The following is a 57671-nucleotide window of genomic DNA, read 5'->3' on the forward strand; positions in this document are numbered from 1 at the left end:
TCACAAAAGTATTTATATCTTTAAATTGTCTATAAACAGATGCAAATCTTACATATGCTACTTCATCTACATCTTTTAATTTATCCATTACCATTTCTCCAATTTTTTCAGTCTCTATTTCTGAAATATAATACTTGTTTATTTCATTTTCAATAAACGCTACTATTTCTTCAATTTGTTCAACTGAAACAGGTCTTTTTTCACAAGATTTTAGTATCCCATATTTTATCTTATCTCCATCAAAGTATTCTCTCGTATTATCTTTTTTTATTACCATAATAGGTGTTGTTTCTATTTTTTCATAAGTTGTAAATCTTTTCTTACATGCCTCACATTCTCTTCTTCTTCTTATAGATTTTGAATCCGTATGTCTAGAATCCATTACCTTACATTCTTTATGATTACAATAAGGGCATTGCATCTTTATTCCTCCTTTGTCGCTATATATTAAATTCGTCTAAATTAAATTCTGATCCTATATTTACTATTATAGTATCACATCCTATCTTTAGTATATCATTCCAAGATATTGCTTCTTCTTCATATCCTCTAGAAAAAAAACCTCGTCCACTATCTCCAGATATAGAAAATGATATTACCTTGCCTTCATTAACATCCATATCTATATCAGTTATAAACCCCATTCTTTTTCCATTTTTTACATTAATTATTTCCTTTTCCATTATATCAGATACTCTTATCATATTATATCTCCTCTCAATAAAAAATATATTTATAAAAATAATTATGAACTTGGACAAAAAAAAATGACCTATATTGGTCATTTTTTAAAACTTATCTTTATACTTATCAAGCATCTCAATAAATTTTTCAACTAAATCTGGATCAAATTGTGTCCCTGCATTATCTCTTAACTCTTTAATCCCTTCTTCTTGAGTCTTTACTTTATTGTAAGGTCTATTAGAAGTCATAGCATCAAAGCTATCTGCTATTGTAAGCATCCTAGATAAATAAGGTATTTCTGTTGCTTTTAACCCACTTGGATATCCTTTACCATCGTACCTCTCATGATGGTGTTTTATTATTGGTTGAAATTCATCAAGTTGTTTTATACTTTTTATCAAATCAACACCTGTTTGAGGATGCTTAATAAACATCTGCCTCTCTGCTTCTGTCAATTTTTCTTTTTTATTTAAGACATCATCAGGTATTTCTAACTTTCCTATATCATGAAGATATGCTGATACTTGTAGGCTAATTTTTTCTTTTTTAGTTAAATTTAAATATTCACCAAAATACTTAGCATATATAACTACGCTCTCTGTGTGTCTATATGTATATCTATCTTTTTTATTTATCATATTCATAAAAGCTTTTATGAACTTAACAACATCCTTATCTATCTCCATGTTTTCATATAAATCATCTAATATACCACGATATAATTCAACTCTATTTCTATTAAACGATTTTGCTCTATATAATGCATCATCTGCAGTATTTATTAGCTGATGTTTACTTATAGCTCTTTTAGGGTATGATGATATACCTATAGATATAGTTATATTTTTATCTGGCTGATTTTCTTGACCTTTAAAATCAGTATTTTGTATAGATGCCCTAATTCTCTCACCGATTTTTACAGCATCATGTTCTGTAGTATTTGGAAGTATAGCTGCAAATTCTTCGCCGCCATATCTTGCTACAGCATCAGTGCTTCTAATACAACTTTTCATTATTTGACCAATTTCTTTAAGAATTAAATCTCCAGCTTGATGACCATTAACGTCATTAAAATTTTTAAAATAATCTATATCCATAAATAACAATGATACCTCTTGTTTTTCTTTATCTGCGTTATTAATAGCTTTTTGTAAAAACTCTTGAAAATATCTATGATTATATAATCCTGTAAGTTCATCTATATTGGCTAGATTTTTTAGTTCTTTACTATGCTCTCTTTCTATATCTACATACATACCTAATATAAATGCAGTTACAAATAATGCACTAAATAAGATTAAATCTTTTTCAAAATATCCACTCAAGAGTTGTTTATTTGATCCTATTGATAAAAAGTCAATAGCTAATATTATAATCATGGATATAGTTGCTATTCCTAAACTATAATTTCTACCAAATTGTATAGCACCTATTAATACTATAAAAATTCCAAGTAATTTATATCCACTATCTTGTAATCCCGTAGTCATAATCGTCAGGATAAAAACACATAACATAATCGTTGTTTCTATATAATCAGCTATCTTAGGACATTTGTCTATTCTACCTCTTATATAAACCACTATCCAAGAAAAATAAGCTAATACAGCAACTAATATTATACTAAATACAATAGGCACTAATACAACATTTATAATTTCTTTCTTAAAATTATATGCACTTGATATAGCTATCATACTTAGTGCTATATATATAATTTTTAATATTACAATTATCTCAAATACTTGTTTATTTCTTTTCTGTTCAAAACTACTCATACAATTTCACCTAATTAAGCATTTCCATTAATCAAAAACCATAAGGATATGTATTTCCTTATGGTTTTTTACTATTCTTCTCTTAATGATTTTGGCATTTCTGGTTCAAAAAATATAAGTGCACAATAAGTTGAAGCTCCTTTAGCTACACCTGATATTAATTCTGATAAAGCGTTAAATAGAAAATTCATTTTTATTCCCCCTATTTTCTTAAATATATATTTTAAAATAATTTAATTATTATTCTAAAATCATAGTAATGTTTTATTTATAAAACAAACAAATACTTTATCTAATAAATTGATAAATTTTGTACCTATATTTGTTAAAACTATCATTTGTAAAAATATACCTAGTATAAAAGATACTATAATACTTTTTACAATATTTAGCTTCAAAATATAATATATAATATATAATATTATAATCAAAATAATATATATATTAAGTAAAGTAAATGCTTTCTTTCTTAATTTATTTCTAGTTTTTTCATTATTCAATGGCTTATTTTTAGACGGAACTGGACATTTATAGTATATCATATAATAAGAAAATGCTATAATTGTCATTCCTATTAAAACAATATTATTTATATCTATATTAATAGATATAAATCTACAGACTGTTGATAATATTAATGATAATATAATTCCAATAATTAAACATATTTCTGGCGTACTTGCATGAACTCCACCAGTATATCTTTTAAATAATGCACTAGTAATAGTTATTAACGACATTTCAATTATCATTCCAGTTATTAATCCTACTAATATAGTAAGAATTATACCTAGAAAGGTATGAATAATCATAAATAATCCATAATTTAGTACAGCCTTTTGTTCTTCATCTTTATCAAGTCTATCCCCTAGTCTCGTAGATAAATTTAGTGAAATTTTATCTATAACCCCCATATCTAACCTCTTATTTTAAACTTTAATATATTATCTTTTATATATCTTAATAATAACACTATTAAAAACATTATTAGTAGTGACGGAAGTGTTATTATTGCTCCTTGTAATGTGGTATTATCCGTTAAGCGTTCAACGTTTATATTTAACAGCGATGTAGCTATTAATATATAAATACCTTCACTAAGTGCTAATGATATCCATACAAGACAAGTAGATACCATAGATTTTACTATATCATTACGGGCACACTTAAGTAGTATTATACATAAAGCTATCATAGACAATACTGAATGAACTCCAAAAGTTATAGGTAATAACCTTATAATACCTATTATAATCCCTAAAATTATTCCATATTTAAATATTTTTTTCTTATCTATATTAATACCTAATAGAATTACCCCAGATAATACTAAAATTAAACTTTCAGGAAAAGTCCTTGTAAATATATAAACTAAAGATGATTCTAGCACGAAATATCCTCCTATTTAATGTATACTCATATTATATCATCATTTAATATGAAATTTCAAACTATAATGCTATATTTTTACATTTTATTCGGATAAAAAAACGTTGGTATATAAATACCAACGATAATAATAAGTTTATTATATATATTTTTTCATATTTTTAAGTGCATTTTTTTCTATTCTTGATACTTGTGCTTGCGATATACCTATTTCATCTGCTACCTCAATTTGAGTTCTTCCTTTGTAAAATCTTAAATCCAATACTAATTTTTCTCTACTATTTAATTTTTTAATAGCTTCTTTCAATGCTATTTCCTGTAACCAATTTTCATCTGTATCCTTCTTGTCTTGTACTTGGTCCATTACAAATATTGCATCTCCATTATCTTGATACACTGGATCAAATAAAGATATTGGATCTTGTATTGCATCTAGAGCCATAACTACATCCTCTACTTCTAATTCTAACTCTTTTGCTATCTCCGATACTGTAGGTTCTTTAGCATTATTTCTTACTAATCTTTCTCTAACTTGCAATGCCTTATATGCAATATCTTTTAATGACCTACTTACTCTTATAGGATTATTATCTCTTAAGTATCTTCTTATTTCTCCTATTATCATAGGTACTGCATAAGTTGAAAATCTTACATTTTGACTTAGATCAAAGTTATCTATTGCTTTAATAAGTCCTATGCATCCTATTTGAAATAAGTCATCTATGTTTTCTCCTCTGTTATTGAATTTCTGTATAACACTTAAAACTAATCTTAAATTACCTCTAACAAACTCTTGTCTTGCTTCTTCATCTCCCGCTTTTATTTTCAAAAGAAGTTCCATCATTTGATTATTTTTAAGAACTGGAAGTTCAGATGTATTTACACCACAGATTTCAACTTTATTTATTTGCATATATTTCAGTCCTCTCTTAAAAGTTTTCTTATATGAAATTATTTACACATCATATATTTTTATACTTTTAAGAGTAAATTATTTATCTACACAAATTTTTTCATTTCTTTTTTTAATCTAGATATTATTTTCTTTTCTAACCTTGATATATAAGATTGAGATATTCCAAGCATTGTAGCAACTTCCTTTTGCGTTCTTTCTTCACCTCTTGTAGTTAATCCAAATCTTAATTCCATTATTTGCTTTTCCCTATCTGATAATCTATCTAGTGCCATAACTAATAAATCTTTGTCTATCTCTTCCTCTATAATTTTGTATATTTCATCATTTTCAGTTCCTAATACATCTGATAATAATAATTCATTACCATCTACATCTATATTTAATGGTTCATCAAACGAAACTTCAATTTTTTTCTTATTATTTTTTCTAAGGTACATAAGAATTTCATTTTCTATACATCTAGATGCATATGTTGCCAATTTTATATTCTTATTTAATTTAAAAGTATTTACTGCTTTTATAAGCCCTATTGTCCCTATAGATATTAAATCTTCTATATCTATTCCAGTATTTTCAAATTTTCTAGATATATATACAACTAATCTTAGATTTCTTTCTATTAAAATTTGTTTTATACTATCATCAGTTTCTAATCGCTGTAATAATTCCATTTCTTCTTCTGGATTTAATGGCGGAGGTAGTATATTTACCCCTCCCATATAAAAAATACTTTTTGGTTTTATAATATTAAGCTTAATTAGTATTAATACTATTTTACTTAACACCTTTGATATTAATAACTTCACTTTTTTCTCCCCCTTTTTAACTAAACCTCTTGTAATATACTTGGATTTAAAATAGCATCATATTCAGAATCATCAAAGTTAGATAGTCCAATAACAACATTACTTATCTTATTTTTATCAATTTCAACATAATCAACTTTAATCCCTAAAATTATTGAACTATTATTACCTCCTGCATGCTTATATGGAATAAGTTTGACTCTTGAGATTAACCCTCTATCTGAAGAACTTATAATATTTTGCACTTTGGATATATCCATATTCTCATAATCATATTCTACTAACTCATCACTTATAATTCCTTTTAATGTCCTTGATTTAACTATTATAACCTCATTATTACCTAGAGGGTCTTTCAATAAATTTCCACTATCTATTAAAGCCTCACATGTACAATGTTTACCAAGTAAATTTATATCTATTGTCTTTTTTATATCCTTAATATATTTAAGAGTTTTTATATCTCTGTATATGTATTTAAGCAATTCGCAACTTATATACGCACATACTATTAAGAATGATACTTTCATATGTTCTATACCTGTGAAATAAATTATAAAATAAGTACTTCCACATATAAAAACATTTACTAAATAAAACACTACAGATATTCTTATAAATTCTTTTTTATCTCTATAGGTAAATGATATTAATGTTATAAAAGTCATAATTAATAACTTAAATGGCAATGTGAATAATATTTCTAATCTAGGATATAGATATACAACTGAGTATATAGTGCCCATAAAAGAACCTAGCCATCTTTTTTTTTTGCTACTATACTTTTTTATAAGAATAGAAGTACAACTTATAATAATATAATTTATTAATAGGTTTTCTATAATGTAATATTCTATATACATTACATTACCTCCCTTTATCTTTGTAATATATTATAAGTCAATCTATACTTTATTTTATGTCACTTTTAACAGTCGAAAGGTATTTAATTTATAATATAAATAAACAAAAAAATAAAGCATTCTACTATTAAGTGTTAGTTGCTTATGTTTTTATATTATTTATTTGTTGAATTAATTTAATATAAGTAAATTTTTATCTTATTTTTTATTGATAGATAAACATAATCTAAATAAAAATTTGCTCTGCTTATATAGCACAAAACTTTGTCTGTTATTCAAAATCTTTTTTACTACCAAAACTAGTTTATTTATATTATTTAAATCCAGAAATTATCCTCACCTTTTAAGTATTATAATATCTTTAATAAAAAATTCACTTCGCTTGAGCGACGTGTCGGCGAAATATTTCAAAATATCATTTTTACATTTATAAGGTTATTGATAATACTTGTATTCATAGGTTATCCATATTTTTTTCTAACTATAATTTCCTTAAGCATAAAAAAAAGAAGCCGATTGGCTTCTTAATATATCTATCTTCTTCTTCTTAAGAAAGTTGGTATTTCCATATCATCATCTAATATAGAACTTCTTCTTGGTTCTTCTTTAGTAACAGCAACCTCTTCCTTTACTTCAACTTCGATAGGCTTAGTAGCTATCGGAGCTGTATTTAATGTTGGTCTAGGCGTAGTTTTAACCTTTTCTATCACTTCTGATTCCATATGTTTTGCTTCATCAAATCCTGTAGCTATTACTGTTATTCTTATTTCTTCGCCTAAATCTTCTCTTATAGAAGCACCAAATATTATATTTGCTTCTGGGTCACAAGATTCTTGAACTAAAGTTGATGCTTCATTTATTTCAAGAAGACCTAAGTTAGCTCCACCTGTTATATTAAGTAATACACCTTTAGCTCCTCTTATAGATGTTTCTAAAAGTGGAGATTGTATTGCTTCTCTAGCTGCTTCTATAGATCTATTTTCTCCAGTAGCTTTACCTATACCCATATGAGCTAGCCCTTGTTCTTTCATTACAGAAGTAACATCTGCAAAGTCTAGGTTTATAAGACCTGGTACTGCTATAAGATCAGATATTGATTGTATACCTTGCTTTAATACGTCATCTGCCATAGAGAATGCATCTAACATAGAAGTATTCTTTTGAACTATTTGTAATAATCTATCGTTAGGTATAGTTATTAATGTATCTACTTTAGATTTTAATTCTGCTATTCCATTTTCAGCATTTTTCATTCTTACTTTACCTTCAAATACAAATGGCTTAGTAACAACTCCTACTGTAAGAATTCCCATTTCCTTTGCTAATTGAGCTATAACAGGCGCTGCACCAGTACCTGTTCCTCCACCCATACCAGCTGTAACAAATACCATATCAGCACCTTCAAGTACTTTTATTATTTCATCTTTACTTTCTTCTGCTGCTTTCTTTCCAACTTCAGGATTTGCTCCTGCTCCTAATCCTCTAGTAAGCTTTTCACCTATTTGGATTTTGTGTTCAGCTTTTGATGTATGTAAAGCTTGCTTATCTGTATTAACTGCGATAAACTCGACACCTTGAAGTTGAGCTTCTACCATTCTATTAACTGCGTTATTTCCACCGCCACCTGCGCCGATTACTTTAATTTGCGCAAGACCATCTATTTCTACGTCAAAGTTTAGCATATATAGACCTCCTTGTTTTATAATTGTAAGTAAATGTATGTATTAATTATATCATTTAATTCTACGTTTTGTTAATTCTTAAGTAATTTATTCCACAAAAATATTTATTTTCCTCTTTTTTTATCACTAATTTTTGTAACAATATGTCTCCTTATTAGCGATAAATTGTCAAATAATCTCGACCCAAAGACTAGTATAGCGACATAATAAAGCGGTAGACCTAATCTATCTCCTATATATGTCAATATTATAGCTAATAGTGCATTTCCTATAAATCCAGTTAGAAATATTAAGTTATCATACTTGCCTTGTAATCCTGACTTTACTGCACCAAATATTGAATCCATAGTCGCAAGTATTGCTACCGACATATATAAAGAATAATTTGCTGGATAAGTAAATGGAATATAAAATCCTACTACTATACCAAGTGCTAGCCCCACTAGTATCCATATCATAATTCTCACCTTTTCTATTTTACTTTGAAACTAATATATTTTTCAAGTTTTTTAATACTTTTTTATTCATATTTTTTGAAAGAATTTATTATAATATCATTTTCTTCATCTACTTTTATATAAATGCCATATATTTCTTGTAATATACTAGCATATGATTCTGGAGAAAGTACTGAAGCTTTTAATGTTTCTAAGTTTCCTATAGCTTTAATTATAAATGGTTGTCCATAAGTAGTATCATTTACTTTTATAGTTGCACCAGAACATTTTATTTTACTTAATGTAAGTATCCTCTCTTCATTTATAGATATCGCTGTAGCCCCAGCTTTTTTTAGGTCATTAACAATTCTTAATATATCTATATCATGAACTATAAGTTCATTTGGATTTTGATTTTCCTTTAACTCATTTTCACTATCTTTTATAGTTATTATTATTCCCTCTCCTTTTACTTTAGATTCTCCTGTAATATCTTTTAAGTATGATAATTCATATTCCATTAGTTCCCTAACAGATTTTTCATTTGAAAATTTTTGCTCGTATATTTCTAAATCTTTTTGATATTCACTTTTAATTTTTCTAAGCTTTTCTATTTGTTTATTTTCTATATCGATTTCATATTCTAAATTTTTCTTTTCTTCTAATGTTATATAAACCTTATTTGGATCTAAAGTCTTAATATATATCACTATAAGAATACCTAATATAAACGCACATAAAACAACCATTTTATGATTTATATATTTCTTTCTTTTATTCATTTAAATTACCAACATCTATATCTTTTATTTTTTTATCATAACCATTTATGTTTATATTATCATCACTCTTTATATCTACTTTATAGTTATAATATTTTTCTATCTCCCAAGCAATACCATACTTAATTTTAAGTGCAGACTCTAATGTATCTTTATCTCCTATAGCGTTTATAGTTATTGGCTCTTTTATTTTAGTATTATTTATATATAAACTATCTTCTTTTAAATTTAAATATGTATCAAATACTATCCTTTCTTCATTTATAGATATAGCAGTTGCTTGAGCTGAATTTAATTTATTTATAATGGATAATATTAAATCATAATTATAAATTATACTATCTTCCGAACCATTATTTATCAATTTAATTGTGATTCCAGGTCCATTAATATTTGTATACCCTGCTAGTTCTTCATAATAATTAATTTCAGCTTTTAATATATCATCACCGTCTTTATATTTATCTATATCCCTTTTTATTGTATTTATTTGCTCTTTCAAACTATTTTCTACTGTTTTTAATGATTTTAATTCTAGTAGTAGTTGCTCTCCTTTTTTAGATGTAGTCATTCCTTCATTTTCTAAGTTAATTGTCTTGAATTGAATACTTATTAATACACCTAAAAATATACTACAAATAACTACACTTTTATATGGAATTTTTATTTTCATAATATCAACTCCTATTGGACTTAAATTTTAAGGCCTATATAACGCATTCTTTCCAGTAGACAAATCAATTTCTCCTCCTTTTTCTTTCTTATTCTGTAAATCAGTTAGAATCATTGCTAATCTAGATATATTATATTTTACCTCTTCATCATTATTTAATAATATATTTATATCATCATTAGTGTTAATATTTATAGAATCATCTTTTGTCATGTCTATATTGTCTATTTTTTTATAAATGCCTTCTTCTTTTATAGACTCTAGTAAATATAGTAACCTTTTTCTATCTTCTTCATTCTTAAATTTTATCTCCTGTAAATCAGTTATATTATAATCTATATTTACTATAATTACTCCATTATCTTTATTATCTTCATCAATTTTATCTATAAAATTACCTTCTTTATCTATATAACAATATACTTCTTCATTATATAAATTTGCCACTATTTCTTTTTCTACTATATTAATCTTTAAAGTATTTGGTAGCGATCTTTTTATTTCAACTTCATCAATATATTTATTTCTTAATAAACTTTCCTCCATGTCCTTTATATTATATCTAAATATGTTCTTGCTATTATTTATATCTAGAGCTTTTATAATATACTCTGATTCAACATATTTGTTTCCATCGATTTCAATATTTTCACTAATAAATACTCCACTATTTAATGCTGTATATAAAACTATAACTATAATCAATAAAAGACTAAAAATAATAACTACTTTGCTATTGTTTATCTTTTTTTTATTTTTTTTCATATATGTACCTCTCTTAATCTATATTTTATATATAAATACAACTTTTATAGTGAGATTTCCTACATATATCTTAATTTATATTATATTTTAACTTATAAATTTATTCATTTACTTAATGCTCTAAACTTCTTTATTAAATATAAAAATGTCATAAAGCCTTTATTTATCTTTTATTTAGTTATAAATGCATCCCCATTAAATCAGTAGATTTAACAATTTAACTGTGTAGTTTTTCTAAACCCTTTACAATGTATATATTTTCTGTTATATATCAGCTACCCTTCTAATAAATTCTGTACAATGTATAAATCTATTTTCAAAGATATTTTCATGAAATACACTCACATCCTGCAAGATATCTTATTTTTATATAATATAGCCTTCCTTTTATTTTATTGTCATCGCTAACTATATACTTAAACACAAATAATCCCCTCTAGTATATAATTTAAAATCATATACTAAAGGGGATGTATGTTACTTTTTCTTTATTCCTATTACTTTACCTTGACTACCTGTGTCTTCTTTTTTATCTAAGTCTACATTAGTCTCGATATCTTCTTCTTTTTTAGATTTTTTATTTTCTTTTTTAGGTGATTTTTCCTTATTATTAGCATTATATATCTTTAAAATTTCATCATATATAAGATCTATAGCTTCTGGCTTTCCTATTTCTTTACTTTTATTAGCCATTTCTAATAATTCTTCTTTATTTCCTAAAAGTCTAGTTACTGCATCATTTAATCTTACATCAGTTAAGTTCTTTTCAAGTATAGCAATTCCTGCACCCTGTTTTTCTATACTTTTAGCGTTATACTCTTGATGATTTTCTGCAGTATATGCTTTTGGAATTATTATAGATGGCTTTCCAAGCGCAGTTATCTCAGCTAATGATATAGCACCTGCACTGCCTATAACTAAATCACTTGCAGCTAGTGCATTCGCCATATCCTCTAAATACGGAACTACTCTTTGATATGGCTTTAAATGTAAATCTTCTATGCTATTAATAAACTCATTATAATATGACTTTCCAGTAGCAAATATAAAAGCAACATCATCTTTAACCATATTTCTAACTACCAACTTCATAGCATCATTTATTTTTCTAGATCCTCCACTACCACCATAACAAAGAACCATTTTTTTATCTTCTGTTATTCCTAAATTTCTTCTTGCTATAGATTTTCTAGCCACTAATATTTCTTTTCTAACCGGATTTCCTGTAAGTACTAATTTTTCTCTTGTTCCTTCTGGAAATCTTTGATGTGAGTCTTCAAAGCTAGTTAATACTGTTGTAACCATTTTAGCAAGTATTTTATTAGTAACACCTGGAAAAGAATTTTGCTCATGTACTACAGTTGGAACTTTTCCCATAGCTGCATTAAATAGTACCGGTCCACTTACATAACCTCCTGTACCGATTACTACATCTGGTTTAAATTTCTTAACTACTTTTCTAGATTGCTCTAAACCTTTAAATAACTTAAAAACTCTTTTTACATTATCTAAATCTACTTTTCTTTTAAATCCTTGAACTGTCACTGTTTTTAATTCATATCCATACTTAGGAACTATCTCCGACTCTATTCCCTTTTCTGTCCCTACAAATAATATTTCTGCATCTGGATTTTCTTCTTTTATTTTATTTGCGATAGCTATAGCTGGATACACATGCCCTCCAGTTCCACCGCCAGATAATAAAACTCTCATTTAACCATCTCCTGTTAGTTCATTTTGACATATTTTGAAATGTTTAATACTATACCAACAGCACTCATAAATATAATAAGTGAGGTTCCTCCATAGCTTATAAACGGAAGTGCAACTCCTGTAACTGGCATTGATGAAGTTGCTACCGCTATATTTAATGCCGCTTGAATTCCTATTTGAGCGCCTATACCAATTACAACCATACATGTAAATATATCTGTACAATTTAATGCTATTCTTACACATCTGTATACTAATATGACAAACAACATTATTACTACTGCACATCCTATAAGCCCTAGCTCTTCACCTATTATAGCAAATATAAAATCATTTTGTGGTTCAGGTATGTAAAACCATTTTTGTTGACTCTTCCCAAGACCCATTCCAAACAGTCCACCTGATCCTAATGCATAAAGACCTTGTATAACTTGGTATCCATTTCCTAATGGGTCTTGAAATGGATCTAAAAATGATAATATACGTTTTAATCTATATTCAGATGTAAGTGCTAAAAGTAAAAATAAACCTACACCACTACCAAACATAGCCATTACAAACTTCATACTAAGACCAGCTACAAATATCATAACAAATGTAACTAATATTATAGTTCCTGCCGTAGACATATTTGGTTGAAGCATTATTAAACTGAAAAATATCCCTGGTATTACTAAAATTGGTAATACTCCTTTAGTTAATGACTTCATATTGTCATATCTTTTTTCTATAAGCTTCGCTGTAATTATGATAGTAGCAAATTTTGCAATTTCTGCTGGTTGTATAGTAAATGCCCCAAATCCTAACCAGCGCCTTGCACCATTTGCTTTTATACCTAATGGTGTTAATACTAAAAGTAATAATATAACTGATACTATTCCTATTACTTTAGCATTTTTCTTCCAAAATCTATAATCTATATTAGATATTATAATCATAGATATAAATCCTAAAATAGCATAAATAACATTCCTTTTTAAAAAGTAATAAGAATCATTATGTTTAAATGCAGATTGAACAAAACTTGCACTAAACACCATAATGATACCTATAAATACTAAAGTCATAGTTGTATAAAATATTACACTATCAAATTCCGTTTTAATACTCTTATCAATTTGTTTTTTTAAAGCTTCTTTTGCCATGCTAAAGCTTTCCCTCCATTCCCTAGATAAGAGGTTACCTTAAATTGTTTACATTATCTTTGAAGTCAATACCCCTTACTTCAAAACTTTTATACATATCCCAACTTGCACATGCAGGCGATAATAAAACTACATCTCCATCTTTTGCAATTTGATAAGAAGCATTTACAGCTTCTTTCATATCTTTTACTATAGTTATATTATCAAATCCTTTATTTTGAGCACATTCTTTTATCTTTTGTGCAGTTTCACCTAGTAAAACCAATGCATATACATTTTCTTTTGCAATATCTAAAAATTCATCAAAACTACTTTGTTTATCCATTCCACCAGCTATTAATACTATTGGTCTATTATAAGATTGAACAGCTTTTATACTTGAATCTGGATTTGTAGCTTTTGAATCATTTACAAACATTATTCCATTTAAATTTCTTACAAACTCTTGTCTATGTTCTACCCCAGCAAAAGTTTTTAATACTTTCCTTATAACATCTATATCTATATTAGATACATATGCTATTGCTGCAGCTGCCATACAATTTTCTAGATTATGGTCTCCAGGAAGACTAAGTTCATCTTTATTTAAAAGTGTAATTTTTTCATCTATGTTTATAATAATATTTTTTTTCTCATCTAAATATATTCCATACTCTAAGCTTTTTTTCCTAGAAAAGAATATTTTTTTAGCTTTTACACTATCTGATAAAGATCTTACATCTTCATCGTCATAATTTAAGATGCAGAAATCTTTGCTATCTTGATTTTCAAATATTCTAGCTTTAGCTTCTATATAAGCTTTCATAGTATGGTGTCTATTTAAATGATCCTCTGTAAAATTTAGTATCGCACTTACATGAGGTTTAAATTTATCTATACTTTCAAGTTGAAAACTACTTAATTCTGTAACCAATACAGAATTTTCATTAGCAATACCTACTGTATCTATCACAGGATTTCCTATATTTCCAACTATATAAGTATCTCTACTAGCCTTTTTAAATATTTCTCCTACTAAAGATGTTGTAGTTGTTTTTCCATTAGTTCCTGTTATTCCTATAAATATAGGATTTTGAGAAAGCCTATAAGCTAATTCTACTTCTCCTATTATCTCTATATTTTTAGATTTTAACTTTAATATAAAAGGTAAATCTAATGGTACTCCTGGAGATACAACTGTTATATCTACATCATCTACATTTTCAGGATGATATCCTAATATATATTCTACATTATTTAAATCTGAAAGCTCATCTAATATATCTTTTAACTTATCTTTATCTTTTATATCATTTACAACTACTTTTGCACCTAATCTATTCAAGTGTTTAATTGTAGATACACCAGTTTTTGCTAGACCTACTAATAAAACTTTTTTATTTTTTAGATTCATTGTTTATACCCCCGAATTAGAATATTGCTATTATACCTATCCAAGTAAGTATTACAGTTACTATCCAGAATGTAAATACTACCTTAGTTTCAGGCCATCCGCATTGTTCGAAATGATGATGTATAGGAGCCATTTTGAATATTCTTTTTCCTGTTAATTTAAATGATGCTACTTGAAGTATAACTGATATAGCTTCTGCAAAGTATATACCACCAACTAATGGTATTAAAAGTACACTATTTGTTAATATAGCAAAGGCAACAACTGCTCCACCTAAAGCCATTGAACCAGTATCACCCATAAATATTCTTGCAGGATATGCATTAAATCCTAAAAATCCTAAACAAGCACCAATAGTAGCTGCTGCTAATACAGCAACTTCTGTGTTTGCAACACCTGAGTAAGATGCAAGTAACATAAAGAATGTAGATACTATTAATGTTATTCCTGATGCTAATCCATCTAATCCATCTGTTAAGTTAACAGCATTAACCGTTCCAACTATTACAAATACCATTATAGGAACATATAATGGGCCTAAATTTATTGCTATATCTGTAAATGGTATCATAAGTTGTGGCGCACTTGCAGATGCAGTATATTGATAATTTGCAATATATAAAGCTAATCCAAATTGCATTACTATCTTTTGCCAAGGTTTAAGTCCTAACGATCTTCTCTTTTTTATTATTATAAAGTCGTCTATAAACCCTATTAATCCAAATCCGAATATAGATATAAGGCCTATAACCATATCTGGTCCTACTTTACTTCTAGTAAGTCCTGTTATAAGTATAGCTACTATCATTAATATTCCTCCCATTGTAGGGGTTCCATTTTTAGCTAAGTGCGTTTTTGGTCCGTCATCTCTCACCGTTTGACCAAATTTAAATTTAGTTAACATAGGTATAAATATTGGACCTAATATAACTACTATTAGAAACGAAAACAATGCTGTGTAAGTAAGTTCTGTTATTCCTAACATAATATATATCTCCTCTCCCTTGCTGGCTATTTCTTTTGTGATTATTTATTAAGATATTCTACTATTTTTTCTAATTCCATACCTCTAGATGCTTTTACTAAAACTACATCATCTTTGTTTACAAGTTCATCTATCTTCTCTATAGCTTCTTCTTTTGTATTAAAATGATGTATGTTATTTTTATTAAATCCTAGAGAATTAGCTTCTTCGCAAATAAATTTTGAATCTTTTCCTATAGCTATTAATACATCTGTATTATCTATAGCACATTTTCCTACTAAACGGTGTCCATATTCAGTATGTTCACCCATTTCAAACATGTCTCCAAGTATAGCTACTTTTCTATTTTTGTATCTTCCAAGTATTTTTAAAGCAGCTTCCATAGAGTCAGGGCTTGCATTATATGCATCATTAATTATTGTCATCTTATCATTTTTTATTACATCTAATCTCATTTTAGTTGCTTTAAAGTTTCTTAATCCACTTTTTATATCTTCTAAAGATATATTTAATTCTTTCCCTACTAATATAGCTGCCATTGCATTATATATATTGTGTTCTCCTACTGTAGGTATAAATATTTCTTCTTTTTTACCATCTATATAACAGACAAAAGTTAAATCTTCTTCGTTCATTACGTAACTTTCGCAGTATATATCATTATCTTTATTAAATCCAAATGTTTTTAATTTATAATTAAGATGTTTTCCCTTTAAAGTTCCTAAAAATTTGTCGTCTCCGTTAACAACTAAAGTGTTAGACTCATTAAAGTTAGTTGCGATTTCCATTTTAGCTTGCAGTATCCCTTCCTGAGATCCTAAATTTTCAATGTGCGATAAACCTATATTAGATATAACTCCTATTTTAGGGTTTACTATATTTGCTAAATATTCTATTTCTTTAAAGTGTGACATACCCATTTCTATAACTGCACACTCATAAAATTCGTCTAAATTAAATAAAGTTAAAGGAACTCCAAAATGATTATTTAAATTACCTTGATTCTTTAGTGTATTAAATCTTGAAGAAACTGTAGCATATATCATATCCCTTGTTGTTGTTTTTCCTACACTACCTGTTACTCCTATATATGGTATATCAAATTTTTCTTTATAATATTTAGCAATATCACCTAATGCTATTTGAGTATCTTTTACTTCTATTAAATTTATATCCGAACTATTTAATTTTATGCTACTACTTGCATTTTTTATGAATGTTTTACACCCATTTTCATATGCCGATTGCATAAACTGATGACCGTCTAAGTTTTCTCCTATTACAGCGACAAATACATTATCTTTATCTGCTTTTCTACTATCTATAACTACATCATTTATAGTGTCACTTTCATTTCCAATTACTAATTTTCCTTTTGTAGCAATTGCTAGTTCTGATATTGTTAGACTATTCATACTCAATCCTCCTTATATTTTAATTTCTAACTATATTTATCTTAATAAAAGGCAATGTATAAATTTATATACATTGCCCCCTTTGTAAATATCAACTTAATAATTATATACTATATTTATAGATTTTTGAAGGTATTTCTAACTATATGTTACTTTTAATTATCAAAATATAACGTTATACTTGAGTTTTCATCTACTTTAACTCCTGGCTTAGGGAACATATCTACTACTTTTGAACCTTCTGAAATTTCTATATCTGGATCTAAATTAGCTTTTAGATTACTTTCCTCTAATATTTTAACTGCATCTTCTATAGCTAAATTTCTTATATCTGGAACTACTACTTGATTTTTTTGTAACTCTTTCTTTTCTTCTTCAGTGTATACTGGTTCTACACCTAAATATGGTAACACATCATTCATTATCTCTTTAATTATAGGACCTGCTGTTGTACTACCAAATGCACTTACACCAGTTGGTTCATCTACTATTGCAAGAACTACTATTTGAGGATCATCTGTTGGTGCTATTCCCATAAATGAACATATGTATTTACCTTGAGCATATTTACCATCTACAACTTTTTGAGCAGTACCAGTTTTTCCACCTATTCTATATCCTGGTATGTAAGCAGAATGACCTCCTCCTTGACTAACAACTGACTCCGCTATTTTCATAATTCTATCAGCTGTATCTTCTGAAACTACCTGTCTTATCATTTTAGGTTCAATTTCTTCTATTATATTCCCCTTATTATCAGTGTATCCTTTTACAACTCTCGGTTGCATCATTTTACCATCGTTTGCTAATGTAGAAATTGCTCTTATAAGTTGCATCGGTGTTACCGATATAGATTGACCAAAAGACATTGTTGCAAGTTCTACTGGTCCAACATTTTTTTCATTGTAAACTATTCCTTTAGCTTCTCCAGGTAAATCTATCCCTGTTTTTTCCATAAAGCCAAAAGCTTCTACATAATCATACATCTTAGCTACCCCTAATCTTTCTGCTATAGTCATAAATACAGGGTTACAAGAGTTTTGAACACCTTCAGCAAATGTTTGCTCACCATGAGGTCTATAATGTCTCCAACATTTTATTTTTCTTCCACCTATTGTTAAACTTCCAGTACAAGTAAATTTATCACTTTCTTTAACAACACCTTCCTCAACTCCTGCTGATGATGTTATTAATTTAAAAGTAGAACCTGGCTCATATGTATCACTTACAGCAGGATTTCTCCACATTTTATAATATCCATTAATTTTATCTTTCTCATCATATTTATCTAATTCTTCTTCATAATATGGATATATCGGAGTTCTCGAATCATTTGGATCATAATCCGGCTTTGATGCCATAGATAATATATCACCTGTTTTAGGATCCATAGATATAACAGTTACTCTTTTAGCATTATTAATTTCATATGCTTTCTGAGCAGCATTTTCAGTATAATGTTGTATTACTTCATCAATAGTTAATACTAAACCATTCCCTTGTACTGGTTCATAGTATTGTTCTAAACCTTGTGGTATCTCTCTACCTGATGCATCCGTACTTACAATAAGCTTTCCTGCTGTTCCCTTTAATCGCTTATTATATTGCATCTCCACTCCAGCTATACCTTCAGAATCAGCTGATGTATGACCTAAAACATACGCCGCAAAGTTTCCATATGGATAATATCTTTGATTATCTTCAGCTACCCATATACCAGATATTTTAGCCTCTCTTATTTTGCTTGCTGTTTCATCATCTATCCATCTTTGTACTTTTACTAGCGCTGTATTCTTTTTTGATACTGATTTATATACATCATCATACTCTTTTCCTAGTATTTCAGCTAATTGCTTTGCTGCAGCTTCTTTATCTTTTACTTCTACTGGCTTGCACCATACTGTATATTTTGTAACACTTACAGCTATCTCTTTCATATTTCTATCATATATGGTTCCTCTTTTAGGTTCTATCGGTATTTCCCTTGTCTGTTGATCAATAGCCCTAGTACTTAACCAATCCCCTTTTATAATTTGAAGATATCCGGTTCTAAATGTAAGCGCTAAAAATAAAACACACGCCAATATAAGAATAATCACTAATCTTTTTTTACTCATTAGTTTTATCTTTTTCAAGTGTAGCCCCCCTTTAACTATCTACTTCGATATATCTTATTTGATTTTGCTTAGGATAGTCCATATTAAGTTCTTCTTTTGCTCTTTCTTCTATTTCTCTTATAGAAGTATTCGTCTCTACTTTTGCCTTTAACTCCTCTAGTCTTATTTCCTCTTGTTTAAGTTCTTTTTTTAAGTAATGGATATCATATTTAAGATTTCCTATGATTGAATGTCCACATATATTAATGATAATCATTAAGAAACAAACTAAAAATAATCCAAACCTTCTTATTACTTTTTTTATTTTTCTGCCTTGTCTCTTTTTATGTTTATTCTTCTTTTCTTTTTTATATTCATTTATGTTTTTAACTTTATCATTTTTAATCTTCTTTTTCATCTATCCACCTCTATATACTCTAATTAGTTATATATTTGTGATAAATATTCAATGTCCCTTTTAAAAGTTATAGAAAAATTAACACATAATATCTTATTAATATTTAAAATTTTTAAACAATATATTAATTCATGTTATATATTGAATTTTATTGTAAAATTTATTTTATATAAACCACATGTCATTGAAATATTTAGTATCACCAACGATATCTTCGCACTCCAACTTCGAATAAATACATTATTTAAAACTAACTTTATTTAAATCTCTGTGTGTAACAACTAAACATTATGCTATAACTTTTCCTTACATACAAAAAGGATTATGTAAAATAATTCAATTACTTTACATAATCCTTTTTAATCTACTATTATATCCTCTCCACTACTCTTAATTTAGCACTTCTCGATCTTGGATTTTCCTCTATTTCTTCTTTACTTGGAAGTATTGGCTTTCTAGTTATAACTTTTACTAGTGATTCTTTATCACACTGGCATATAGGTAAATGTGATGGACATACACAATCTAGTGCTAAGTCTCTAAATTCATTTTTTACTATTCTATCTTCTAATGAATGGAAAGTTATTATACAAACTCTCCCTCCTTCATTCATTATAGAAACAGCATCATCTATCATCTTAGTTATTACTCCAAGTTCATTGTTAACCTCTATTCTTATAGCTTGGAAAGTCCTTTTTGCAGGATGTGGACCATCTATTCTTGCCTTTTTAGGTATTGCTTTTTTTATAACTTCTACAAGTTCTCCTGTAGTTTCAATTGGTTTTTCTTCTCTTTCCTCTACTATAAATTTAGCTATACGTTTAGCCCAGTTATCTTCACCATAATCCTTTATTATTTTAGCTAATTCTTCTTCACTATAAGTATTGACAACATCATATGCCGAGAAATCACATCTTATATCCATTCTCATATCAAGTGGAGCATCTTGCATATATGAAAATCCTCTATCCGCTTCATCTAATTGATGAGATGATACACCTAAGTCAGCAAGTACTCCATCTATTTTATGAACTCCTATTTTTGCTAGCTCTTCCTTTATATTTTCAAAATTGCTATGAACAAATCTAACTCTATCACTATATTCACTTAATCTTTCTTTTGCAGTAGCTATAGCATTTTTATCTTGATCAAATCCTATAAATAGACCCTTATCAGATAATCTTTTAACTATCTCTTTAGAGTGTCCTGCTCCTCCCATAGTACAATCTACATATACTCCGTCAGGCTTTATATTTAAGTTCTCTATGCACTCATTTAAGAGTACGGACACGTGATGAAATTCCATTTTAATTCTCTCCTTGTTTGTCTTCTTTTGTTTTATTATTTTCTTTTTTAGATAAATATATATGTGCAATTATAGCACCAACGACACCAACTAAACTTATAACTTGTGCCATTCTTAATGGTCCTATCATTAAACTATCAGTTCTAAGTCCTTCTATAAAAAATCTTCCTAAAGAATAAAGACCTATATAGTATACTATAATTTGACCTTCATATTTCTTTTTCTTTCTAAACATCCATAAAAATACAAATATTAATGTATCCCATATTGATTCATATAAAAATGTCGGATGAACCTTTACTCCATCTACCATAATTCCCCATGGTAAATTAGTTGGACCACCATGAGCTTCTTGATTTATAAAATTTCCCCATCTACCAATGGCTTGTGCAAGAGGCATACCTATCATAACAGCATCTGCCATTTTTAAGAAATTAATTTTCTTAACTTTAGTAAACACATATCCTGTAAGTAATCCAGCAATAAGTGCACCATGTATTGCCATACCTCCACCTCTAAAGTTCAGTATCTGAGAAGGATTTTGAGAATAGAAATCCCAATTAAATAAAACGTAATATAATCTAGCACCAAGAAGTCCCATAGGTATAGCTATTATAGCTAAATCAAGTACGCTATCCTCTTTTATTCCTACTCTTTTGGCTTCTTTTAAAGCTATTATTGTTCCTAATACCATTCCCGATGCCATAAGTATTCCATACCACATAACATCTATGCCAAATATACTAAATGCAATCCTATCCATTTATACACCTCTATTTTTTAAATAATTTTTTAAAAAATCCTTTGGATTTTTCATATTTTACAGGATATTCTATAGATATTTCTTTATCTTCTATAACTTTATATGGATTTTGTGTGAATAACATTTCTGCTTTTTGCTCTCCATATTTTCTAACTATATAATCATAAGTTTCTCTTATTATAGGCCTACGTCTTGTACTTGAATGTGCATCTGTAGCTATAAAATGTATCATATTATTATCAAGTAATATTTTACTTACTCTTTCTGCATCTTTTCCATTTTTACCAATTATACTTGATGAATTAACTTGAATTAAAGCTCCTTCATTTATACAGTCATAAATTATATTTACATTTTCCTGCACTTCTTTATATCTTTCAACATGTGCTAATATAGGTACATATCCTCTTATTTTTATTTCATATATTATATCTACTATATTTTTAGGAAATCTAATAGGTGGAAATTCTATTAATAAGTATTTACTATTATTTAAGGTATAAAACTCTTTTTGTTCTATAATATCTATTATATCTTCACTATAGTAAAGTTCATTTCCTATAAATACTTCTATATCTATATTATTTAATTTAAGTATATTATTAAATTCTTTTATATTTTCAAAAAGTTCTTCTCCTTTTTTATATTCAAAATTTGGATGATAATGAGATGTATTAACTATTTTTCTTATCCCTTCACCATATGCAATTTTAGCCATTTCTAAAGCATCATCTAAACTTTTTGCTCCATCATCAATATTTGGAACAATATGACAATGAATATCTATCATATGTATTACCCCCATACTTTATGTATAATTTTATTATAATATTATATCAAAATAAAAGTAGAATTGTAATAATTCTACTTTTATTTTGATATTTAATAGATTTTCCTATAGATATTATACAGTTTTTTCGTTTAAATTTATATCTATCAAAATTTCTGTTATAATTTTTTTCTAAGTAACTCATTTTCATTTATTCCTACATTATTATATTTGAAAACTATATTAGACATAGGTATCAATACTAAAAACTACACTATAACTTCATTTTTATTTACATATAATAGTTCATTAGGATAAGCTTATTCTACTTTATCTGTTAAAGTTATACTCTCTATAGTTATACCTAGACCTGCATAAGTATTATTTTTGTATATAGAGTATCAACTAAAGTATTTATTTTATCTGGTGGATCTATGTAATAAAATTTAGTATCTCCCATATCTAATTCTTCAAGTATACTATTGATCAAATGTCTAGTATACATAGTATCTATAGCAGATGTCGGTGCAACAACATATAAAGTATTTATTCCATATTCTAATAATTCTTCACCTGATTTAATTATATCTTTTTTATTGTTTTCTAAAAGAGGTAATTTTATTTGAACATCTATATCTGTTTCAGCATCTTCTATGTATTTTTTTATTTTTTCTCTAAATAATATATCTTGCTCTAGATTATTTTTATTATGAAGCCCAATTAGTAATACTCCGCTATCCTCTCCTGATTTTCTTATATTATTTAAAATTTCATCTTTATAAAGTTGTGCTAAGTTATTAGCATTATAAAATGGTTCTAGCACTTCAACACCTGCTATATTTCTAGATGCAAGATTTAATTCTTCATATCTTTTAATAAAAACCTCGTAATCAGTACCTTCTGTCATAAATAAGGGACATATTATTATATTTTTATATCCTTGTTCTATAATTGACTCTACTGAGTATTCAAAATAAGGCTTTGAATACATATAAGAATTAACTACTCTATATCCACTACCTAAACTATGTCTTAATTTTTCTGCTATTTCTTCTGCTTTATGTTTAAATTCACTAAACCCCAATTTACTATAGTAGCTTTTATAATTATATAAACTATTTATACCAGTAAACATAGCCTTATAGCCTTCTTCATAGTAAATTTGCGTTGAACGCTCTCTTATATTATAGTTTTTATCCTCACCTTCTGATACCAATAAAACTAAAGTCTCTTTTTTTTCTTTTATAGGCTCTGTATCCTTAATTACTATATAGTCTTTAAATATAAAAGATATAACTAAGTTTACCCCAATAAATGAAATTAGAATTCCATAAATTAAATATTTATAATTTTTATTGACTATTACTTGCTTATAAAATGCTATTGTTGCTAAAACTATAAATATGTTTTCATAGCTTCCTTTTAATATAAAGCTAAGCGCTAAAGATGAAAATAAGATTATAGAAAATAACATAAAATCAACCTCTCTATAAAAATTAACTTTTAAATAAGTTTTTATTATCTGTATTAACTTAATTGTATAGTTTACATCTATTATATATATGTTGTATAATTAGAATGTATGTCTACACAAAATATTAAATAAACTTGATAAGTTAGCTTATTAAGCCTATCTCATAGTTTAATAGGTTGTTTAAATTTATAAATAAAATTGACAAAAGAGAGGAAGATATATATGAAATTAGGTATAGTCGGTTTACCAAATGTAGGTAAAAGTACACTATTTAATGCAATAACACAAGCAGGTGCTGAATCTGCTAACTATCCTTTCTGTACAATAGAGCCAAACGTTGGTGTTGTTTCTGTTCCAGATGAAAGATTAGAAAAATTAAGAGAGTTATATGACTCAAAAAAAATAGTTCCTACTGCTATAGAGTTCTGTGACATAGCTGGACTTGTTAGAGGAGCTTCTAAAGGTGAAGGTTTAGGAAATAAATTCTTATCTCACATAAGAGAAGTTGACGCTATAGTTCACGTTGTTAGATGTTTCGAAGATGGAAATGTAGTTCACGTTGACGGTTCTGTTGATCCATTAAGAGATATAGAAACTATAAACTTAGAATTAATATTCTCTGATATAGAAATATTAGATAGAAGAATACAAAAATCAACTAAGGCTGCTAAAGCTGATAAATCTGTCGCTGCTGAAGTTGAGTTCTTAAAAGAAATAATGGCTGTTTTAGAAGATGGTAAATGCGTTAGAACTATGGACTTTAGTGAAGATCAAAAAACTTTCGTTGATTCATTAAACTTACTTACATCAAAGCCTGTAATATATGCTACAAATGTAAGTGAAGATGATTTAGCTGATGAAGGTGAAAATAATGCATACGTTGCTAAAGTAAGAGAATTCGCTGCTACTGAAAATGCTGAGGTTGTTGTTGTTTGTGCTCAAATAGAAGCAGAAATAGCTGAACTTGATACTGAAGAAGAAAAGAAAGAGTTCTTAGAAACTTTAGGACTTGAGCAATCTGGTCTTGATAAATTAATAAAATCGTCTTATGCATTACTTGGTCTTATATCTTATTTAACTGCTGGACCTCAAGAAGTTAGAGCTTGGACTATAAAAGTTGGAACTAAAGCTCCAGCTGCTGGTGGTAAGATACACTCTGATATAGAAAGAGGATTTATCAGAGCAGAAACTATAGCATTTAACGATTTAGTACAAGTTGGTACTATGACTGCTGCTAAAGAAAAAGGATTAGTTAGACTTGAAGGTAAAGAATATGTAGTTAAAGATGGAGATGTTATATTATTCAGATTTAACGTATAATATAAAGGATAGGTAGATTACCTATCCTTTTTTATGCTTAAGTATATTATAATACTTTAAAAATGTGTGTAACGCCAGAATGTAAGTAATATCAATTAACTAATTTTGAACGCAAAAAAGATAAACTCTAATGAGTTTACCTTTTAATTTATTTTATTAAGCTATATTTTTAGAATCTTTATTTTTTATAAGCTTATTTTTATTTAACATAAATAATACAAACAATACTATTGCAGCAACTACACCTACTCCATTAGAAAGCATAGCATTTAACTTAAATCCTTCTGGAGCTTGTAATATATAAGATACACATACAGAGCTCATAAATGTTGCTGGTATTAAAGCTATCCAGTAATTCGCTTGATTTTTTATTAAGTATACTGTAGCTGTCCATAAGAATATAGTAGCTAACGTTTGATTAGACCAAGCGAAGTATCTCCATATTATGTTGAAATCTATAGTCGTTAAGAATATACAAACTACGAATAATGGTATTGCTAACTTAAATCTACTTAATAATCCTTCTTGTTTTATATTAAAAGCATCAGCTATTGTAAGTCTAGCACTTCTAAATGCTGTATCTCCACTTGTTATAGGACAAGCAACTACACCAAGTACTGCAAGAACTGCACCTATTGGACCTAATAATTCTTTAGATATATGACCTACAACTCCTGATTGACCACCAAAGCTATCAAGGGCTGATTGTATAACTCCACTTTCTCCAAAGAATGCTATTGTAACCGCACACCATATTAAAGCCACTATCCCTTCTACAACCATTGCTCCATAGAATACTTTTTTACTTTCACTTTCTCTATGTATACATCTTGCCATCATAGGCGATTGTGTAGCATGGAACCCTGATAAAGCTCCACAAGCTATCGTTGTAAATAAGAATGGGAATATAGATAATCCACTTGGATGTAAGTTTTGTAATGTCATTTCAGGCATTACCATACTTCCATTAAAGTGTCCTATCATCATAGCTCCAGCTAAACCTATTGCCATGAATAATAAAGATGCACCAAATATTGGATATATCTTACCTATAACTTTGTCTACTGGTAAAACTGTAGCAACTATATAATATATTATTATTAAAACTACCCATATATTTTTATTAAGCCCTGTCATAGATGTTAATAATCCTGCTGGTGATGTAACAAAAACTGTACCAACTAATATCAATAGTATAACAGAGAATACTCTCATTACATTTTTCATTCCATCACCTAAGTATATACCAACTATTTCAGAAACAGAAGTCCCATCATGCTTCATAGATATAACACCTGATAAGTAATCGTGTACTCCTCCTGCGAATATAGTTCCAAACGTTATCCATAAAAATGCTACTGGTCCAAATAATGCTCCCATTATCGCACCAAATATAGGCCCTGTACCTGCTATATTTAAGAATTGTATTAAAAATACTTTATACCAAGGCATTGGCATATAATCAACACCATCTTCTAATCTAACTGCTGGTGTTTGATTATCATCACTTAACTTTACATTTTTATCTACATAAGTTCCATAAGTAAAGTAACCTATTATTAATATTGCTAAACAAGCTATAAATGTTATCATACCATTTTCTCCTTTATTAAATTTAAGAATTAATTATTATTTCATTTAGTATGATACATTATATTTTCAAATTTTATTCATATTTTTACATGAAATGCATTATTTACTACATGAAATGCATTTATATATTCATAATCATTCTAAAGTCTTTAATTTTACTTCTACTAACTGGTATTTCTGAATTTATATCATTTAACCTTAATTTATACGTATTATTAAACCAAGGTATGATTTCATTTATCTTAAATACATTTACTATATAAGATCTATGTGTTTTAAAAAATAAATTTGAATCTAAATTTTTTTCAAATTCTTTAATAGGTCCTTTTACAACATACTCACTATCTTTTGTATATACTATAGTTTCTCTTTCCCTAGCTTCACAATAATATATATCTTTTACATTAACCACTCTTAATTTATCATTTTTCCATAAACTAATGCTCGAAGCTTTTGATCTTTGATCAATTTTGTTTTCTTCTTCTAATTTATTATCCGTACTTATATTACTAGATCCACTTTTTTCTAATTTATTTAACATAGATATTATTCTATCATCAGAGTAAGGCTTTAATATATAATCAAAAGCTTCTAACTCAAATGCATCTACTGCATGTTCTTTATATGCTGTTATAAATACTATTTTAGGTTTAAATTTAAAGTTATTTATAGTTCTTGCAAGTAGCATGCCATCTAATAAAGGTATATTTATATCTAAAAATATTACATCGACTATATTTTCTTGTATAAACTTTAATACTTCTACTCCATTGTCAAATTCATTTAATATTTCTATTTTACTAAAATTTTTTATAAAATATTTTAATTCCTCTCTTGCTGGAAATTCATCCTCTACTATAATTGCTCTCATAATATCTCCTCTATATATAAAATTCCATTTTAGTTCCAGGTTCTAATCTATATATATTTAAACCTTGTCCATATATTAATTTTAATCTTAAATGAACATTATAAAGTCCAATTTTATTGCCTGGCATTTCTCCACTATATACCTTTTTTATTATATCAAGATCTATAGTTATACCATCATTTTCTACCCATACCCTAGTATATCCATCTTCTTTTTTAACTCCAATAATTACAGTTCCGCAACCTCCATTTTTTCTTATTCCATGTATTATTGCATTTTCAACCAATGGCTGTATTGTAAGGCTTGGAATCTTTGCATCTATATTTTCATCTATATCGTATAAAACTGTAAGTTTATCTCCAAACCTTGCTTTTTCTATTTCTACATATGCCTTTACTTGTTCTAATTCTTTATTTATGTCTATCAAATTATCATTTACTTCTAAATTGTATCTCATATAAGTAGATAAATTTATAATAAGCTTTCTTGCTTTATCAGGATTGATTCTAATAAATGAAGTTATAGTATTTAATGCATTAAATAAAAAATGTGGATTAATTTGTCTTTGTAAAGCTTTAATTTCTGATTTTTTCTTTTCTTTCTCTATCTTTTCTATTTTCGATATTTCCATAAGTGTAGAAATAATTTGTGACAATCCTATCGCTAAAGATTTTTTAGAATGACTCATATCATATTTCTTTGTATAGTAAATCTTTAATGTCCCAACCACACCTTGAGAATCTGTAAGTGGAATAATCATAGCTGTCTTTAAATTTACTTTTTCACTGATTGAGCTTTCTTCCTTTTTTACTTGTATATTTAAAATACTATTTTCTCTAATAGAACATCTTGTTATATTGCTAATTTCTGTATGAGGAAATTTAAAAGCCTCTTCTCCAACTCCAACATATGCTAATACTTCGTCTCTATCAGTTATACTAACTGCATCTGAGTTTATTTCATCTTTTATTATCTTACATATTTTTTTTAGAGACTCTTCATTTATAGATCTAAAATATGGTAGTGTTTTATTAGCAATATCTAAAGCTAACTTTGATTGCATAGCAGCTACTTCTTCTTTTTCTTTTTTTATAGCATCAACTATAGATATCAAAAGACCTATACTAATTTGTCCAACAATCATTGGTATATAAATCTTTCTTATTATTCCAATAGCAATATTATGAGGTCTTGATAATAAATATATTAAAAGCATAGAAAAGCTCTCTGATATTACCCCACATGCTATTCCATATATCCACTTGTATCTGTTACTAATTTTTTGATAAAAAAATCCAGATAGTATTCCTGCAAATATAGAAGATATAAAACATGGAAAAGCTGTTATACCTCCAGTATCTATTATATATCTATGAAAACCAGATATAATACCTGAAGTTATACCAACTAATGGACCAAATAAAACTCCACCTGATACAATAGCTATTATCCTAGTATTCGCAAGAGAACCTTGTACATCTATTCCATTATATGTACCAAGTATAGCAAGGGCTGTAAATATTAATGATATAACTAATAAATCCTTTAATTTATAATTTTCTTTTTGAAATATATATTTAAATCCTTGAATTTTAGTAATTATTATAAATAATACTGTCATTAAACTTGATTTTTCAAGTAATTGCAAAAATATAGCTCCTTTGTCCATGTGTCACTCCTTAAATATAATTTACTTTCAATCAATTTTAAATTTACTAGATTATTATAAATAAATCAATATATATCATTAATGATATATAGCAAAAAAATAAGAGTGCTAAACGCACTCTTATATATATTAATTATTTATTTTATTTTTTAACCAATCCTTACCTTCTACAAGTCTTGCTACAAGCATAGCACATACTGTATTTTCAGTTGAATTTAATAATGTTGCAGGCGCATCTAATATTGTTCCAATAACAACTATTATTGGAAGTAATGCTGGATCTATTCCAAATGCGCTTACTATTAACATTTCACTCATAAATCCACCACCTGGTATAGCTCCCATAACTGCACCGTTTATAAATGCAACACCTAATATCGCTAACATCATTGGAATAGTATTCATATTAGTTCCTAATAATCCTAATAAAAATGCTATTTTTAATACTCCAGTTACAACTGAACCATCTTTGTGAACATTTGCTCCTAATGGTATAACAGTTTCTGCTATATCTTCTGGAACACCCATTTTCTTAGTTGCATCTAAATTTACAGGTATTGAAGCTGCACTTGAACAAGTAGCTAATGATGTAACTGTTGGAGATACTGCATTTGACCAGAATGCCTTTATTCCATCTTTTCCACCAGCTATAAATGCATATAAAGTAAATAAACCGAAGTAAATTACTGCTGTTAATATTAAGTATAATATAGTTACTCTTAAGTACCCTGATAATAACTGTGATCCTAACTCTCCTATAACATTTGCAAAGTAGCATCCAAGTCCTATTGGCGCTGCCATCATTATTATATTGATTACTTTCATCATGACTGCTGAACCTGATTGAACAAACTTAGCTATTGACTTTCCAGATTCTCCTGCCATTAAAGTACCTATACCAAATAATATTGAGAATACTATTAATTGTAACATATTTGATCTAGATAATAGTAATGAGAAGTCATTTACAGTAAATGTATTTACTATTTGTTGTAATAATCCTACTTTTTCTGTTGCTGAACTATCGTTAGCAGATGCTATTATATCTTTAAATAATGATGTATCTAATCCTTTTGTTGGATTCATTAAAAGTACTCCAACTAATCCTATAACAGCAGCAACTAAAGCTGTTCCTAAAAATACTATAACTATACTTTTTAGTATCTTCCCTAATCTATTCATTCCTCCGCCCATATTAGCTATTGCAGATGTAACACTGAAAAATACTAATGGTACTAATGTCATGAATAATAAGTTTAAGAATAATTCTCCTATAGGTTTTAAAACTACTGCTTTTTCTCCCATAGTTACACCTACTATACCACCTAGTAATATAGCCCCTAGTAATACTATAGAAGACTTATAATTATTCCAAAATGATTTCATACTTTTCTCCTTTATGTCTATTTATTATTTAAAAACTCTAGTGCTATTTCCTTATCATCAAAATGGTGTTTAACTTTTCCTAAAATTTGATAATTTTCATGCCCTTTTCCTGCGATGATTACTATATCATCTTTTTGAGCCATTTCTATAGCTTCTTTTATAGCTTCTCTTCTATCTACAACTACCCTATAGTTTTCTTTATTTTTATCTAATCCTTTTAATATATCCTCTATTATAAGTTTAGGATCTTCAGTTCTTGGATTATCAGAAGTTACTATACATATATCTGATAATCTTTGTGCTATAGCTCCCATTAATGGTCTCTTTGTTGTGTCTCTGTCTCCGCCACATCCAAATACAGTTATTATATTAGACTTTGCAAATCCTTTTGCAGTATTTAATATGTTTTCTAATGCATCTGGTGTATGTGCATAGTCAACTATAACACTTATTCCCTTATCATTAGTTATTGTTTCAAATCTACCTGCAACACCCTTAGTTTTTCCTAAACCTTCTTTAACTATTTCTTTAGGTATATTTAACATGTAACAAGCTGCTATTACTGCTAAAGTATTGTAAACTGTAAATTTACCTGGTACCGGCACAAACATTTCTTCTTCATATGTTGGAGTTACTAATGTATAAGATACCCCACTTGCATCTATCTTTATATCTTTTGCCATAAAGTCTGCTTTATTATCTATTCCATAAGTATAGCAAGGTGTATTTAAAGATTTTATATTTTCATATATCTTTGCCCCACCTTCATCATCTATATTTATTATGTTTGCTTTAGTTGTTTTATAGAATAATTTTTCTTTTGCATTTCTATAATCCTCTAAATCTTTATGGAAATCTAGATGATCTGGAGTTAGGTTTGTAAATATCCCTAATTTAAATTCTGTCTCATCTACTCTATTTAATACTAATGAATGAGATGATACTTCCATTGCACAATAGTCACATCCATTATCAAGCATATTTCTAAAATACTTTTGTAAATCTATACTTTCAGGAGTTGTTGAACTAGATTCAACTTCTTTATCACCATCAAATATTTTTATAGTTCCTACAAGACCTACTTTTTTATTATTTAAACTTAGTATTTCACTTAAGAAAGTTGTTATACTTGTTTTACCATTAGTTCCTGTAACCCCTATAACTCCTAATTCTTTTGATGGATTATTATAAAAATTATCAGCAACATTTGCCATTGATGCTCTCGTGTCTTCTACTTTTATAAAAGTATATCCTTCTATATTTATATCTTCTTGTACTAAAAAGGCTTTAGCTCCTTTTTTTATCGCACTTTCTATATATTTATGACCATCTGAGTTAAATCCTTTTATGCATATAAATAACGTATTTTCTTCAACTTTTCTTGAATCATACGCTATATTAGTTATATCTATATTTAAATCTCCAGTTACACTAACTATATCTAATCCTTTTAATAAATCATGTAATTTCATTAAATTTTACCCTCCAGATTTTATATTAATCTATCTATATTATTCTCTATTCTAAATGCCTAACTTATATTATTATATAAATTCAAATTTACTATGTACATTGTTTAAGATGCTTGCTACATTGCAAAAAATGCTCTATAATCTATTCTAAAGGTAGGTGGGTTATGAAAGATATAAATAACAAAGTTGGTTACTTAAATGACAATTTTAAAATCTTCCATATTAGAGATAAGAAAGATATAAAATTTGAATACCATCATCATGATTTCAGTAAAATAGTTATTTTGATCGATGGTGATTTAACTTATTATATAGAAGGTAAAGCCTATATATTAAAACCTTGGGATATTTTATTTATAAATAAAAATGAAATTCACAAACCAGTAGTAAACCCTGATAAATACTATGAGCGTATAGTTATTTGGTTAAATCCAGATTTTATGTCAAAATATGCTCAAGGTAATAATAATTTACTTAAGTGCTTTGAGGTAGCAATAAAAAATAATTATAATTTGCTTAGATTGAACATGAAATCCATTGAGATTATAAAAAATATAATTCAAGATATACAAAGTTGCGATGATAGTAATGAATTTGGAAGTGAGATTTTAAAAGAATCATTATTTGTCCAATTGATGGTTTTAATGAACAGGTTATTTTTAAATAGTGATAAAAATAGAGATATGGAAGATATTCAATATGATAAAACAATAGAAGGTGTTTTAAATTATATAAACTCTAATTTAGAAAATGATTTATCTATAGATACTATAGCTTCAAAATTTTTTATAAGTAAATATTACCTTATGAGAAAATTTAAAAGTCAGATAGGAAGCTCTATTCATAATTATATTATCCAAAAAAGACTCATACTTGCAAAATCACTTATATCTGAGGGTTTAACTATGAGTAATGTTTGTTCTAAATGTGGATTTAATGATTATTCAAGTTTTGTAAGAGCATTTAAAAAAGTATATGGTGTTTCTCCAAGTAATTACAATCCTACAATACATAATTTTGAAAACCCTATATCTGATACTTAAAAAAGGTATGAAATTTTAAATTTCATACCTTTTTATATTAGCTTCTTCCTAATATTCTATTTATCTCATGTCTATAAGCATCAGCTTTAGCACCAAATATTGCTTGTATTCCATTACCTACTTCAACAACACCTACAGCACCTAATGCTTTTAACTTATCTTTATCTACTTTTGATTTATCTTTAACTTCAACTCTAAGTCTAGTTATACATGCATCTATTGATACAGCATTTTCTTCTCCACCTAATGCAGCTAAAACTTCTGGAGCTTTTTGTACTATTTCATCATTTCCCTTAGCTTTGCTTGGAGCTTCTTTACCATCTAAACCTTTAGCAGCTTGGAAATCTGCTTTAGAATAAAGCTTAGCTTCTTCTTCATCACCTTCTCTACCTGGAGTTTTTAAATTTAACTTAAGTATTAAAGTTTTAAATAAGAAGTAATAAACTACTGCATATCCAATGCCTACTAATATCGCTCTTATCCAGTTTGTTGGAACTCCAGCTCCTGAAGGAAGTATTCCAAATAAAGTGAAATCTATTAATCCTCCTGAGAATGTCATACCTATAAATACATTAAGTATATCCATTAAGAAGAATGATAATCCTGCCATTATACAATGAACTACATATAATACTGGTGCAACAAATAAGAATGTAAATTCTAATGGTTCAGTTATACCAGTTAAGAAAGATGTAAATGCTGCTGATACTAATAAACTTCCAACAATTTTTTTCTTGTTAGGAGCAGCAGTATGATACATTGCTAATGCTGCAGCTGGAAGTCCAAACATCATGAATGGGAACTTACCAGCCATGAATCTTGTTGTTCCAGAAACTATAGTTGACATAGTATCTGCATCTGCACCAACTATACTTTGCATATTTCCTAATTGAGCAAAGTAAGCATAGTTAGCACCTTGAACTGTTTGCCATGCTCCATCTATTATAACTTGACCGTCAACGAATGATCCATACCAGAATGGTGTATAGAATATATGATGAAGACCAAATGGTATTAAAGCTCTTTCTATTAATCCATATAAGAATGTTCCTATTGGTCCTGCATTTTTAACGAATAATGCAATTACTGCTATTGCATCTTGTACAAATGGCCATATATATGCTAATAATGCACCTACAACCGCCATAGCTAAAGATACTACTATTGGAACAAATCTTGACCCTGAAAAGAATCCTATAACTGCTGGCAATTGTATATTATAGTATTTATTATGTAATGTTGACGTTACTATACCTGTTATAATACCACCAAATACTGACATATTAAGAGTAAATATACCTAATGTAGTTGTTACATATTGTGCATATTGAGATGGTACATCTCCTGAAACTAAAGTACCTAGAGGTGTAGCACCCATACCTAATAGTACACTTATAACTTGGTTCATTATTAAGAAACCAAATACAGAAGCAAGTGCTGCTGTCCCTTTATCTTGCTTAGCAAGACCTACAGCTGTACCTACTGCAAATAATACTGGTAAGTTTCCAAACACTATGTCTCCTATACCTTGCATTATTTTTAATATTATAGTTATCATCGGAATATTAACGAAAGCAATTAATGGCTGGTATATAGCTGGTGCATTTTCAAGCGCTGCTATATTTATTAATGATCCCCCAACTCCAAGTAGTATACCTGCAACAGGTAATGCTGCTATCGGAAGCATTATTGCTTTCCCAATTCTTTGTAAGTATTGAAGCATTTCTTATTTCCCCCCTATTATTTTTTTAGTTTTTACTAGCATCTGGTTATGAATTTATTATTTTTATTAATTATTAAAATCATTATTGCAATAAAAAAGAGCTAAATTATTTATGACATAGATGTACCATAAGTAATTTAGCTCATGCCTGCATAACCAGTAACACGCTATATATATTAACTTTATATTTTTATTATATCATATTAATATTACTATGTAAATATTTTTTGCAAACATTTTCACTAAATATTATTTTACTATCTCTATTTTATTTAATTCCCCTGCTTTAGCAGTTCCTTCTACTAATTTAACTGATTCACCTTCTGATAAATTAGTGAATACTACTATTGGCATTGAAGATTTTGCATTCTTTTCAATGAATTCTACATCCATTTTAACTAACTTATCTCCAACGTTAACCTTTTGATTTTCTTCTACAAATATTTCAAATCCTTCACCTTTTAAGTTAACTGTATCTACTCCTAAATGTATTAACACTTCTCTTCCATCTACAGAGTTTATAGTTACAGCATGTTTAGTTGGGAATACTGTTACTATTGTACCTTCTACTGGTGATACTATCATCCCATCAGTTGTTTTCATAGCAAATCCATCCCCCATCATTTTGCTTGAAAATACTTCATCTGGAACTTGAGATATGTTTACTAACTCTCCATTAGTTAATGGTACTATTTGTTCTTTTTTTACTTCCTGTTCTTTATTACCCTTAAATAAATTTTTAAAAAAGCTCATTTTATTTTCTCCTTTATTATTTTATATTTTATATTGAATTAAATATTATAATTAATTTATAACTTCTTCCTTATTAAAATTTATAACAGATATCACTCTATTTATATGTAATATTAAATATAATATCTCATCATCATTTACTTTATATTTATAATTTTCTTCTATAAATAATTTTATTTGCTTAGCACAATTATAACTTTCTTTATATTGTACTTTTACTACTTCTAATAAACCATTATTATTAGTATCTATAGATTCCTTTTTATCTATTAATCGTTTTGCAAAAAATTTTAGATGTGTTAATAATCTATCAAAATTAATTTCATCCTCTATAAATTCTATAGAGTAATAGTTTTTGATTATATCAAGTATCTTATTTATAATATCCATCATTAAACATGATTCATTAGTAGATTCTCGATAGTTTGCATTTATAATATGCATTGCTATAAATCCTGCTTCATCTATTAAAAAATCTACATCAAAAGTTTTATTTATATATTCTATTGCCCATTTCCCTATTTCATATTCTTTTTTATGAATTCTTCTAATTTCAGATAATAATTCATTTTTTATAGGTAAATTCTCTTTATATCTCTTAAGTGCAAAAGATATATGATCTGTTAAAGATATATAAATATATTCATCTAACGTAGTATTTAAATTTTTTTCTGCATATTCTATTATTGCACTACTTACACCAAAAACTTCTTCTGGTATTTCACTTGCTAATTTATTTACTTTACTTTCAAAATTATCATCTTGTATTACAAACGTCTTTTCAATTTTACTTTCATCAACATTATCATTCGGTTTCTTTTTAAATCCAATCCCACATCCAGTCAATATGACTTCCTTTTTACTACTATTCTCAAATGCTAAAATAACATTATTATTATATACCTTCTTTATGGTCACCATTGTTTCTAGCCCCCTAAAAATAAAAATACCTAAATCAAGATACAAAAAGTACTTCTTAACTTAGGTATTGCCTGCTCTATCAGTAACAATCCATTTTATTAATTTAAACAGATATATTTTATTTAGTTATATTTATCATTTTATATTAATTATATTTTTATGTCAAGCACTTAAAAAATCAATTTCCTATATATTTTATACTTCTTTTATAATACCTTTTTTATATGCCATTAAAAGTAATTTTAAATCATCTACTTCATCTAATAACTTCTTACCTGCATCAGTATCTTTTACAGTTTTTCTACTTAACTTATGTTCAACTAACATTGTAGTTGACAATATATCACTTTCATTTACTATTGCTTCTTCAGTAGATGTAAACGGCTCATGAGATATAAGGTGTAAGCTTTGCGAATTGTATATTAATGTATACCCAGCTATTCCAGTTTTAGATTGATATGCTCTTGAAAATCCCCCATCTATGGCTATTATTCTTCCATTAGCCTTTATTGGACTTTCTCCATTTTTACTTTCAACAGGAACATGTCCATTTATTATATGTGATTCATTTATATCTAGTCCAAATTCATCAAATATTTTATTACACACATTTTCATCTTCTCTTAGAGTAAAATAAGGATTTTTATTTTCTTTATGAGTTTCTTTTTCTGCTATAAAATGTCTTTCAAAAGTTGTCATATCATCTTTTCCAAATAATGAAGAACATTTACCTGTCCATAAATACCACATAATATCCATACCATATTGTTTTTGTTTGCTCTTTTCTTTAAAGAAATATCCTTCTCTTGCTAAAGTCTCCATTTGGTCCATTAGTTCTTTACCACTATATTCTATACCTTGTAGCTTCATACTCATAAAGCTTTTATCTTCATTTAAAGGAATTCCTCCATGTATTAATAAATTTCCATTACAAACTAAATATATACTTCCCTTTGAGAATAAAAATGACACATGTTTTTGTAGCTTTTCACTATTTTTAAATGAAGATACTAGTTTATCAATTACAATTTCTTCTTCTTTTGTTAACTTATATGGATTGTTTGGATCAATAGTCGGAAAATTATTATCTTTTAATTTATATACCTTTCCTTTTAAATTTATAGTTCCTTCATTATAATTTATATTATCTAAAAGTAACCTATGGTCCATTTCAAATTCTGGCCTTCTTTTAATTACTTCACCTTCAAGTTTAAATTGTATAATACTTATTGCCTTATGCATTTTTGCTATTAGTGTTTTTTCCTTAGTTGATATTTCTCCTCCACTTCCTTTTGGCATAAAACATGTACAAGGATCACTTTTATATTTATCTAGTGCAAATGTTGCTAATGGTAGCAAGTTTATCCCATATATATCTTCTATAATGTCTAAATTAGAGTATCTAGCTGATATTCTAAGCGCATTTGCTATACAAGTTTTTTCTCCACTTGCAGCACCCATCCATAATATATCATGATTTCCCCATTGTATATCTACTGAGTGATAATCCATTAATGTATCTAAAACTACATCTGGTCTAGGACCTCTATCATATATATCCCCTACTATATGAAGTCTATCTACTACTAACTTTTGTATAACCTTAGATATAGCTATTATAAACTCTTTTGCTCTATCTATGTTTATAATTGTATCTACTATACTTTTATAATAGTTTTGTTTATGTACTTGTTCTACATGTTCATTTAAAAGCTCTTCTATTATATATTTAAAATCTTCTGGAAGAAGTTTTCTCACCTTAGACCTAGTGTATTTACTCGATGCATATCTACATAACTCCACTAATCTATATATATATATTCTATAAAAATCATCTATATTATCTTCTTCTCTTTCTATTAACTCCAACTTTTGTTCTGGATAATATACTAAAGTTGCTAATGTCTTTTTTTCACTCTCCCTTATAGTACTTGAGAATAGCTCTTCTATCTTTCTTTTTATTACTCCAGACCCATTTTTTAGTACATGAACAAATGGTTCATATTCTCCATGTATATCACTTATAAAATGCTCTGTTCCCTTTGGAAGATTAAGAATTGCCTCCAAATTTATAATTTCTGTACTTGCTTTTGATATACTTGGATATTGCTTTGATAATACTTTTAAATATTTAAGTTCTTTTTCAATATTCTTCATTTAACACCTCCAAATATTATTACTACTTACATTTTAGCACATTTACAACAAAAGGATGGACAAAATTTGTCCATCCTTTATTTTAATATTAGAAATTTTCAGCTAATCTTTTATAGTTATTGTATCTTTCTTTAGCATTTTCTTCAGCCATACTGAATAATTCTTCAGCTACATCTGGGAATTGCTTAGCTATAGCAGCATATCTTACTTGACCCATTAAGAACTCTCTGAAACTTTCAGTTGGTTCCTTAGAATCTAAAGTGAAAGGATTCTTTCCTTCAGCTTTTAATTGTGGGTTATATCTGTATAAATGCCAGTATCCTGCTTTAACAGCTTTTTCTATATTAGCTTGAGCTCTTCCCATACCTTCTTTGATTCCGTGAGATATACATGGAGAGTATGCTATTATTAATGATGGTCCATCATGCTTTTCAGCTTCTATTATAGCCTTCATTAATTGGTTCTTATCAGCACCCATACCAACTTGAGCAACGTATACATTTCCGTAACTCATAGCCATCATACCTAAGTCTTTCTTCTTAGATCTCTTACCAGCAGCAGCGAACTTAGCCATTGCAGCAACTGGAGTTGACTTAGAAGCTTGACCTCCTGTATTTGAGTATATTTCTGTATCAAATACAAGCACGTTTACATTTTCACCTGAAGCAAGAACGTGATCTAATCCACCGTAACCGATGTCATAAGCCCATCCATCTCCTCCAAGTATCCATTGAGATCTCTTAACTAAGTAATCTTTTCTTGATTCTATTTCTGCTAATAATGATTTTATTTCTTCATCTTCACAAGAACATGTTCCAGCTAACACTTCTAGTACCTTTTCACTAGCAGCTTTAGAAGCTTCTCCATCTTCTTTAGCGTCTAACCATGCAGTAAATGCTTCTTTAGCACTTTCACATATATCCATAGTTAATAAAGTTTGCATAGTTTCTGCTATTTTATTTCTCATTTGCTTAACACCAAGCATCATTCCGTATCCAAACTCAGCATTGTCTTCGAATAATGAATTTGCCCAAGATGGACCTTTACCTTCATGGTTAACTGTGTATGGAGTTGATGGAGCAGATCCTCCCCATATAGAAGAACATCCTGTAGCATTTGCTATCATCATTCTATCTCCAAATAATTGAGTAACTAATTTGATGTATGGAGTTTCTCCACATCCTGCACAAGCTCCTGAGAATTCTATAAGTGGTTGTCTAAATTGACTTCCCTTAACTGTAGTTGGTGCAACTATATCTCCTTTAGGAGCAACTTTAGTAGTATCAACTGCAAATGCCCAGTTTTCTACTTCTACTTCTTGAGTATCAAGAGGCTTCATAACTAAAGCTTTTTGTTTAGCTGGACATATATCAGCACAGTTTCCACATCCTGTACAGTCCATTGGACTTACTTGCATTCTGTATTGTAATCCTTCAAATCCTTTACCTATAGCCTTCTTAGTATTGAAGCTTTCTGGAGCATTAGCTACTTCTTCTTCATTTACTAATACTGGTCTTATACATGCATGAGGACAGACATATGCACATTGGTTACATTGGATACAGTTATCAGTTATCCATTCTGGAACATTAACACCTACTCCACGTTTTTCGTATGCTGCAGTACCAGCTGGGAATGTACCATCTTCTAAACCTTCAAATGCACTTACTGGTAAGTTGTTACCTTCTTGAGCATTCATAGGTCTTAATATGTTCTTTATGAATTCTGGTTCGTCTGAATCTACTGCCATTTCTAATTCTTCAGCATTAGACCAGATAGCAGGAACATCTATCTTAACTAAAGCATTTAATCCTGCTTCAACAGCTTCAAAGTTCATGTTAACAACTTTTTCACCTTTTTTACCGTAAGCTTTCTTTATAGAATCTTTTAAGTATTCTACAGCTTCAGCTTCAGGTATTATTGCAGCTAACTTGAAGAATGCAGATTGCATTATCATGTTTATTCTGTTTCCAAGACCTATTTCTTGAGCTATCTTAGTAGCATTTACAGTGTAGAAGTTTATATTGTTATCAGCTATAAATTTCTTCATTTTAGCTGGTAAGTGTTGTTCTAATTCATCTTGAGACCATATAGTGTTAAGTACGAATACTCCACTTTCCTTAAGTCCCTTTAATAAATCATATTGATTAACATATGATTGGTTATGACAAGCTATGTAATCAGCCTCATCTATTAAGTAAGTTGATCTTATAGGAGCATCTCCAAATCTTAAGTGAGACATTGTTATACCACCAGATTTTTTAGAATCATATGCAAAGTAAGCTTGAGCATACTTATCTGTGTTATCTCCTATTATTTTTATAGCTTGCTTATTAGCTCCAACTGTACCATCAGATCCTAATCCCCAGAATTTACATCTTACAGTTCCTGGTTGAGCTATTTTTATTGATTCAGATTTTTCTAATGAAGTATTTGTAACATCATCTATTATACCTAATGTGAAGTTATTCTTAGGTTTTTCTGATGTTAAGTTATCAAATACAGTTTTTATATCTGTAGGAGTAACATCTTTTGAACCTAATCCGTATCTTCCACCTATTATCATTGGTGCATTTTCTACATCGAAGAATGCATTACGAACATCTAAGTATAATGGTTCACCTGTTGAACCTGGTTCCTTAGTTCTATCAAGTACGCATATTCTTTCAGCTGAAGCTGGTATAGCTTCTAATAAGTGCTTATTAGAGAATGGTCTGTATAAATGAACTTTAACTAAACCATAGCTTCCACCTTGAGCATTTAAGTAATCTATAGTTTCTTCTATAGTTTCTGTAACAGAACCCATAGCTATTATTATATTCTTTGCATTTTCATCTCCGTAGTAGTTGAATAATCCATGCTTTCTTCCTGTTAATTCAGACATTTTAGCCATGTATTTCTCTACTACACCTACTATATTATTGTAGTATTTATTTGATGCTTCTCTTGTTTGGAAATATATATCATCATTTTGAGCTGTACCACGAGTTACTGGGTGATTTGGAGATAAAGCACTATCTCTAAATGCTTTAACAGCTTCCATATTTAATAATGATGCATAGTCACTGTATTCTAATAATTCAACTTTTTGTATTTCGTGTGATGTTCTAAATCCATCAAAGAAATGTATAAAAGGTAATCTACCTTCTATTGCCGCTAAGTGTGCAACAGGTGCTATATCAGCAACTTCTTGAACTGATCCTGAAGCTAATAATACACATCCAGTTTGTCTTGCTGCCATAACGTCTTGATGGTCACCAAATATAGATAATGCTGAAGTAGCAAGAGCACGAGCACTTACGTGGAATACTCCTGGAAGTAATCCTCCTGCAACTTTATACATGTTAGGTATCATTAATAATAAACCTTGAGATGCTGTAAATGTTGTTGTTAATGCACCTGCTTGTAATGAACCGTGGAATGCCCCAGCAGCTCCTGCTTCTGATTGCATTTCTACAACATTAACTTTTTGTCCAAATATATTTTTTCTTCCTTGAGCTGACCAGTCGTCAACTGCTTCTGCCATGTTTGAAGATGGAGTTATTGGGAATATAGCAGCTACATCAGTAAATGCATACGCAACGTGTGCAGCAGCTGTATTTCCATCAACAGTTTTCATGAATTTAGCCATAATGTGTATCCTCCTTAATATTACTCCTATGTAGTTTAAGTATTAAATATCTTTAGCTACAGTGTACAATGAATACAATGTATAATTTAGTACAATTTATATATATAAATATTATGTTAAATTTATATAATAAAGAAGGTATTCCATAAATTTGTATAGATTCCTTCTTTATTATAAGTATAAATAATATTATAAACTAATTTAATTCTATATTTTATTTATAACTAATTTAATGCTTTGTGCTAGTCAAAAATCTATATAGTATTTTAAATATATACAATAAATTAACTCATAAAACAAATTAATTTATTTTTTCATATATATTAAATACCCATAAAATTAAGACTTAAATATTATTTTTTTATTTATTATTAATAATCACTTTTAGATGCGTTATTTCCTGTTACTATAGCAACTGAAGCACTTGCTCCTATTCTACTAGCTCCAGCGTCTATTACTTTAACTGCATCATCTTCACATCTAACACCACCAGATGCCTTTACACCTATATTTTCTCCTACAGTTTCTCTCATAAGTTTTATATCAGCCGGAGTTGAGCCACCTGTTCCAAATCCTGTAGAAGTTTTCACATAGTCAGTTCCTGCTTTAACAGCAAGTTCACAAGCTATTTTCTTTTCTTCATCAGTTAGATAACAAGTTTCTATTATAACTTTTACTAAAGCTTCTTTGTTTGCTGCATCTACTACTGCTTTTATATCTTCATATACTAATTCGTAGTTTTTATCTTTTAAAGCACCTATGTTTATAACCATATCAACTTCATCTGCACCTTTAGCTATTGCATCTTTAGTTTCAAATGCTTTAACAGCTGAAGTATTTGCTCCTAAAGGGAAACCTATTACTGTACAAACTTTTACATCGCTTCCTTTTAATTTTTCTTTTGCTAATTCTATGTTTGCTGGATTTATACAAACTGAGAAAAATCCATATTCCTTCGCTTCTTTACATAATTTAACTACATCTTCTTTAGTTGCTGTAGCTTTTAATATTGTATGATCTATTATATTAGCTATTTTTTTGTTCATTATAAATTCTCCTTTTTGCTACTTTTTTCGTTATATATTCATATTTGATATTACCATATTATGTAATTTATATGAATTTATTTTTTATAACACTACTTATAATTAACAAAAAACAATATCTTATTTACTATAATTTACACATTTAATAATATATTTTTAATTTAAAATTAACAAGTAGGCACTTTTTTTATATGTAGAAACTTAAAGTATACATAGTATCTTTTTAGATACTATGTATATCATATATTGTTATATACTAAATTTATGATATACTATTTTTATAAAATAAAAATGTGAGGTGTTTACAAATGAGTTTAAATTCTCATAGTAAATGTCATATGTCAAACCGTTGTTTAAAATATGAAACATGTCCTATGACTTTATTTCACAGATTAGTTTCTGGTAAGTGGAAAATACTTATCCTTTGGTATTTAAGCGGTGGAAGTCTTAGATTCAGTGAAATAAAAAGAAAATTGCCAGATGTTACTCAAAAAATGCTAACTAACCAACTTAGAAGTTTAGAAGAAGATGGACTTGTACATAGAGAAATTTTCCCTATTATTCCACCTAAAGTTGAGTATAGTTTAACTGATATGGGTCAAAAAATGATACCTCTACTTGAACAAATGTATGATTACGGAATTGAATATGAAAAAAATAATAAAAAAGAAAAGAACGGCTATTAAATAAAAAGTCCGTTCTTTTTTATATAATTATTCAGCTATTAATTCTACTTCTTCACCATTTCTAACACCTGCAGCGTTTCCTTCTTCAACGTCTACGTGCATTTCTAATGCAAAGTTAGCATTAGCTCTTACTAATACATTTTCAAATACTACTGCTCTTGGTCCGAAAGTTCTAACTTTTACTATTTGCTTATCAGTTACACCAAATCTAGCTGCATCTTCTAAGCTCATATGTATATGTCTAGAAGCAACTATAACACCTTCTGATAATTCTACTTCTCCTGCTGGTCCTACTAATTTAACACCTGGAGTTCCTGCTATATCACCAGATTCTTTTATTGGAGCTTTTATTCCTAAAGCAAATCCATCTGCTAAAGATATTTCAACTTGTGTATTAGGTCTAGCTGGTCCTAAAACTCTAACTCCTTTTATAGTTCCTTTAGGTCCTACTAAATCAACCTTTTCTTCACAAGCATATTGTCCTGGTTGAGATAATGGCTTGAAATGAGTTAACTCATGTCCTGCACCAAATAATGTTTCTATATCTGCTTGGCTTAAGTGAACATGTCTATTAGATAATGCTATCGGTAATTTCATCTTAAATTCCTCCTAATTCTTTTGTATACATGATACATTATATATAATATTTAACAATAAATCAAATGATTTTATTTACTTTTTAGCTAATAAAATCATCGATATATGTTCTTGATAATTTAGTGTTTTTATCAAAAACTCTCTTATACTATTTTGTTAACTTTAATTTGTTTTTATACTTTATATATTTTGTAATCTAGGATTATTTTGTTAGACTTTTTATAAGATCAAAATAGCCTGGGAATGATACATTTATACAATCTTCATTATCTAATTTTATTTTTTCGTCAGACATTAAGTTTAAAGTAGAAAATGCCATTGCTATTCTATGATCTTTAAATGTATTTATTTTTCCACCATTTAATTTAGCTTTTCCTTTTATTATCATTCCATCTTCTAATTCTTCTATATTCGCACCTAGTATTTTTAAGTTATCTACCATAGCCTTTATTCTATTACTTTCTTTTACTTTCAGTTCCTGTGCATCTTTTATTATAGTTGTACCTTCAGCTTGTGTAGCAAGTACAGCTATTACTGGAATTTCATCTATCAATCTTGGAATTATATCCTTATCTATTGTAGTTGCACATAAATTTGGTGTATATCTAACTAATAAGTCTCCTACTAATTCTCCACCAACTAACCTTTCATTTATTATTTCTATATTTCCATTCATATTTTTAACAACATCTATTATCCCAGTTCTAGTCTCATTTAACCCCACATTTTTTATAATAACTTCTGAATCTTTAGTTATTAACGTTGAAACTATTATAAATGCTGCTGATGATATATCTCCAGGTACATATATATCTTGGCTAAATAACTCATTTACTGGTTTTACACTTATTTTTAAATTTTCTATATTTATATCTGCTCCAAATGACTTTAGCATTATTTCTGTATGGTTTCTACTTTTTATCTTTTCATGTATAAAGCTAGTATCATTAGCATAAAGACTTGCAAGTATTAAAGCTGATTTTACTTGAGCTGATGCAACAGGCATATGATAATCTATAGCATTTAAATTTCCACCATATATTTTTATAGGCGTATAGTTAGAATCATCATTTCCTTCTATATTACATCCCATAAGTTTTAATGGATCTGTTACTCTTTTCATCGGCCTTTTAGCTATCGAATCATCTCCAATTAAAGTTGCATCAAATTTATTTCCTGCAAGTATTCCCATCATCAGCCTTATTGTAGTTCCTGAGTTCCCCACATCTAATATATCTTCAGGTCTCTTTAGTCCATATAATCCATTCCCTTTCACATATACATTCTTACCATCTATCTGTATATCTACTCCCATTTTTCTAAAGCAAGATATTGTACTTAAACAGTCTTCTCCCATTAAGAAATTGCTTATTTTGTTATGTCCTTTAGATATAGAAGAAAACATCACTGCTCTATGAGATATAGATTTATCTCCTATAAGTTCGAAACACCCTCTAAGCATTATTTACCTCCTTTATTATTTTTAATATTTCACCGTCATCTATATCATCTATAATTTTAACTTTTCCAAATCCTATAGGTAGTATTAGATTGATTTTTCCAAAGCTATTTTTTTTATCATTTTTCATTATTTCAAGTATTTCTTTGTTTATTTTATCTTTGCTTTCTTCAGTAATTTCATCTTTTTCATATAATGATATATTAAAATTTAAAGGTAAATTAAACTTATCACAGGCGTTTATAAACTTATCATAATAACTTCCATTTATATATCCTTTTTCTAGTGCCAACTTAAATGCCATGTTCATACCAATACTTATAGCTTCACCATGACTTATTTTACAAAGCTTTTCAACTCCATGTCCAAATGTATGTCCAAAGTTTAATATTTTTCTAAGATTGCCTTCTTTTTCATCTTTAGAAACTATATCAGCTTTTATTTCTATACATTTCTTAACCATATAATGTAGCGTTTTATTATCTTTATTTAATATATTTTCGCTATTATTTATAAGGTAATCTAAAAAGTCATAATCGTATATTATACTATATTTTATAACTTCTGCCATTCCAGCTATAAATTCATTATAAGACAATGTTTTTAAAGCATCTATATTTATATATGTAAATTTAGGTTGATAAAAAGCCCCGATTATATTTTTAAAATTTCCTATATTTATACCTGTTTTTCCCCCTACAGATGAGTCTACTTGTGATAGTAGACTTGTTGGTACTTGGCAAACATCAATGCCTCTCATATATGTAGATGCTACAAATCCAGCTAAATCTCCTACTACCCCACCACCTAAGGCTATTATTAGTGATTTTCTAGATAAATTTATTCTTATACAATACTTAATTATCTCTTCATATACCGATAATGATTTTGAATCTTCCCCTGATGGAATTATATATTCATATACTATCTTTGCTTTTATATTATTTATAAAATTATCAAGTTGATGATTGTATACATTCTCATCACTTATAATTAATACTTCATCATATATTTCATTTATATTAAATTTAGATAAGTTTTCAATATTCTTATTATTAAACTCATAAACTAATGTTGTAAAGTTCTTATAGCTATTATCTATTACTATATTGCAAACCTCATTTATTATCTTTTCCATCCTCTATCACCTAACCTTTTTATATATGAATTATAGTTTGATTTTAAATCATTTAAATTATCTCCACCTATTTTATCTAAGAAATATTTACATATAACAAATGCCACTACATTTTCACAAACTACACTGCACGCTGGAACAGCACAGTTATCTGAGCGTTCTATACTCGCACTATAGCTTTCTAATGTGTTTATATTTATAGATTTAAGTGGTTTATAAAGGGTTGGAATAGGCTTCATTGCACATCTTATAACAAGTTCTTCTCCGGTTGTCATACCGCCTTCTATACCACCTAAATGATTAGTCTTTCTTTTTATTCCACTTTCATCATCATAATATATTTCATCCATTGCATTAGAGCCAGGATTATTTGCAACATCAAATCCTATCCCTATCTCTACACCTTTTATAGCCTGTACACTCATTAAGTGCATCGCTAACTCTCCATCTATTTTTTTATCAAATTGAGTATATGAACCTAATCCTGGTATTAAGTTTTTTACCCTTATTTCCACAACTCCACCTAAAGTATCACCTTCAGATTTTACCTTGTCTATTTCATTTATTATTTCTTTTTCTATTTCTTGATTTATACATCTAACTTGGCTTTTATCTACATTTTCTTTTATATAATCAAATTCATATTTATTATTATCTTTTATATTCCCAATTTGAACTACATGAGAAGTAAAATCTATATTAAAATTTTTTAAAACTTGTTTACAAATAGCACCTATAGCTACCTTACTTGCAGTTTCTCTTGCACTTGATCTTTCAAGTACATTTCTAGCATCATCGAAATCATATTTTAGACAACCTACTAAATCAGCATGTCCAGGTCTTACTTTATCTACCTTTTTAGTTTCAAAATCAATATCTTCCATAGGATTCATATATTGTACCCAATTTTCATAATCTTTGTTTTTTATTTCTATTGATATAGGTCCACCTAGTGTGATTTTTCCTCTTACACCACCTAAAATATTTATCTTATCTTTTTCTATTTTCATTCGCCCACCGCGACCATATCCACCTTGCCTTTTCTCTAATTCATAGTTTATTTCCTCTATATTTAATTCAATATTAGCTGGTACACCATCTAATATTGATATTAAGCTTTTTCCATGTGATTCTCCACTAGTTAAATATCTTAACATAGGTACCTCCTTTGTTTTTCTGCTCAAAAAGAGCTTGTTTAATCAAGCTCTTTTATATCCATTATATAATTATTTAAATTTTCTTTTAAATTTTCTTTAAATGATGTATTTTCTTCATATTCTAATTTATCTGTATTATTTAAATATATATTATATTTTAATTTATTATTTACACTTTTAAAGAAAAAGTCCATTACTATTTGCCCACCCATAAATTGTGTTTCATAAGAAGTAGATCCTCCTACCGCAATATACATTCCTATACGCGTTTTATTTCTATCTATTGAAGGCTTTTTTAATATATATTTACTTGCGTAAATTGCCTGAGTTCTATCTACTAATGTTTTTAACTTTGCCGTTATACTATCAAAATTTACAGGACTTATAACTATAACTCCTTTAGCTTTATCAAACATTTCATACATTGGAGTCATATCATCCTTAAATTTACAAAATCCGGTTTGTTCACAAAAACCACATGCTGTACAGTATTCTATATTCATATCATAAATATTAAATATTTTATTTGATATATTATTCTGATTTAATATATTTGTTATTTCTTCAGAAATTTTAAAGCAATTTTTATTTTTTCTAGGGCTTCCATTTATTATTAAAATGTCTATATTCATATTATCTCCCCTTTAATTATTCTTTAACATCACTATTAATATATCATCATCATATTTATCCTTATTAGAAAATTCTTCAAGTTCATCTTTAAGGTTTTCTATGATTACTTCTTGATTGTTTGTATAATTATTTTTTATAAATTTTTCTAATCTAGATATTCCATATTCTTCTTTTGATTTATTTTTTATTTCTAATACCCCATCCGTATACATACAAATCATACTACATTCATCTAAACTTAATACATTATTTTCATAACTTACGTCTTCTATAACCCCTATAGGTATTCCTTTTTTACAATTTAAATCTCTTTTTATAGAACTATCCCTTTTTATTATAATAGGACTATAATGACCTGCATTTGATATGGTTATTGTATTTTCTTTTATATCTATCATACTTACTAAGCAAGTAGTGAATATCCCCATTTTATCAAATTCATCATAAAGCATATCATTTAAATTAGTCATTATTTCTCCAGGAGAGTTACAAGTTCTAGATAATACTTTAAATGCACCTTTTATAATAGCGACTGCATAATTTGATACTATACCATGCCCCATTACATCAGCTAGTATATATACTATCTTATCATCGCTAACTTTTATTGCATGATAAAAATCTCCACCTACTACCTTGGCTGGTTTATGGTAGAAATTTAACTCATTATCTATATTGTACTTTATTTTACTTTCATTCATTATAAGTTTTTGCTGTTTATTTAGTACATCTAATTCATTTTCAAGAATCTTATGTTTAACCTCTACTAAATTATATTCATATAGTTTAAGGGCTACCGAAAGCTGTCTTGCAAATATACTTAATATATTTAAATCATCCTCTGTATAATTAGGACTATTTGCACATACTATGTAACCAATAACTGATTTACTATCTTTATCTTTAATCTTATAATATATATAATTATTTATTTCCTTGTAATTTAATTTATTTTCATTACAATATGATCCTATAGAATCTTGAGATAGGATTTTTCCTATTATAGGATATATATTAGTTTGCTTTTTACCTTCTACGCTGTAAAAACTAAAAAGCTTATTTTTATTATCTACTTTTTCCGTTATTATTATAGATTCCTTGCTATTTGTTATATGACATACTTGTTTACTTAAATGATCTAAAAATTCATTTATATTATTATTAAAATACAACTTTTGTATTGCTTCATTTATAGAGCTAATTGCACCTCTTAATTTATGAACTAACATATGAGTGTTATTATTTTTCATTGTTATGTCTATAGATAAACTTATAAGCGATGATACAGATGATATAAAATCTATATCATATTCATTAATTTTATCCTCTTCAGTTAAAAAGCAAGTCATAAAACCGACCACATTATAATTAACAACAAGAGGAAACACAATTCTTCCGATATATCCCTCTATTTTAGCTAAATCTCTTTCATCTATAGATCTTTCATCTTCAAAGATATTTTCTATATACACTATTTCCTTTTTAGCTACAGCTTCATGTATGTACTTAGGATATTCATTAAAGTCTATTTTAACTCCTCTTGGTGTCTTTACATCAAAGAAATCTGGTATCTCATTTAAAGTTTCCGAACACACCAAATAAGCATATTCATAGTTATTTCTGTAAAATAAATTTACACATGCCTTAGTGGGATGAACTACCTCAAGCATTTTTTCTATTATTTTATCCTTTATATCAAAAAAATTTAATGATTGAGTTACCATTGCTGATATATCAACCAAATTTTTCATTTTATAATTGTCTATATTATCATTGTCGTTATCAATCATACTAGCCCTCTCCCTTATTTCGTCATTTATTTAATATTACTATATATATCTTTTATAGTAAATAAAAAAACAACTATAAAAGTAATCACTATAGACCAATTAAAATTTGTTATAAGACCAAGTATCAAAAGAGTTATAAGTATGTTTATACCTGATTTTCCTCTATCAGTTAATATACCTAATGTCGTCATTTCTACATTATCTTTTAAATTCTTTATATTTTCTAAAATTTGTTGTTCTAGATTTCTTTTATAAATTACATATAAAATCTCTATTAAAAACAATCCGATTCCTAATATAGTATTTATCTCAAATGCTAATATAAGTGTAATTATACCTGCCATAAATTTTATTATTTTAAGCATCAAGCTATCTATTTTAAGTGTTAAGTTTTTAATTTCTTTATATTCATCTTTTAAAGAATATTCTCCAATTGGCATTTTCTTTATGTTAGTTTTTACAACTTCAGAATAAAAAAGCTTTATTATTCCATTTATCATAGTAAAACCTCCAAATTTATTTATATTTTTATATTTTTACAATTATATTATTTTTTATACTTGACAATAATAAAAACATTGAGTTTTTTAACCCTATAAAATAAAGGAGTGCTTATTATGCAAATAGAACAACTAGATTTAGAAACTCGTAGTAAAATTTATAACTATACGAAAAAAATACTTAGAAAATATCAAAAAGGAATTACTACCGGAAAACTAACTGCTGATAAGTTTGTTGAAAATATAATCTCTGACGGATATATAAATGATATATTGGATAAAAATCTTTTATCAGAAAACGATTTTAAACAATCCTATACGTCTTATATAAATAAATTAATACATATTCAAAAGGAAAACTTATCAAAGAGCAAAAAAAGAAATGTAAACTCTACACCAGAAAAACCTAGTATCTCCCAAAAAATAAAACTAAAAAATCTACTAGAATCTAGCGGATACACCTTATCAATTCCTATTGAATATTTAAATAGCTGTGATGTTGATTGTATTATAAAATATATAACTACTCAGTCTATAGATTTAGGAAATGAACGAATTTATAATTATGTACATAAATCTAATTTAAATTAAAAAAGAAGTCATATGACTTCTTTTTATTATATTCTATTTTTATATTAACCTAATGCTTTTTCTAGCTTTGATAAATGTTGTATTGGATAATATTTAAGTAACTCTCTGAATTCATTTACTGATAATCCTTCTGTTGTTGTATAAATACGTATTTTTTCATCCAAATCTGCATTTATAAATTTAGTTTTTATTTCCTCAAAATTAACTGTAGACATATGTACCACTCCTTATATATATATTCTTTTGTATTTTATCCATAAAGTAAAATTTTATTACCGTTTAAAATAATAATAGCCTTATAAATTTATAAGGTTATAAATTTATAAGGCTATTTTCACTAATTTTTATATTATTATTGTTGTTTTCCAGCCATTTGTTGTTCAGCCATTTCAACTAACTTTTTAGTCATATATCCACCTACATAACCATTTTCTCTAGCTGTTAAATTACCTTTGTCCATTTGTTGATAGTTAGCCATACCTAATTCGTTAGCTATTTCTAATTTCATTTGATTTAAAGCTTGTTTAGCTTGTGGAACTACTTTTTGATTGTTATTATTGTTTTCCATTGTTAATTACCTTCTTTCTAAATAATTTTGTTTCTTGGTAGTATTATATGGACTTTACTATTTTTCATTCTTGGTAATTTTTTACATGAAATATTATTTTTCTAACAATAGTATCCAGCTAAATATCCTGTTGAAAATGCAATTTGAAGATTAAAACCACCTGTATATGCATCTACATCTATAACTTCTCCAGCAAAGAAAAGACCTTCTATTAGTTTTGATTCCATAGTACTAGAATTTATTTCATTTACTTTAACTCCACCAGAAGTTATTATAGCTTCCTCTATAGGTCTATATCTTTTTACAGTTAAAGTTATATTCTTTAATAAGTGAACTAAAGACTTTCTTTGTTCTCTAGATATTTGATGTACAACTGTATCCTTATCAATTTCACTCAATCTTATTATTGTAGGTATTAGTTTTTTAGGTAACAAATCATCTAATGCATTTTCAAATTTTTTATTAGTATACTTTTTGAAATCTCTTTGTATCCTTTTATCTAATTTTTCTTCATCTAATGCAGGTTTCAAATCCAATACTATTTTATAATTCTCTTTTGTAGTATCTTTCATTCTGCAACTAGCTGACTTTATAACAGGCCCATCTACACCATACTTTGTAAACTCAAGTTCTCCAAAATCATCATATATTTTTTTATTTTTACTATTATAAACTGATATTTCAATATTTCTAAGAGATAATTTTTCAAGATCTTTTACAAATGATTCTTGTACTTCTATCCCTATTAATGACGGCTTAGTATCTACTATACTATGGCCAAGATTCTTTGCAAACTTATATCCATCTCCTGTTGATCCTGTTAATGGATAACTAAGTCCTCCCGTTGCAATGATGAGGCTATCACATAATATTTCCTTCTTATTATCTAAAATTACCTTTTCTATCTTACTTCCTTTAGATACTATTTTTTCCACTTTAGTATTAAGAAGTAATTTTACTTTTTGATTTTTTATCATTTTCTCAAGGGCATTAGCAACATCATGTGCTTTATCACTTAAAGGAAATACTCTTTTTCCTCTTTCCGTTTTAGTTTCCACACCTAGTTTATTAAACATATCAATAACATCAGTATTTGTAAAAGTATAAAATGCACTATATAAAAATTTACCATTGGTAGGTACATTTTCTATCAGTTCTTCTATATCACAATCATTAGTTATGTTACATCTGCCTTTTCCTGTTATTAATATTTTTCTTCCAACCCTATGATTTTTCTCTATTAATGTTACATCTAATCCTCTATTTGCTGCAGTTGCTGCTGCCATCATACCCGCTGGTCCTGCTCCTATTACTACTACTCGTTTCAAATTGTCACCTCAAGTTTATATTTATTTTAAGCTAATTTTGTAATCTTAAATAATGCTGGAACTCCTGCTACAGCATATAAAGATATTATTAAATATTTTATAAATTTAAATAATACATATTTAGGCATTATATAGTTTAATTTTAAAAATACTAATAAAAGCGTAAATATTCCTACTATAAATCTATATACACTTTTAACTATATATCCTTTCTTAGTATCTGTTTTTGTACTAAAACTAATTTCTTTATTATATTCATCTATAGTATTAAATTTTATAAACTTATCTTCAATTATATACCCTAATATAAATCCTACTAAAAGTCCAAACATTTTAATATATGATTCACTTTTTACTATAAAAATAAAAATTATAAATGGTATTAACGTTAATAATAAAAGTTTATAGTCTTTATTTTTATCTACGATATCAAATAATTTTGAGAATATTATTGTAAATACTATACCAAATATCCATCCACAAATTACATCTATAGGCCAGTGAACACCTAAATACAATCTAGATACTCCAACTCCTAATATCATTATTAAACCTAATATATAAACCCATTTTTTTCTAAATATAATCATTAAACTGGTCCAAAATGTAGTAGCTGTTTGTGTATGTCCACTTGGAAAAGAATAACCTGTAGCAGTAGATACCCTTAAAGATTCAAGACCCTCAGTTCCTATAGGTCTCGGTGCTTTTACAAATTCTTTTATTCCTGTATTTATTACTATATTTGGTATCAATGTAAATAAAAGTTTTTGACCATATTTTTTACTTATACACCAATACATAATAGCAGTTAATATAACTATAACTGGCGTTTCTGTACTTATCGTTAATATTAAGAACAAAGCATTTAGTATTGGATTTCTTATACTTTGAAAAAATTTTAGTATATTAATTTGAACGTTCATCATTTCCTCCTTATCTTTACACCTGATATGATTATACACTTTTTTTTATATAAATATTAAAGAAAAATTTATTTGCATAATAACCTTTTTTAAAAATAAAAAACCACATCATTTTAATGATATGGTTTTTTCTAAAATCATTTAAATTTATGATACCAAGTTAATTATTGCATTTTCTGTACATTTGTTTATATTGAATACTTTTTTTGATATTAATATAATTATAAATTCTGATATCGCCATACTAATCCATATTCCATTTTCCCCAAAAGTTTTTGCCATAATAACTAATACTATCGGTAAAATTAATATAGATCTCATTGCACATATCATATTTGAATATTTTGGTATCTCTATAGCCTGATAATACATAGTCGTCGTTAAATTTTTTCCTATGAATAAATACGCTAAATTATTTATATTTACTGCTATATATGATATATTTATAAGTTCTTTATCTGATGTAAATACAGCAATTATCTCTTTTCCAAATACAAAACATAATAAAGCAAAAATTATTCCTATTATAAATGATGTTTTATTTGAAATTTTATAAAATGCTAACATTTTTTCACTATCTTGAGCGCCATAATTATAACTTATAAGTGGTTGAGCACCAAGCGTAACTCCTAGAAGCACTAAATATATATTTGTAGTTATATAGTTTATTATTGCATAGGTAGATATACCTATTTCTCCAATTGTATTTACTAAAACTAAATTATGAACAAATATTATTACTGAAAAAGCTGCCTCTGCAAAAAATGATGGTAGTCCTATTCTAAATACTTCCTTTATTATATTAATCTCTAAGTTTTGCTTTCCAAAACTTAATTTTCCTTTCTTAAATATAAAATGTGGAAGAGCTATTAAAAGAGTTACTATTTGGCCAAATCCTGTAGCTATTGCTGCGCTTTTTATTCCTAATCCTAATTCAAATATGAATATATAATTTAAAATTATGTTACTTATAGTTCCACATATAGTGGATACCATTGCAAGTTTAGGTCTATTATCATTTCTTAAAAAGCTATTAAATGCAATTCCTAATAAACTTGGTAAACAAAACATTGCATAATATTTTAGATATTCAGCTGCTAACGGCTGTAGATTTTCAGTAGCTCCCATCATTTTAACTATTGGTTTTGCAAATATAACACAAACCGCACTTAAACAAATACTCATTATTATTAGCATATATGTAACTTGTCTAAATATACTAATTCCTTTTTCATCTTCATTTGCTCCAAAGTACTTTGATATTAATGCGCCGCCACCTACTGATACCATAGTTGCAAGACCAAAAAATACTATTGTAATTGGCATTACTATATTAACTGCCCCTAGTGCAGCATCTCCTATTCCATTACCTAAAAATACACCGTCTATGATTGTATTCAATGATGCTATACACATAGCTAAAGCCGATGGTACTGCATAACCTAAAAACTGTTTAACCATTTCCTTCTCCTCCTTTTTATTTCCTCTTACAATAGTAAACCCTCCACTAAGGGGAGGGTCAATATTTTTATTTTTTTAATATTTCTATTTTTACTAAACTTTTTTCTTCTAGATTTTCATCAATTTTAGGCATTAACCATATTTCATTAAAATCTCCTACTACTTCTATATTATTAACTTTAATATAATCTAGAATTTTTTTATAATGATTTATACTTTCTTTTAAGCTACCTTCAAATATTAAAGTTACATATTCTCCTTCTGGAAGTATATTTTGATTTTTTTCGTCTTTGCAAAAGGCCTTAATTCCTTTATATACTATTTTATTTTCATCTTTTAGTACTTTATACTGTACTGTAGAACCCATTTGTACATATACCTCATTTTGTCTATTTTCTAAATCTAGTATTATATCTCTTAAGTTTAAATCTAACTCTTCTGTATTATTAGATACTATATCATAGTTCATAAAAATTCTTTCTTCATTGTATTTTATAAATACCTCATTTAATCCATATCTAATATTTTCAGATATATTATTTTCTAAATTATCTAGATAATTTTTTACTATAGTTAGTTCATTAATTTTTTCTTCAAGTTTACTTGACTGAATTTTTATATTATTCATTACTAGTTCTATAGAACATTCAGAGTTTAATATATCTTTTATTACATCTAAAGACATTCCTGTTATTTTAAAATACTTTATTAAATCTATTTTCATAAATTGCTCTATACTATAATATCTATATTTATTCTCTTGGTTTATATATGCTGGTTTTAATAATCCAATTTCATCATAATATCTAAGAGTTTTTATAGATATATTAAAAAACTTAGATATTTCACCAATAGTAAAGTATGTACTCATTTTATAATTATCCTTTCTATATGAGGTGATAATTTATTTTTATATATTATCTATTTTTAATTAACTAAATATTACTTATGATATTTTTATATCTTTAAAATATATCATAAATAATATTATAAAACTACTCTA

Annotated in this window: 53 protein-coding genes (1 of these 53 only partly in view); 4 read left to right on the plus strand and 49 right to left on the minus strand. The window is 27.6% G+C overall.

Translation table 11 applies throughout. The annotated features are described in order from the left end of the window. From nrdR to CRIB_RS09380, 25 genes are all read right to left on the minus strand, one after another. On the minus strand, positions 1 to 421 hold the 5' portion of the coding sequence (gene nrdR / locus CRIB_RS09260) for a transcriptional regulator NrdR (protein WP_180702095.1). It extends 38 nt beyond the left edge of the window; 421 of the gene's 459 nt are visible here — the first part of the coding sequence; it begins with the start codon at positions 419 to 421; its stop codon lies beyond the left edge, outside the window. A 19-nt stretch (positions 422 to 440) separates the two neighbouring features. Further along, positions 441 to 704, minus strand: coding sequence for a YlmC/YmxH family sporulation protein (locus CRIB_RS09265; protein WP_180702096.1), 264 nt, complete (start codon positions 702 to 704; stop codon positions 441 to 443). 84 nt (positions 705 to 788) lie between these two features. After that, complete coding sequence (locus tag CRIB_RS09270; protein ID WP_180702097.1) at positions 789 to 2462, minus strand: bifunctional diguanylate cyclase/phosphohydrolase; 1674 nt, start codon at positions 2460 to 2462, stop codon at positions 789 to 791. A gap of 71 nt (positions 2463 to 2533) precedes the next feature. Then, entirely contained in the window at positions 2534 to 2653 is a 120-nt protein-coding gene (locus CRIB_RS09275) for a cyclic lactone autoinducer peptide (protein ID WP_180702098.1), read from the minus strand. 60 nt (positions 2654 to 2713) lie between these two features. Next, positions 2714 to 3376 carry an accessory gene regulator ArgB-like protein gene (locus tag CRIB_RS09280; protein WP_180702099.1) on the minus strand — a complete coding sequence of 221 codons (663 nt, stop codon included), beginning with the start codon at positions 3374 to 3376 and terminating at the stop codon, positions 2714 to 2716. 2 nt (positions 3377 to 3378) lie between these two features. Then, positions 3379 to 3852 carry a hypothetical protein gene (locus CRIB_RS09285; RefSeq protein WP_180702100.1) on the minus strand — a complete coding sequence of 158 codons (474 nt, stop codon included), beginning with the start codon at positions 3850 to 3852 and terminating at the stop codon, positions 3379 to 3381. Between the two features lie 138 nt (positions 3853 to 3990). Further along, positions 3991 to 4764 carry an RNA polymerase sporulation sigma factor SigG gene (gene sigG / locus CRIB_RS09290; protein ID WP_180702101.1) on the minus strand — a complete coding sequence of 258 codons (774 nt, stop codon included), beginning with the start codon at positions 4762 to 4764 and terminating at the stop codon, positions 3991 to 3993. An 86-nt stretch (positions 4765 to 4850) separates the two neighbouring features. Next, complete coding sequence (gene sigE, locus CRIB_RS09295; protein WP_180702102.1) at positions 4851 to 5573, minus strand: RNA polymerase sporulation sigma factor SigE; 723 nt, start codon at positions 5571 to 5573, stop codon at positions 4851 to 4853. Between the two features lie 20 nt (positions 5574 to 5593). After that, positions 5594 to 6436, minus strand: a complete 843-nt coding sequence (locus tag CRIB_RS09300; RefSeq protein ID WP_180702103.1) for a sigma-E processing peptidase SpoIIGA — start codon at positions 6434 to 6436, stop codon at positions 5594 to 5596. Positions 6437 to 6969: 533 nt separating this feature from the next. After that, complete coding sequence (gene ftsZ, locus CRIB_RS09305) at positions 6970 to 8118, minus strand: cell division protein FtsZ (RefSeq protein ID WP_180702104.1); 1149 nt, start codon at positions 8116 to 8118, stop codon at positions 6970 to 6972. A 104-nt stretch (positions 8119 to 8222) separates the two neighbouring features. Beyond that, positions 8223 to 8576, minus strand: coding sequence for a small basic family protein (locus CRIB_RS09310; RefSeq protein ID WP_180702105.1), 354 nt, complete (start codon positions 8574 to 8576; stop codon positions 8223 to 8225). A 62-nt stretch (positions 8577 to 8638) separates the two neighbouring features. Further along, positions 8639 to 9337 carry a DUF881 domain-containing protein gene (locus CRIB_RS09315; protein WP_243633508.1) on the minus strand — a complete coding sequence of 233 codons (699 nt, stop codon included), beginning with the start codon at positions 9335 to 9337 and terminating at the stop codon, positions 8639 to 8641. After that, on the minus strand, positions 9330 to 10010 hold the full coding sequence (locus CRIB_RS09320) for a DUF881 domain-containing protein (protein WP_180702106.1): 681 nt from the start codon (positions 10008 to 10010) through the stop codon (positions 9330 to 9332). The genes CRIB_RS09315 and CRIB_RS09320 overlap by 8 nt, the downstream gene beginning before the upstream one ends. A gap of 27 nt (positions 10011 to 10037) precedes the next feature. Continuing rightward, positions 10038 to 10775: a cell division protein FtsQ/DivIB gene (locus CRIB_RS09325; RefSeq protein WP_180702107.1), complete on the minus strand. Its 738-nt coding sequence runs from the start codon at positions 10773 to 10775 to the stop codon at positions 10038 to 10040. Between the two features lie 477 nt (positions 10776 to 11252). Next, entirely contained in the window at positions 11253 to 12488 is a 1236-nt protein-coding gene (murG, locus tag CRIB_RS09330; protein WP_180702108.1) for an undecaprenyldiphospho-muramoylpentapeptide beta-N-acetylglucosaminyltransferase, read from the minus strand. 14 nt (positions 12489 to 12502) lie between these two features. Next, entirely contained in the window at positions 12503 to 13633 is a 1131-nt protein-coding gene (gene spoVE, locus CRIB_RS09335; RefSeq protein WP_180702109.1) for a stage V sporulation protein E, read from the minus strand. Between the two features lie 34 nt (positions 13634 to 13667). Then, the gene (gene murD, locus CRIB_RS09340) at positions 13668 to 15026 is read right to left on the minus strand and encodes a UDP-N-acetylmuramoyl-L-alanine--D-glutamate ligase (protein WP_180702110.1); all 1359 of its coding nucleotides are present in this window, start codon (positions 15024 to 15026) and stop codon (positions 13668 to 13670) included. A gap of 16 nt (positions 15027 to 15042) precedes the next feature. Further along, complete coding sequence (gene mraY / locus CRIB_RS09345) at positions 15043 to 16014, minus strand: phospho-N-acetylmuramoyl-pentapeptide-transferase (protein WP_243633608.1); 972 nt, start codon at positions 16012 to 16014, stop codon at positions 15043 to 15045. Between the two features lie 38 nt (positions 16015 to 16052). Next, entirely contained in the window at positions 16053 to 17426 is a 1374-nt protein-coding gene (locus CRIB_RS09350; protein ID WP_180702112.1) for a UDP-N-acetylmuramoyl-tripeptide--D-alanyl-D-alanine ligase, read from the minus strand. A gap of 155 nt (positions 17427 to 17581) precedes the next feature. Beyond that, the gene (locus CRIB_RS09355; protein WP_180702113.1) at positions 17582 to 19561 is read right to left on the minus strand and encodes a stage V sporulation protein D; all 1980 of its coding nucleotides are present in this window, start codon (positions 19559 to 19561) and stop codon (positions 17582 to 17584) included. A gap of 13 nt (positions 19562 to 19574) precedes the next feature. Next, positions 19575 to 19940 (minus strand): hypothetical protein, encoded by a 366-nt coding sequence (locus tag CRIB_RS09360; RefSeq protein ID WP_180702114.1) that lies wholly within the window; start codon positions 19938 to 19940, stop codon positions 19575 to 19577. A 370-nt stretch (positions 19941 to 20310) separates the two neighbouring features. Further along, positions 20311 to 21246: a 16S rRNA (cytosine(1402)-N(4))-methyltransferase RsmH gene (gene rsmH, locus CRIB_RS09365; protein WP_180702115.1), complete on the minus strand. Its 936-nt coding sequence runs from the start codon at positions 21244 to 21246 to the stop codon at positions 20311 to 20313. Position 21247: 1 nt separating this feature from the next. Continuing rightward, the gene (lgt, locus tag CRIB_RS09370) at positions 21248 to 22009 is read right to left on the minus strand and encodes a prolipoprotein diacylglyceryl transferase (RefSeq protein WP_180702116.1); all 762 of its coding nucleotides are present in this window, start codon (positions 22007 to 22009) and stop codon (positions 21248 to 21250) included. Between the two features lie 10 nt (positions 22010 to 22019). Further along, positions 22020 to 22799, minus strand: coding sequence for a tyrosine-protein phosphatase (locus CRIB_RS09375; RefSeq protein WP_180702117.1), 780 nt, complete (start codon positions 22797 to 22799; stop codon positions 22020 to 22022). A 343-nt stretch (positions 22800 to 23142) separates the two neighbouring features. Further along, positions 23143 to 24252 (minus strand): ferrochelatase, encoded by a 1110-nt coding sequence (locus CRIB_RS09380; protein ID WP_180702118.1) that lies wholly within the window; start codon positions 24250 to 24252, stop codon positions 23143 to 23145. A gap of 222 nt (positions 24253 to 24474) precedes the next feature. On the opposite strand from CRIB_RS09380, the gene ychF reads away from it, so the two are divergent. Further along, a complete protein-coding gene (gene ychF / locus CRIB_RS09385) occupies positions 24475 to 25572 on the plus strand; it encodes a redox-regulated ATPase YchF (RefSeq protein WP_180702119.1) in 1098 nt (365 codons plus the stop codon). 156 nt (positions 25573 to 25728) lie between these two features. On the opposite strand, the gene CRIB_RS09390 is transcribed toward ychF, so the two are convergent. From CRIB_RS09390 to CRIB_RS09410, 5 genes are all read right to left on the minus strand, one after another. Then, positions 25729 to 27165: a carbon starvation CstA family protein gene (locus tag CRIB_RS09390; RefSeq protein ID WP_180702120.1), complete on the minus strand. Its 1437-nt coding sequence runs from the start codon at positions 27163 to 27165 to the stop codon at positions 25729 to 25731. A gap of 121 nt (positions 27166 to 27286) precedes the next feature. After that, positions 27287 to 28036, minus strand: coding sequence for a LytR/AlgR family response regulator transcription factor (locus CRIB_RS09395; RefSeq protein WP_180702121.1), 750 nt, complete (start codon positions 28034 to 28036; stop codon positions 27287 to 27289). A 10-nt stretch (positions 28037 to 28046) separates the two neighbouring features. After that, entirely contained in the window at positions 28047 to 29705 is a 1659-nt protein-coding gene (locus CRIB_RS09400) for a LytS/YhcK type 5TM receptor domain-containing protein (RefSeq protein WP_180702122.1), read from the minus strand. A 129-nt stretch (positions 29706 to 29834) separates the two neighbouring features. Next, a complete protein-coding gene (locus tag CRIB_RS09405; protein WP_180702123.1) occupies positions 29835 to 31091 on the minus strand; it encodes a dicarboxylate/amino acid:cation symporter in 1257 nt (418 codons plus the stop codon). Between the two features lie 17 nt (positions 31092 to 31108). Then, positions 31109 to 32563 carry a UDP-N-acetylmuramoyl-L-alanyl-D-glutamate--2,6-diaminopimelate ligase gene (locus CRIB_RS09410; RefSeq protein ID WP_180702124.1) on the minus strand — a complete coding sequence of 485 codons (1455 nt, stop codon included), beginning with the start codon at positions 32561 to 32563 and terminating at the stop codon, positions 31109 to 31111. Positions 32564 to 32727: 164 nt separating this feature from the next. Between CRIB_RS09410 and CRIB_RS09415 the strand changes: the two genes are divergently transcribed. Beyond that, entirely contained in the window at positions 32728 to 33606 is an 879-nt protein-coding gene (locus CRIB_RS09415) for an AraC family transcriptional regulator (protein WP_180702125.1), read from the plus strand. A gap of 37 nt (positions 33607 to 33643) precedes the next feature. Here the strand turns inward: CRIB_RS09415 and CRIB_RS09420 are convergent, their stop codons facing one another. The 6 genes from CRIB_RS09420 to deoC form a co-directional block, all read right to left on the minus strand. After that, positions 33644 to 35329 carry a PTS transporter subunit EIIC gene (locus tag CRIB_RS09420; RefSeq protein ID WP_180702126.1) on the minus strand — a complete coding sequence of 562 codons (1686 nt, stop codon included), beginning with the start codon at positions 35327 to 35329 and terminating at the stop codon, positions 33644 to 33646. 249 nt (positions 35330 to 35578) lie between these two features. Further along, a complete protein-coding gene (locus CRIB_RS09425) occupies positions 35579 to 36082 on the minus strand; it encodes a PTS sugar transporter subunit IIA (RefSeq protein ID WP_180702127.1) in 504 nt (167 codons plus the stop codon). A gap of 51 nt (positions 36083 to 36133) precedes the next feature. Then, positions 36134 to 37003 (minus strand): BglG family transcription antiterminator LicT, encoded by an 870-nt coding sequence (gene licT, locus CRIB_RS09430; protein WP_243633510.1) that lies wholly within the window; start codon positions 37001 to 37003, stop codon positions 36134 to 36136. 195 nt (positions 37004 to 37198) lie between these two features. After that, entirely contained in the window at positions 37199 to 39160 is a 1962-nt protein-coding gene (locus CRIB_RS09435) for a fructose-1,6-bisphosphatase (RefSeq protein WP_180702128.1), read from the minus strand. 88 nt (positions 39161 to 39248) lie between these two features. After that, positions 39249 to 42791 carry a pyruvate:ferredoxin (flavodoxin) oxidoreductase gene (nifJ, locus tag CRIB_RS09440; RefSeq protein ID WP_180702129.1) on the minus strand — a complete coding sequence of 1181 codons (3543 nt, stop codon included), beginning with the start codon at positions 42789 to 42791 and terminating at the stop codon, positions 39249 to 39251. 371 nt (positions 42792 to 43162) lie between these two features. Then, positions 43163 to 43837 carry a deoxyribose-phosphate aldolase gene (gene deoC / locus CRIB_RS09445; RefSeq protein WP_180702130.1) on the minus strand — a complete coding sequence of 225 codons (675 nt, stop codon included), beginning with the start codon at positions 43835 to 43837 and terminating at the stop codon, positions 43163 to 43165. 308 nt (positions 43838 to 44145) lie between these two features. Between deoC and CRIB_RS09450 the strand changes: the two genes are divergently transcribed. Next, on the plus strand, positions 44146 to 44523 hold the full coding sequence (locus tag CRIB_RS09450; RefSeq protein ID WP_276701988.1) for a winged helix-turn-helix transcriptional regulator: 378 nt from the start codon (positions 44146 to 44148) through the stop codon (positions 44521 to 44523). 27 nt (positions 44524 to 44550) lie between these two features. Here the strand turns inward: CRIB_RS09450 and pduL are convergent, their stop codons facing one another. The 7 genes from pduL to CRIB_RS09485 all read right to left on the minus strand — a co-directional run bounded on the left by pduL (position 44551) and on the right by CRIB_RS09485 (position 51797). Beyond that, positions 44551 to 45120, minus strand: coding sequence for a phosphate propanoyltransferase (gene pduL / locus CRIB_RS09455; RefSeq protein WP_180702131.1), 570 nt, complete (start codon positions 45118 to 45120; stop codon positions 44551 to 44553). A 202-nt stretch (positions 45121 to 45322) separates the two neighbouring features. Next, the gene (gene aroA / locus CRIB_RS09460) at positions 45323 to 46582 is read right to left on the minus strand and encodes a 3-phosphoshikimate 1-carboxyvinyltransferase (protein ID WP_180702132.1); all 1260 of its coding nucleotides are present in this window, start codon (positions 46580 to 46582) and stop codon (positions 45323 to 45325) included. Next, complete coding sequence (gene aroB / locus CRIB_RS09465) at positions 46575 to 47717, minus strand: 3-dehydroquinate synthase (RefSeq protein WP_180702133.1); 1143 nt, start codon at positions 47715 to 47717, stop codon at positions 46575 to 46577. The genes aroA and aroB overlap by 8 nt, the downstream gene beginning before the upstream one ends. Next, positions 47705 to 48874: a chorismate synthase gene (gene aroC, locus CRIB_RS09470; protein WP_180702134.1), complete on the minus strand. Its 1170-nt coding sequence runs from the start codon at positions 48872 to 48874 to the stop codon at positions 47705 to 47707. Before aroC ends, aroB begins: the two co-directional genes overlap by 13 nt. A gap of 38 nt (positions 48875 to 48912) precedes the next feature. Then, the gene (locus tag CRIB_RS09475; RefSeq protein ID WP_180702135.1) at positions 48913 to 49506 is read right to left on the minus strand and encodes a flavodoxin family protein; all 594 of its coding nucleotides are present in this window, start codon (positions 49504 to 49506) and stop codon (positions 48913 to 48915) included. A 12-nt stretch (positions 49507 to 49518) separates the two neighbouring features. After that, a complete protein-coding gene (locus CRIB_RS09480; RefSeq protein ID WP_180702136.1) occupies positions 49519 to 51297 on the minus strand; it encodes a PP2C family protein-serine/threonine phosphatase in 1779 nt (592 codons plus the stop codon). 26 nt (positions 51298 to 51323) lie between these two features. Then, on the minus strand, positions 51324 to 51797 hold the full coding sequence (locus tag CRIB_RS09485) for a hypothetical protein (protein ID WP_180702137.1): 474 nt from the start codon (positions 51795 to 51797) through the stop codon (positions 51324 to 51326). A 117-nt stretch (positions 51798 to 51914) separates the two neighbouring features. Here CRIB_RS09485 and CRIB_RS09490 point away from each other — a divergent pair, with 117 nt between their 5' ends. After that, positions 51915 to 52388 carry a hypothetical protein gene (locus tag CRIB_RS09490; protein ID WP_180702138.1) on the plus strand — a complete coding sequence of 158 codons (474 nt, stop codon included), beginning with the start codon at positions 51915 to 51917 and terminating at the stop codon, positions 52386 to 52388. A gap of 44 nt (positions 52389 to 52432) precedes the next feature. Here CRIB_RS09490 and CRIB_RS09495 read toward each other — a convergent pair whose 3' ends face one another. The 6 genes from CRIB_RS09495 to CRIB_RS09520 form a co-directional block, all read right to left on the minus strand. After that, positions 52433 to 52603: a hypothetical protein gene (locus CRIB_RS09495; RefSeq protein ID WP_180702139.1), complete on the minus strand. Its 171-nt coding sequence runs from the start codon at positions 52601 to 52603 to the stop codon at positions 52433 to 52435. 137 nt (positions 52604 to 52740) lie between these two features. Further along, complete coding sequence (locus CRIB_RS09500) at positions 52741 to 52956, minus strand: alpha/beta-type small acid-soluble spore protein (protein ID WP_180702140.1); 216 nt, start codon at positions 52954 to 52956, stop codon at positions 52741 to 52743. A gap of 101 nt (positions 52957 to 53057) precedes the next feature. Further along, positions 53058 to 54284 carry a BaiN/RdsA family NAD(P)/FAD-dependent oxidoreductase gene (locus CRIB_RS09505; RefSeq protein ID WP_180702141.1) on the minus strand — a complete coding sequence of 409 codons (1227 nt, stop codon included), beginning with the start codon at positions 54282 to 54284 and terminating at the stop codon, positions 53058 to 53060. A gap of 26 nt (positions 54285 to 54310) precedes the next feature. Next, positions 54311 to 55207, minus strand: a complete 897-nt coding sequence (locus CRIB_RS09510) for a phosphatase PAP2 family protein (RefSeq protein ID WP_180702142.1) — start codon at positions 55205 to 55207, stop codon at positions 54311 to 54313. 147 nt (positions 55208 to 55354) lie between these two features. Beyond that, positions 55355 to 56668: an MATE family efflux transporter gene (locus tag CRIB_RS09515; protein ID WP_180702143.1), complete on the minus strand. Its 1314-nt coding sequence runs from the start codon at positions 56666 to 56668 to the stop codon at positions 55355 to 55357. Between the two features lie 67 nt (positions 56669 to 56735). Continuing rightward, on the minus strand, positions 56736 to 57539 hold the full coding sequence (locus CRIB_RS09520; protein WP_180702144.1) for a MerR family transcriptional regulator: 804 nt from the start codon (positions 57537 to 57539) through the stop codon (positions 56736 to 56738). Positions 57540 to 57671: the final 132 nt, after the last annotated feature.

The sequence above is a fragment of the Romboutsia ilealis genome, assembly GCF_900015215.1.
In the GTDB taxonomy this organism is placed as follows: domain Bacteria; phylum Bacillota; class Clostridia; order Peptostreptococcales; family Peptostreptococcaceae; genus Romboutsia; species Romboutsia ilealis.

Bases quoted from the DNA above. Each gene is read 5' to 3' on its own strand.
- CRIB_RS09265 (WP_180702096.1), bottom strand. From the start codon at position 704: ATGATAAGAGTATCTGATATAATGGAAAAGGAAATAATTAATGTAAAA.
- CRIB_RS09270 (WP_180702097.1), bottom strand. From the start codon at position 2,462: ATGAGTAGTTTTGAACAGAAAAGAAATAAACAAGTATTTGAGATAATT.
- CRIB_RS09275 (WP_180702098.1), bottom strand. From the start codon at position 2,653: ATGAATTTTCTATTTAACGCTTTATCAGAATTAATATCAGGTGTAGCT.
- CRIB_RS09280 (WP_180702099.1), bottom strand. From the start codon at position 3,376: ATGGGGGTTATAGATAAAATTTCACTAAATTTATCTACGAGACTAGGG.
- sigG (WP_180702101.1), bottom strand. From the start codon at position 4,764: ATGCAAATAAATAAAGTTGAAATCTGTGGTGTAAATACATCTGAACTT.
- CRIB_RS09300 (WP_180702103.1), bottom strand. From the start codon at position 6,436: ATGTATATAGAATATTACATTATAGAAAACCTATTAATAAATTATATT.
- ftsZ (WP_180702104.1), bottom strand. From the start codon at position 8,118: ATGCTAAACTTTGACGTAGAAATAGATGGTCTTGCGCAAATTAAAGTA.
- CRIB_RS09310 (WP_180702105.1), bottom strand. From the start codon at position 8,576: ATGATATGGATACTAGTGGGGCTAGCACTTGGTATAGTAGTAGGATTT.
- CRIB_RS09315 (WP_243633508.1), bottom strand. From the start codon at position 9,337: ATGAATAAAAGAAAGAAATATATAAATCATAAAATGGTTGTTTTATGT.
- CRIB_RS09320 (WP_180702106.1), bottom strand. From the start codon at position 10,010: ATGAAAATAAAAATTCCATATAAAAGTGTAGTTATTTGTAGTATATTT.
- CRIB_RS09325 (WP_180702107.1), bottom strand. From the start codon at position 10,775: ATGAAAAAAAATAAAAAAAAGATAAACAATAGCAAAGTAGTTATTATT.
- murG (WP_180702108.1), bottom strand. From the start codon at position 12,488: ATGAGAGTTTTATTATCTGGCGGTGGAACTGGAGGGCATGTGTATCCA.
- spoVE (WP_180702109.1), bottom strand. From the start codon at position 13,633: ATGGCAAAAGAAGCTTTAAAAAAACAAATTGATAAGAGTATTAAAACG.
- murD (WP_180702110.1), bottom strand. From the start codon at position 15,026: ATGAATCTAAAAAATAAAAAAGTTTTATTAGTAGGTCTAGCAAAAACT.
- CRIB_RS09350 (WP_180702112.1), bottom strand. From the start codon at position 17,426: ATGAATAGTCTAACAATATCAGAACTAGCAATTGCTACAAAAGGAAAA.
- CRIB_RS09360 (WP_180702114.1), bottom strand. From the start codon at position 19,940: ATGAAAAAGAAGATTAAAAATGATAAAGTTAAAAACATAAATGAATAT.
- rsmH (WP_180702115.1), bottom strand. From the start codon at position 21,246: ATGGAATTTCATCACGTGTCCGTACTCTTAAATGAGTGCATAGAGAAC.
- lgt (WP_180702116.1), bottom strand. From the start codon at position 22,009: ATGGATAGGATTGCATTTAGTATATTTGGCATAGATGTTATGTGGTAT.
- CRIB_RS09375 (WP_180702117.1), bottom strand. From the start codon at position 22,799: ATGATAGATATTCATTGTCATATTGTTCCAAATATTGATGATGGAGCA.
- CRIB_RS09380 (WP_180702118.1), bottom strand. From the start codon at position 24,252: ATGTTATTTTCTATAATCTTATTTTCATCTTTAGCGCTTAGCTTTATA.
- ychF (WP_180702119.1), top strand. From the start codon at position 24,475: ATGAAATTAGGTATAGTCGGTTTACCAAATGTAGGTAAAAGTACACTA.
- CRIB_RS09390 (WP_180702120.1), bottom strand. From the start codon at position 27,165: ATGATAACATTTATAGCTTGTTTAGCAATATTAATAATAGGTTACTTT.
- CRIB_RS09395 (WP_180702121.1), bottom strand. From the start codon at position 28,036: ATGAGAGCAATTATAGTAGAGGATGAATTTCCAGCAAGAGAGGAATTA.
- CRIB_RS09400 (WP_180702122.1), bottom strand. From the start codon at position 29,705: ATGGACAAAGGAGCTATATTTTTGCAATTACTTGAAAAATCAAGTTTA.
- CRIB_RS09405 (WP_180702123.1), bottom strand. From the start codon at position 31,091: ATGAAATCATTTTGGAATAATTATAAGTCTTCTATAGTATTACTAGGG.
- CRIB_RS09410 (WP_180702124.1), bottom strand. From the start codon at position 32,563: ATGAAATTACATGATTTATTAAAAGGATTAGATATAGTTAGTGTAACT.
- CRIB_RS09415 (WP_180702125.1), top strand. From the start codon at position 32,728: ATGAAAGATATAAATAACAAAGTTGGTTACTTAAATGACAATTTTAAA.
- CRIB_RS09420 (WP_180702126.1), bottom strand. From the start codon at position 35,329: ATGCTTCAATACTTACAAAGAATTGGGAAAGCAATAATGCTTCCGATA.
- CRIB_RS09425 (WP_180702127.1), bottom strand. From the start codon at position 36,082: ATGAGCTTTTTTAAAAATTTATTTAAGGGTAATAAAGAACAGGAAGTA.
- licT (WP_243633510.1), bottom strand. From the start codon at position 37,003: ATGGTGACCATAAAGAAGGTATATAATAATAATGTTATTTTAGCATTT.
- CRIB_RS09435 (WP_180702128.1), bottom strand. From the start codon at position 39,160: ATGAAGAATATTGAAAAAGAACTTAAATATTTAAAAGTATTATCAAAG.
- nifJ (WP_180702129.1), bottom strand. From the start codon at position 42,791: ATGGCTAAATTCATGAAAACTGTTGATGGAAATACAGCTGCTGCACAC.
- deoC (WP_180702130.1), bottom strand. From the start codon at position 43,837: ATGAACAAAAAAATAGCTAATATAATAGATCATACAATATTAAAAGCT.
- CRIB_RS09450 (WP_276701988.1), top strand. From the start codon at position 44,146: ATGAGTTTAAATTCTCATAGTAAATGTCATATGTCAAACCGTTGTTTA.
- pduL (WP_180702131.1), bottom strand. From the start codon at position 45,120: ATGAAATTACCGATAGCATTATCTAATAGACATGTTCACTTAAGCCAA.
- aroA (WP_180702132.1), bottom strand. From the start codon at position 46,582: ATGCTTAGAGGGTGTTTCGAACTTATAGGAGATAAATCTATATCTCAT.
- aroB (WP_180702133.1), bottom strand. From the start codon at position 47,717: ATGGAAAAGATAATAAATGAGGTTTGCAATATAGTAATAGATAATAGC.
- aroC (WP_180702134.1), bottom strand. From the start codon at position 48,874: ATGTTAAGATATTTAACTAGTGGAGAATCACATGGAAAAAGCTTAATA.
- CRIB_RS09475 (WP_180702135.1), bottom strand. From the start codon at position 49,506: ATGAATATAGACATTTTAATAATAAATGGAAGCCCTAGAAAAAATAAA.
- CRIB_RS09480 (WP_180702136.1), bottom strand. From the start codon at position 51,297: ATGATTGATAACGACAATGATAATATAGACAATTATAAAATGAAAAAT.
- CRIB_RS09485 (WP_180702137.1), bottom strand. From the start codon at position 51,797: ATGATAAATGGAATAATAAAGCTTTTTTATTCTGAAGTTGTAAAAACT.
- CRIB_RS09490 (WP_180702138.1), top strand. From the start codon at position 51,915: ATGCAAATAGAACAACTAGATTTAGAAACTCGTAGTAAAATTTATAAC.
- CRIB_RS09495 (WP_180702139.1), bottom strand. From the start codon at position 52,603: ATGTCTACAGTTAATTTTGAGGAAATAAAAACTAAATTTATAAATGCA.
- CRIB_RS09500 (WP_180702140.1), bottom strand. From the start codon at position 52,956: ATGGAAAACAATAATAACAATCAAAAAGTAGTTCCACAAGCTAAACAA.
- CRIB_RS09510 (WP_180702142.1), bottom strand. From the start codon at position 55,207: ATGAACGTTCAAATTAATATACTAAAATTTTTTCAAAGTATAAGAAAT.
- CRIB_RS09515 (WP_180702143.1), bottom strand. From the start codon at position 56,668: ATGGTTAAACAGTTTTTAGGTTATGCAGTACCATCGGCTTTAGCTATG.
- CRIB_RS09520 (WP_180702144.1), bottom strand. From the start codon at position 57,539: ATGAGTACATACTTTACTATTGGTGAAATATCTAAGTTTTTTAATATA.